Raw genomic sequence first — 54,737 nt, 5'->3', positions numbered from 1 at the left:
AGGTAGGTCATGCCCCTGCGTTCATTAAGGCCGAGCAAATTGACATTGCGCGCCAGTTCTTCCTATAGTTGTCTCTAGGAACCTTATTCTTTAAACAACGTGCCTAGCCCCAATTCCGCAAGCACTGCCTCAGACGCTAATCAAACTAATAAAGCAGTTGATGCGTGGTTTGGTGAGCCTCCTGAACAGCACTCGCATGATGTCGCCATCATCTTGCGCGATTTGCGTTTAGACGAAGCCAGTATTTCAGCGGCAGGGCAGTTACACAGCAATACTGGTAAAGACGCCCTGATTAAACAGTTAGGGCAAGAGGCCGGTCAATTACTGATTGGGTACCGGGGCCTTCGTCAAGCTCAGGCTAAGTTGATGAAGCAGGATGGTTTGAGTACTGTATCTGGCCAAGAAGAAATCTTGCGCAAGATGTTGCTTGCCTTTGGTAATGATCTACGGGTGGTCCTGATCTACTTAGCATCTCGCTTACAAACGCTGCGCTGGGTTACTAAAAATCACCTTACCCCCAGTCCTTTATGGGCACAAGAGATTTTAGATATCGATGCCAGTCTTGCCAATCGTTTAGGTATCTGGCAAATGAAATGGGAGATGGAGGATTCAGCCTTTCGAGTTCTAAGCCCAGCAACTTATAAAGAGATCGCAGGTTTATTAGACTCTAGACGAGTTGAGCGTGAGCAGTTCATCAAGGATGTCATTGCGCGTCTCAAAAAAGAGCTTCAAACCACGCATATTACGGCTGATGTGCAAGGAAGACCTAAACACATCTACAGTATCTGGAAAAAGATGCAAGGCAAGTCGTTAGAGTTTGCCAACCTGTATGACGTTAGAGCGTTTCGGGTTTTGCTTGATGATGTCAAGGCATGCTATGCCACATTAGGCTTGGTACATAACTTGTGGCAACCGGTACCGCGGGAGTTTGATGACTACATTGCTCGACCCAAGCCAAATGGCTATCAATCTTTGCATACGGTAGTGATTGACGAGCAGGGTATTGCATTTGAGATACAGATTCGGACACAGGCGATGCACCAGCAGGCGGAGTATGGTTTAGCAGCTCATTGGCGTTACAAGGAAGGTGCGTATTCTGCGGACGCAAAAGACGCAGGGACACACAGTGCGGAAGTGGCCTATGAGCGACAAATTGCTTGGGCTAGGCAACTTATCTCATGGAAAGAAGATGCCTGGGAGCAACTCAAGCATCATGAGATCGATGATCATATTTATGTACTGACCCCTCTTGGTAAGGTGATTGCCTTAGAAAAAGGTTCATCAGCCATAGACTTTGCGTATGCTGTTCATACCGATTTAGGCCATCGCTGCAGAGGTGTGCGGATTGATGGGGCGATGGTGCCACTCGATACAGCCCTGAGTAATGGTCAAACCATCGAAATTATTTCAGTAAAGCAGGGTGGCCCATCACGCGATTGGCTCAATCCCGAACGGGGCTATCTGCGCTCACAGCGGGCGCGGGCACGCGTACGGGCCTGGTTTAATGCGCTCGATGATGAGGCCAGTCAAAGCGTACCTAAACCAAGCGAGACCAAAACAGAGAAGCCGACTGACAAGTCTCTAGCTGACGATATTCAAATTAAGCCCCGTCAAAGCAAAGCCAATCAAAGCGGTGATGTCTTAGTTGTAGGGGTCGATTCTTTATTAACCCAATTGGCCAAGTGTTGCCGTCCAGTACCACCCGATCCGATTGCCGGCTTTGTCACGCAGGGGCGTGGCGTATCGATTCATCGCAGGAGTTGTAAAACATTTAGGGCCTTACTCGAGCGCGCACCCGAGCGGGTCATCCAAACAGCCTGGAGTGCGAAGCTCGACCCAGAGCAGGGTGCAGGGAAAGATCGGGTGTTCCCAGCAGATTTAGCCATTAGCGCATTAGATCGCCCAGAACTGATGCGTGAGCTCTTTGAGATTACCTCTAAGATCGGTGTGCATGTGATTGATCTCAAAAAATCGGTCCGCAAAGGCTTAGCGCAGATCCAATTGACCATTGAGATACAGAACACCGAAGCCTTAAGACTCATACAAACTGGCCTGGAGAGCTTGCGGGGAGTCACGGAAGTGCGCCGGCGGTGATAAACTCTTGTTTTATATAGGCTCGTAGCTCAGCTGGTTAGAGCACCACCTTGACATGGTGGGGGTCGTTGGTTCGAGTCCAATCGAGCCTACCAACGATAGAGAAGTAAAGAGATGTAATTGGTATGCGCGTTGTGCTCATTTAGTTTGGGACGAACGCGCATTCTTATTTATACGTAGTCGTTTTGATGGAGCAGGTATGGTGGTTGTTACTCTTCCGGATGGATCAAAGCGTGAATTTCCTGCGCCAGTGACCATTGCAGAGGTTGCCCAAAATATTGGGAGCGGTCTATCTAAGGCAGCCTTAGCAGGATCGGTCGATGGTCGCTTAGTCGATCTGAGTCACACGATTGATCGTGATGTGCAATTGGCCATCATCACCGATAAAAATCCAGAAGGCTTAGAGGTAATTCGGCACTCGACCGCGCATTTATTAGCGTATGCCGTCAAAGAATTATTTCCAGAAGCACAAGTGACCATTGGTCCTGTAATCGATAATGGTTTCTATTACGACTTCTCATACCATCGCCCATTCACACCCGAGGACCTCATCGCTCTGGAAAAAAAGATGACGGAATTGGCCAAGAAGGATGAGCCGGTTGTTCGGCAAGTAATGCCGCGCGATCAAGCGGTTGAGTTCTTCAAGAAACAAGGCGAGGTTTACAAAGCAGAAATCATTGCAAGCATTCCGCAGGGTGAAGATGTATCGCTATATACCGAAGGAAAGTTCACCGACCTTTGCCGCGGTCCTCACGTTCCGTCCACGGGTAAGTTAAAGGTGTTCAAGCTCATGAAGCTCGCTGGTGCGTATTGGCGTGGCGATAGTAAGAATGAGATGTTGCAACGTATCTATGGCACGGCTTGGACCAAAAAAGAAGATCAAGATGCCTACCTACATATGTTGGAGGAAGCAGAGAAGCGCGATCATCGTCGCCTTGCTAAACAGTTAGACCTTTTCCATTTCCAAGATGAGGCGCCTGGTTTGGTGTTCTGGCACCCCAAGGGTTGGGCAATTTGGCAAGAAGTTGAGCAATACATGCGTCGCGTCTATCAAAATGAGGGCTATCACGAGGTGAAGGCTCCGCAAATATTAGATCGTGGCTTGTGGGAGAAATCGGGTCACTGGGATAACTACAAAGAGAATATGTTTACGACCGAGTCTGAGAATCGGGCCTATGCATTAAAGCCAATGAACTGTCCTGGCCATGTGCAGATCTTTAATTCAGGTTTACATAGTTATCGTGAGTTGCCATTGCGCTTTGGCGAGTTTGGCCAATGCCATCGCAATGAGCCATCGGGCGCTTTGCATGGTTTGATGCGCGTGCGTGGCTTTACCCAAGATGATGGCCATATTTTTTGTACTGAAGATCAGATACAGTCCGAGGTGGCTGCTTTTGATAAAGCAGTGCGAGCTGTTTATGCCGACTTTGGCTTTAAGGAAGTGGCAGTGAAGTTAGCCTTGCGCCCTGCTAAGCGAGTAGGTGATGATGCGATTTGGGATAAAGCCGAGGCCGCCTTGCGCGGTGCTCTAAAAGCTTCCGGACAAACGTGGGAAGAGTTGCCGGGTGAGGGTGCTTTCTATGGCCCCAAGATTGAATATCACCTTAAAGACTCGATTGGTCGCTCTTGGCAGTGCGGCACTATGCAGGTTGATTTCTCGATGCCTGCCCGCTTAGGAGCCGAGTATGTAGCTGAGGACAATAGCCGCAAAGTGCCAGTGATGCTTCACCGAGCCATTGTGGGTTCCTTAGAGCGTTTTATCGGGATTTTGATTGAAAATCATGCTGGCGCCATGCCAGTTTGGTTGGCCCCAACCCAGGCGATTGTTCTTAATATCTCAGAAAATTCGGCCGAATATGCTCAAAAAGTCCAGCAATTGCTGAAAAAACAAGGGTTTAGAGTGGAATCGGATTTGCGAAACGAGAAAATTACGTATAAAATACGGGAGCACGCATTACAAAAACTGCCTTATTTGCTAGTTGTTGGCGATAAAGAGCGTGAAAGTAATACTGTGGCCGTTCGTGCCCGTGGCGGAGTTGATTTGGGGGTAATGCCTCTAGACGCTTTTGTCACCCGACTCCAGCAGGATATATCCCAGAAAGTCGGACCCGAGCCTAGCTAGGGGGTGTGGTGGCTTTTTATTGTTTGTTAGAGAGGAATTAGAAGATCGCTACTGAAAAATTGCAACGCATTAACCAGGAAATTACTGCTCCTGAAGTGCGTTTGATAGGATCCGATGGCAGTGCTGTCGGCGTAGTTAAGTTGAACGAAGCCTTGCGGTTTGCAGAAGAAGAAGATACCGACTTAGTCGAGATTGCACCGAATGCCGAACCACCCGTAGTCCGTATTATGGACTTTGGTAAGTTCAAATACCAAGAAGCCAAGCGTTTGCATGAAGCAAAGCTTAAGCAAAAGGTGATCCAGGTAAAGGAAGTGAAGTTTCGGCCTGGAACCGATGATGGCGACTACGGTGTCAAGCTACGTAATTTGATCCGCTTTTTGGAAGACGGCGACAAAACAAAAATTACGCTGCGGTTTCGGGGTCGAGAAATGGCTCACCAAGAAATCGGAGTCAAGATGTTAGACCGGCTCAAGATTGATTTAGAGCCTTATGGTCAAGTCGAGCAATTTCCGAAGATGGAAGGCCGACAAATGGTGATGGTCTTAGCGCCCGCTAAAAAGAAGTAAAGGTTTGTAGTTGCAGTAGGTAGTACTTAGTAGCGAACTATCGGTACAGGAAGAGCAACCGTCGGTTGCCACCGCAGTCGCACAGAGAAAGAAAAGGGAGCAGTCATGCCCAAAATGAAGACCAAAAGTGGCGCAGCAAAGCGCTTCAAGGTCCGCGCAAGTGGATCAATCAAACGAGGACAGGCGTTCAAGCGTCACATCCTCACCAAGAAAACCACCAAGAGCAAGCGTCAATTACGTGGTTCCGCCCCTGTTGCGAAAGCCGACGTTAAGTCGATTCGCTCCATGATGCCTTACGCTTAAATCTTAGGAGAACACTATGCCAAGAGTAAAACGTGGGGTTACAGCAAGAGCCCGTCATAAGAAAGTCACCGATGCCGCAACCGGTTATCGTGGACGTCGTAAGAATGTATTCCGTATCGCTAAAGAAGCGGTCATGCGCGCTGGGCAATATGCCTATCGCGATCGTCGTAACAAGAAGCGTGTATTCCGTGCTTTATGGATTGCCCGTATCAACGCCGCAGTGCGTGAACATGACATGACCTATAGCGTGTTCATGAATGGCATGAAGAAGGCTTCGATCGAACTCGATCGTAAAGTACTGTCCGATATGGCTGTGTTTGACAAAGAAGCGTTCGCTGCTTTGGTAACACGTGTTAAATCTGCTGTAGTACAAGCCTAAGTCTTCATAGCCATGGTTTCTCTCGACCAAATTGTCGAGGATGCCAAACGCGATTTCTCCAAAGCCAGCGACCCTGCTGCTTTGGAGGATGCAAAAGCTCGGTATCTCGGTAAATCAGGCTTACTCACTGAGCGCTTAAAAGCGCTCGGTGGTATGTCGCCTGATGAGCGTAAGACTGCCGGTGCCCATATTAACCAAGCCAAGACCGCTGTTGAGGATGCCCTCAATGCGCGTCGTCAAGCCCTCGCTGATCACGTATTACAAGCCCGCCTGGCAGCAGAGGCGATCGATGTCTCTTTGCCTGGAAGAGGGCAAGCCGTCGGTAGCTTGCATCCTGTCATGCGCACCTGGGAGCGCGTGGAAACTATTTTTCATTCGATTGGTTTTGATGTAGCTGATGGCCCTGAGATCGAGAATGATTGGTTCAACTTCACAGCCCTAAATAGCCCTGAGAACCATCCCGCTCGCTCAATGCAAGATACTTTTTATGTCGATGGTAAGGATACTCAAGGTAAGCCATTACTTTTGAGAACCCATACCAGCCCAATTCAGATACGGTATGCCAGTGAGCATGTCAAACGGTACGGCCAAGATAAGATGCCGCCGATTAAGGTAATTGCACCGGGTCGTACCTATCGAGTCGATAGCGATGCCACGCACTCACCGATGTTTCATCAAGTAGAGGGCCTGTGGATTGCCGAGAGTGTCTCGTTTGCTGATTTAAAAGGTGTGTATACCGACTTCTTGCGTACCTTCTTTGAGACCAATGAACTGCAGGTACGCTTTAGACCATCGTATTTCCCATTCACAGAACCGTCTGCTGAAATTGATATGGCCTTTGGTAGCGGTAAGTTGGCAGGACGCTGGTTAGAGATCTCCGGTGCAGGACAGGTTCACCCTAATGTCTTGCGTAATATGGGGGTTGATCCAGAGCGCTATATGGGCTTTGCCTTTGGTTCTGGTTTAGAGCGCCTCACGATGTTGCGCTATGGCATTGATGATTTACGCCTCTTCTTTGATAACGATCTGCGCTTCTTAGCGCAATTTCCGGCTTAGTTCTGATATGCAATTTTCTGAGTCCTGGTTACGTCAATTTGTAAATCCTGCGATCGATAGCAAGGCTTTAAGCCATGCAATGACCATGGCTGGTTTAGAGGTGGAAGAGCAACGCTCGGTAGCGCCCCCATTTAGCAAAGTAGTTGTTGCAGAAATTATTTCTGCCGAGCAACATCCCGATGCAGATCGCTTGCGGGTGTGTCGAGTGAACGCAGGACCTGGTTTTGAGAACCTGCAAATTGTGTGTGGCGCACCGAATGCACGTGCTGGAATCAAGATCCCATGTGCACTCGTTGGTGCTGAGTTATCGCCCGCAGAAGAGGGTGGTAAGCCATTTCAGATTAAGGTTGGTAAATTACGTGGCGTGGAAAGTAATGGCATGTTGTGCTCGGGCCGTGAGCTTGGTTTAGGAGAGGATCATGCTGGCATTCTGGAGTTGCCCGTCGATGCACCCTTGGGTCAAAACATTCGTGAGTATTTAAAGCTTGATGACCAGATTTTTACGATTAAGCTAACCCCTAATAAAACTGATTGCTTATCCGTTATTGGCTTAGCCCGCGAGGTCGCTGCAATTACTGGGGCTGCCCTGTGTATTCCGAAGAGTAAGACCTTAATAACTAGCATTGCGGATCGCTTGGCGGTCACGATTGAAGATGCCGATCTATGTGGGCGTTTTGCTGGTCGTGTTATCAAGGGTGTAAATGTCAAAGTTAAGACTCCAGAGTGGATCGTGCAACGTTTAGCACATGCGGGGCAACGGAGTATCTCGCCTCTGGTTGATTTGTCGAACTATGTCATGCTAGAGACAGGTCAACCGAATCATGTATTTGATCTTGATCGTATTCAAGGTGGACTAGTGGTTCGTTGGGGTAAAGCAGGTGAGAGTCTGAAGTTGTTAAACGAGCAAACCGTTGAACCTGCGCCCGATTCTTCTGCATCCGCATTGAAAGTTGGCGTAGTTGCCGATCAGTCTGGCCCTATTAGCTTGGCTGGCATTATGGGTGGAGACAGCACAGCAGTTGGTGATGCTACTCAAAATATTTATGTAGAGGCTGCGTTCTGGTGGCCAGCCGCGATTGCTGGACGAACGCGCCGCTTTAACTTTACAACCGACGCAGGACATCGCTTTGAACGAGGCGTTGACCCGCAGGGAACGATTTCTGCCTTAGAGTATTTAAGTGACCTGATTGTGCAAGTTTGTGGTGGACAGCTTGGTCCGATCGACGATCAGATTAACGCTTTGCCAGAGCGTAAACCGGTCACTATGCGTTTAACTCGCGCCGAGAAAGTAATCGGAATACCGCTAACCATGGCGATCGTTAGCGATCTCTTTAAACGTTTAGGTCTAGAGTTCACGGTGACGGGACAGGACTCCAAAACGGTCTTCACAGTACAGCCCCCTAGCTATCGCTTTGATCTTGAGATCGAAGAGGACTTGATTGAGGAGGTAGCCCGCCTATACGGCTTTGAGAATATCCCCGATGTGCCACCCAGTGCAGAGCTTAAAATGAGTGCGCCCCTCGAGTCTAAGCGCATTGTCCATGCTGTCCGCCATCGTTTGGCGGGAGAGGGATATCAAGAGGTAGTCAACTTTGGTTTCATTGATCGTCAAACCGAGGCCCAAATGGGTCAACCCAATCCGATTGAAGTTCTAAATCCCATCGCCAGCCATTATGGGGTGATGCGTAGTAATTTATGGGGTGGCTTACTCCACAACTTACGCAGCAATCTCAACCGAGGTGCTAGCCGCGCTCGTTTGTTTGAGATCGGTAGAGTATTTAAACGTGATCCTAAGCAAACTGATCAGCCCGGAGCACTTGCTGGTTTTATTCAGAATAAACAATTAGGTGGCCTCGCCTATGGGTTTGCAAACCCTGAGCAATGGGCCAGCACTAATCAGCTAGTGGATTTCTTTGATGTGAAGGGTGATCTACAGCGTGCCTTAAACCCTCTGCAGATACAGACCAAGGCATCCGCTACACCTCACCCTGCATTGCATCCTGGTCGCTCCGCCGAGATTTATCTTGCGAATGCAGCAATTGGTTGGATAGGGGAGTTGCATCCTGCTTTGCAACAGACCTATGAGCTAGCATCTGCTCCGGTCTTGTTTGAGATCCATTGGGATGCGGTGACAGAGATCGGCTTACCAAGGCCTCATGAGATTAGTAAGTTTCCCGTGGTGCATCGCGATATTGCAGTGGTCGTCAAGCAGTCTGTTCCAGCACAAAGCCTGATTGATGCCATGCTGACCAAGAAACAACCTTATTTACAGAAGATTGAGTTATTTGATGAGTTTCGTCCTCAAAAGGAGAGCGCTTCCATGGCTGCCGACGAGAAAAGCCTTGCATTTAGACTCACCCTGGTCAATGATCAAGAGACTTTGCAAGATACTCAGGTGGAAGCGGTTGTAAGTGCCTTGTTAGGCGCTTTACAAAAAGACTGTGCAGCCCGTTTACGCTAGTAAGCCAGTAATTTGTTATATTTATCATTCATCTAAGACAACAAGTACGAAAAGAGTATCGATATGACTGCGAACAATCAAACGGTTACGAAGAACGAACTCTCTGAAGCTTTATTTGATCAGGTGGGCCTCAATAAACGCGAAGCAAAAGATATGATCGATGCGTTATTTGATCGTATTGGTCAGACTCTAGAGGCGGGCGCAGAAGTAAAGATCTCTGGCTTTGGTAATTTCCAGTTGCGCAATAAAACAGCGCGGCCTGGACGCAATCCAAAAACTGGAGAGATGATCCCAATTGCAGCCCGTCGCGTCGTTACTTTTCACGCTAGTCAGAAGCTGAAGGACGCAGTCGAGTCCCATGCTGAGAATCAAAACAGAGCTTGATTCAAAGGCGGACAGTCTCCCGCTTTTGCCCCCCATCCCCAATAAGCGATATTTTACGATTGGCGAGGTCGGAGAGTTGTGTGGTGTAAAACCGCACGTACTGCGCTATTGGGAACAAGAGTTTGATCAGTTGCGCCCTCAAAAAAGACGGGGTAATCGTCGATATTATCAACACCACGAGGTTGTTTTAATCCGACAAATAAGAACCTTATTGTACGAAGAGGGGTTTACGATCAGCGGTGCAAAAAATCGGCTTGATGAGAGTAAATCGTCATTACGTTTGCGCGAAGAGTTGCTCGAGGTGCTTCAAGTCCTTAGCCGCTGAGCTACAATTTATCTTTTCGTCGGGGCGTAGCGCAGCCTGGTAGCGTACTTGCATGGGGTGCAAGTGGTCGGAGGTTCAAATCCTCTCGCCCCGACCATCAATATCAAGGAGTCATCATGCACCCATTTCATTTGGCATTCCCAGTCGATAACTTAAAAGATGCAAGAGCCTTTTATGGAGACCTACTTGGATGTCCGGAGGGACGAAGCTCCGATGAGTGGATTGACTTCAATTTGTTTGGACATCAAATCGTAGCGCATTTGGCCCATGGGGAAGCACAAAACGACGTTCATTCTGACGTGGACGGCAAAAAAGTACCTGTCCGACATTTTGGGATCGTATTGTCGATGCCTGAGTGGGAGGCGATGGCCGATAAATTAAAGAAAGCAGGCACCCAGTTTGTGATCGAGCCTTATATTCGTTTTAAGGGTGAGGTCGGTGAGCAGGCCACGATGTTTTTCTTAGACCCCTCGGGTAATGCAATTGAGTTCAAGGCCATGGCTCATCCTGATCGATTATTTGCCAAATAATGAGTAAAACGTATTTTGGTTTAGAGATTCCCTTCCTTGATGTTCTGGGGGTCGAACCCGAGTTTGCCGAAAACGGCCATTCTCGTATTCGTCTTCATCTTCGGCCTGAGTTGCTGAATAGTTTTCATGTAGCCCACGGCGGGGTCGTGATGTCGATCTTGGATTTTGCGATGGCAGCGGCGGCTCGTAGCTCCCACGAACATATCTTAGGCGTGATTACCATTGATATGACTACTAGCTTTCTTCGCCCCTCTAAAGGGATATTAATTGCCGAAGGTAAGGTATTAAAGGCTGGTAGTACCGTTAATTATTGTGAGGGCAGTATTTTCAATGAAGCAGGGCAATTAACCGCCAAATCCACGGGTAGCTTTATGCTACGGCGCGCTAAGCCACAGTAAGAAAATAAAATAATTAATATTAAATAATATAATTATCAGTTATTGATTAGCATTATTATATTAGTAATAAATTATTTAACTAATTGATTTAAATGATAAAAATTACCAATTTACAATATTAGTTGTCATATATAAACAATATTAGTTGTAATATATAGCCTTAGGGTTAATAATCTTTCTTCTAAAAACCTTTATTAATCTATAATCTGGTCTAGTAATATTTTATTTAAAAGAATAATCAATATACCTTCTATATTAATCATTACTATTTACTCATTAGTTTTCAAAGGAATTTATAAATAATGTCATCGTTTAAAGATTTAGTAGCACAGCGGGAAAAATTAGACAGCCAAATTAATGCCATGATGCAGCGAGAAAAGGCTGAAGGAATTGCTAAAGCCAAAGAAATCATTGAGCAATTTGGTCTAGAAGTGGGTGATCTATTTGGTCGCAAAGGTGTAGCAAAAGGTAAGCGCGGTCGCCCAGCAAAGAAAGGGCCCGCTAGCAAGAAACGCGTTGGCAAGAAGCGGGGTAAGGTAGCTGCAAAGTATAAAAACCCATCGACCGGCGAGACCTGGACTGGTCGTGGTAAGGCGCCTAAATGGATCGCAGATAAAGATCGCACTAAGTTTGTGATTAAGTAATTCGCATTACGTTGATAGAAAAGCCAGTTCATCGAACTGGCTTTTTCTTTTGCAGTATAAGCATGCCCTAAGCGTGCTTCCTTGGATATAAACCTTAGAGGGCATTATTGAGGGCTTCTACAAACAGAGCCTCTAATCTTGGATTGTGCTTATCGTTGCCTTGCTCGCTATCGGCGGAGTATGCAAATACAGTAGATTTCTCTGGAAGTTGATTTAGTGCTTCGTTGATGATTGGCTCCTCGAACTCCGGAGGCCTTAGTTGTTGAATATTTTCTTGGGCCATATCGAGCACGCCAGGGTGGAGCTGCACAAATGCTTCGTCTACTAGCATGGGAATTCTTCTGGTTTGGATGTTCTTGCTGAGGTAATGAATTAGATGTAACTGCTCAACCGGCGGTATTAAGGAATCTAAGTAAATTACGTCGGGATAGAGCGAGACCGCTTGCATCAGCCCTTCTAGGCTGTCTATGGAGCCAACTAAATCTAGCCTTAGGGACCAGCTCTCAATTGCGGAGCGCATCTGCACTAAGTTCTCGGGACGCCTAAAGATACCGAGCGCTAGATATTGTTGCTTGCTGGCGCTTTCTTGTAAGCCCAGCTTGCGACGTCTTAGCTGCTGATTCAGCGATGTTGCTAGGATCCGTCGGTGCCCACCGCGGGTTTTCCAGGCGACCAAATCTCCTTCTTCCACCATTTTTTGCACTGTTCCCAGAGATACCTGTAGGATCTTGGCGCTCTGTCGGGTACTAAGGTACTGCTGGTCTGGATTGATGGCTTTCATCGATTTTCTCCTTCTATTAATTGGGATAGAAAGAGCATAAAAAGCAATTGAAGAAAATTCTGTCGGCAAAGGATTAATTGCAAGTAGGAAATTTCTTATATGTATGTAGGCAATGGGGAAGTTGGCTGTAATCCTCGCCGTGGTTTTATTGTGTCACCCACCCTAGGTTTTGTACTAATCCCTTGATATTGAGATGTTTTCTTCTAAATGTCATGTTATCCTTACATTACATAAGGCATTTGCTTTGCGTTCTGCTAATCGGTTAAGCCGTGTCGCAGATGGTTGAAACCACAGTTTTTTTCGGGTTACCCGATGAAAGGTGAGCATCATGATGCAGTCCTATAGAGGGTCTTCGTACCTCTTTGGGGGTAATGCCCCCTACGTAGAAGAACTCTACGAATCGTATTTATTAGATCCCACATCCGTTGCACAGCACTGGCGCGACTATTTTGATAACGTTGTTCAAGTCCCAGCTGTCGATGGTTCAAACGGTAGAGATATTGCCCATGCCCCAATCGTTGCATCCTTTGCTGAGCGGGCTAAGCAAGGACCCATTAAAACGATCCAGGATTCAGCGGACTCCGAGATGGGTCGCAAACGCGTTGCGGTTCAGCAATTAATTGCTGCTTATCGGAACGTTGGTAATCGCTGGGCTAATTTAGACCCCCTCAAGCGCACAGAGCGCCCTGATATTCCGGAGCTTAATCCGTCGTTTTACGGATTTAGTGACGGCGATATGGATATCGTCTTTAACACCAGCAATACCTTCTTTGGTAAGAACAACATGACCCTGCGGGATCTGTTGCAGGCATTGCGCGAGACCTATTGTGGCACCTTGACTGCCGAGTTTATGTACATTGCTGATCAGAAGATCAAAAAATGGTGGCAAGAGAAATTAGAGTCGATTCGGTCTACGCCTAAGTTTACAAATGAGCAACGTCGTCAGATCCTAGACCGCGTAACCGCAGCAGAGGGCCTTGAGCGTTATCTGCAAGCAAAGTATGTAGGGCAAAAACGATTCTCGCTCGAAGGGGGCGATAGTTTTATTCCCTGCATGGATGAGTTAATTCAGGGGGCTGGCAAGAAAGGCGTCCAAGAGATTGTGATTGGCATGGCGCACCGTGGACGCTTAAATGTCTTAGTCAATGTATTGGGTAAATCACCCAAAGACCTCTTTGCTGAGTTTGATCACACCGCGCAAGAAGATCTGCCCGCTGGTGATGTGAAGTATCACCAAGGATTCTCGAGCGACATCTCGACCCCAGGTGGTCCAGTGCACTTATCCCTGTCCTTTAATCCATCGCACCTAGAGATTGTGAACCCAGTAGTGGAGGGTTCGGCACGCGCAAGGATGGAGCGTCGCAATGATGCGAAGGGCGATCAAGTTCTACCGGTACTCGTGCATGGTGATGCTGCGATTGCAGGTCAAGGCGTGATGCAAGAGACCTTGGCTTTATCCGAAGTACGTGGATATTCCACTGGTGGCACGGTCCATATTGTGATCAATAACCAAATTGGTTTTACCACCTCAGATCCCCGCGATTTGCGTTCTAGTCTTTATTGCACCGACATCATGAAAACCATCGACTCACCGGTTTTGCATGTGAACGGGGATGATCCAGAAGCGGTGGTGTTAGCGACTCAGCTGGCCTTGGAGTACCGCACCCAATTTAAGAAAGATGTTGCGGTTGATATTATTTGTTTCAGAAAGCTAGGCCATAACGAGCAAGATACGCCGGCAATGACCCAGCCCTTGATGTACAGCATTATTGCTACTCATCCTGGTACCCGCAAACTATATGCTGACCGACTTGAGGCGCAAGGTGTTATTGCAGCAGGCGCAGGCGACGAGATGGTGAAAGCCTATCGTGCCGCGATGGATGCGGGCAAGCAAACCCTCGATCCGGTATTGAGTAATTTCAAAGGCAAGTTTGCAGTGGATTGGTCACCGTTCCTCAACAAGAAATGGACCGATCATGCTGACACGGCCATTCCTCTATCCGAATGGAAGAGGCTTGCAGATAAGTTATCGACTCTGCCGGATGATTTCAAAGCGCATCCATTGGTACAAAAGGTATATACCGATCGTGCGGCAATGGGTCGTGGCGAGATCAATGTGGATTGGGGCATGGGAGAGGCAATGGCTTTCGCCTCCTTGCTTGCTAGCGGTTACCCAATTCGTTTATCCGGTGAAGATAGTGGTCGCGGCACATTTAGTCATCGTCACTCTGTACTCCATGCGCAAAATCGAGAAAATTGGGACACTGGTACCCACATCCCATTACAGCATGTGAGTAAAGATCAAGCCCCATTTACTGTCATCGACTCGATTCTGTCGGAAGAGGCTGTGCTGGGATTTGAGTATGGCTATGCCGCTGCCGAACCGAATACCTTAACGATTTGGGAAGCTCAGTTTGGCGACTTTGCAAACGGTGCGCAGGTGGTGATCGATCAATTTATTGCCTCTGGTGAAGTGAAGTGGGGCCGTGTGAACGGTTTGGTGATGATGTTGCCTCATGGTTATGAAGGTCAAGGCCCCGAGCATTCCTCAGCCCGTTTAGAGCGCTTCATGCAACTGTGTGCGGATACCAATATGCAGGTGGTACAACCTACTACCGCATCACAAATATTCCATCTCTTGCGCCGCCAGATGATTAGGCAATTTAGAAAGCCGCTCATCATCATGACTCCTAAATCGCTGTTGCGTCATAAAGATGCCGCATCGCCACTCATCGAGTTCACGAAGGGTGAGTTCCAAACTGTGATTCCGGAGAGTGATGCATCGATTGATCCTCAGTCGATTGAGCGTGTGATCATATGCTCTGGCAAGGTTTACTACGATCTTGTAAAGCAACGCACTGATAAGAAATTAGAGAATGCGGCGATTGTGCGGATTGAGCAGTTATATCCATTCCCGCATAAAGCAGTTGCAAACGTTATTAAAACGTATCCCAATGTAACGGAACTGGTTTGGTGTCAGGATGAACCGCAAAACCAGGGTGCATGGTTCTTTGTGCAACATAACTTGCTTGAGAACATGAGCGAAGGAATGCATTTGGGATATGCGGGCCGACCAGCATCTGCATCACCAGCAGTCGGCTATGCCCATTTGCACCAGACTCAGCAAAAGGCCTTGCTCACCGCAGCGTTTGGGAAATTAAAAGGATTTGTGATCACTAAGTAAACCATGCGTTTGCAAATGGATCACTTATTCAATTTACCACTCATTATTTAACCTATTCATAGGACACATCATGGCCTTATTTGAAGTCAAAGTTCCCCAACTATCAGAGTCTGTTGCTGAAGCAACCCTATTGCAATGGAAAAAGAAACCCGGTGAAGCTGTTGCTCAAGACGAGATCTTGATTGAGATCGAAACCGACAAAGTAGTGCTAGAGGTACCAGCGCCATCTGCCGGCGTGCTATCGGAGATTATCGTTGCTGACGGCGGCACCGTAGTAGCCGAGCAAGTGATCGCAAAAATTGATAGTGAAGGTAAAGCTACTGTCGCTGCAGCTCCTAAAGCAGCAGCACCAGCCTCAGCCCCAGCCCCTGCGGCAGTAAAAGGCACAATTGCCGCACCTTCAGCAGCCAAGTTAATGGCCGAGAATAATCTCAATGCTGCGCAAGTTTCGGGAACGGGTCGAGATGGACGTGTTACCAAAGGCGACGTTCTAAATGCTGTTTCTGGTGGAGCGAAGACAGTGTCGTCAGCCACACCATTGCCCATCTCTAATTTATCTCTAGGTGAGCGTACTGAAGAGCGCGTTCCAATGACACGTCTGCGGGCTCGTATTGCTGAACGCTTATTAGAGTCACAGGCCAATAACGCTATCTTGACAACCTTCAATGAGGTCAATATGGCGCCGGTGATTGCTATGCGCACTCGTTATAAAGATACCTTCGAGAAAACCCACGGCGTTAAATTAGGCTTTATGTCCTTCTTTGTGAAGGCGGCTACGTATGCTCTTAAAAAGTATCCCATCCTCAATGCATCGGTCGATGGTAATGACATCGTTTATCACGGTTACTTTGATATCGGTATTGCCGTAAGCTCGCCACGCGGTTTGGTGGTTCCCATCTTGCGTAATGTGGATCAACTAACTTTGGCCGAAATTGAAAAGCAAATTGCTGATTACGGGAATAAAGCCCGCGATGGCAAATTAAGCATTGAAGAGTTAACTGGCGGTACGTTCTCGATCTCTAATGGCGGCGTCTTTGGTTCGATGCTTTCAACTCCGATCATCAATCCACCACAATCCGCTATTTTGGGGATTCATGCGACCAAGGAGAGGGCGGTGGTTGAAGACGGACAGATCGTAATTCGGCCGATTAATTATTTGGCACTGTCCTACGATCATCGCATCATCGATGGTCGCGAAGCGGTGTTAGGTTTGGTGGCGATGAAGGAACTCTTAGAAGATCCAGCCCGTTTACTTCTTGACCTATAAGGAGTAGACCATGAGCCAAGTATTTGATGTGCTGGTCATTGGAGCTGGCCCCGGTGGTTACATCGCTGCAATCCGTGCTGCCCAACTGGGATTTAAAGTAGCCTGTGCAGAAGCGAACCCATATGCGGATCCCAAAGGGGAGCCTCGCTTGGGTGGAACTTGCCTAAACGTTGGTTGTATTCCCTCAAAAGCTTTATTAGCCTCGTCCGAAGAGTTTGAGAAGATCGGCCATCACGTTGCCAATCATGGCATCACGGTGGGTAAGGTCAGTATCGATATTGCAAAGATGCTTGCTCGTAAAGACGAGATCGTGACCAAGATGACCGGCGGGATTAATTTCTTATTTAAGAAAAACAAAGTGACCTCCCTTAAAGGCCATGCCTCATTCGAAGGTAAAGGCGCTGACGGCTATCAAATTAAGATTACTGGTAAAGATGCGGGTACGGTCATTGCCAAGAATGTCATCATTGCAACGGGCTCGAAGGCTCGTCATTTACCCGGTATCACAGTGGATAACGTTCTGATCTGCGATAACGAAGGTGCCCTCAATTTTGATTCTTTACCCAAGCGCTTGGGTGTGATTGGTGCCGGTGTAATCGGATTGGAGCTTGGCTCGGTATGGCGTCGTGTCGGTTCACAAGTTACTGTATTAGAGGCTTTGCCCACCTTCTTGGGTGCCTGCGATGAGGGCATTGCTAAAGAGGCTAAGAAGATCTTCACCAAACAAGGACTCGATATGCATATGGGTGTGAAGATTGATAAGGTTCAAGCCGATAAGAAGGGCGTTGTGGTTTCGTATCAGGATAGCGCTGGCAAACCCCAAAAATTGGAGTGTGATCGCTTAATCGTCTCAGTAGGTCGTGTTCCTAATACAGAAGGTCTCAATCTTCAGGCTGTGCAGTTAAAGACGGATGAGCGCGGCTTTATCCCCATCAATGACCATACCTGTGCCACCGCTGTCCCAGGTGTATATGCCATCGGTGATGTGGTGCGCGGACCAATGCTCGCGCACAAGGCCGAGGATGAGGGTGTATTGGTTGCAGAGTTACTGGCAGGACAAAAACCCCATATTGATTACAACTGCATTCCTTGGGTTATCTATACCGACCCAGAAATCGCTTGGGTTGGTAAGTCAGAGCAACAATTAAAAGCTGAGGGACGCGCTTATAAAGTTGGTCAATTTCCCTTCATGGCCAATGGCCGTGCGCTTGGCATGGACCGAGCTGAGGGCTTTGTGAAGATATTGGCCGATGCCAAAACGGATGAAGTTTTAGGAGTCCATATTATTGGCCCCAATGCATCGGATCTGATTGCCGAAGGAGCATTGGCGATGGAGTTCAAAGCAGCCGCTGAAGATATTGCTCGCGTTTGTCATCCCCACCCCAGCCTATCTGAGGTGATGCGTGAAGCTGCTTTAGCAACGGATCAACGCGCACTCAATATGTAACTTGAAAGTCGCTGACTTTTATCATCAAGAGTGCAAAGCGCGCGGCTATCAACCGGATCCTGCGCAAGAGCAGGCCATTGTGCGTTTACAGCAGTGCGAAGATCAGTGGGTGGCGTATAAAGAGATCCGCAGCAATGCGCTGACCAAAAAAATATTTCATCCAGAGCTCCCCCGAGGGGTTTATCTTTGGGGCGGCGTTGGCAGGGGTAAATCCTTCTTAATGGATTGCTTTTATGAGGCATCACCCGTTACGAAGAAGATCCGTATCCATTTTCATGAGTTCATGCGCGAGGTCCATCGCGAGTTACATGAACTCTCAGGCTTGGCAGACCCACTTGATGAGCTTGCCTTGCGAATTGCAGAGCGCTATCGCTTAATTTGCTTTGATGAGTTTCATATCAACGATATTGCCGATGCGATGATCATGTACCGCTTGCTCAAAGCATTGTTCCTTGATCGAGTGCAGTTCATCATGACCTCAAACTATCGTCCAGATCAACTCTATCCAAATGGTTTGCACCGTGACCGCTTATTGCCTGCCATTGAACTGCTTGAAGATAAGTTGGATGTATTGAATGTCGACGCTGGGAGTGATTATCGCCAACTGCAAATGTCGCGTATCCAAGCCTATCTGCATCCACTAACCGCTGAAAATGATAAAAAGTTAGACGACTACTTCCATAATCTGATTGGTAAGCAAATAGAGTCTTCGTATCCGGTACTAAAGATTGAGTCTAGAGAAATTCGGGCCTTGCATTTAGCAGAAGGGGTGGTGTGGTTTGACTTTCAGACCATCTGTTGTGGGCCTCGCTCTCAAAATGATTACCTAGAGATTGCAAATACCTTTCATACAGTAATCGTAGCGGGGGTACCCCATATGCCACCCCGACTAACCAACGAAGCAAGACGCTTTATTTGGCTCATTGATGTTTTATATGATCACCGGGTTAAATTAATTATGTCTGCGGAAGTGCCTCCAGACCAGCTTTATACCGAGGGCCAGGTGGTGGATGAATTTGCGCGAACGGTCTCACGCCTCATCGAGATGCAATCCCGAGACTATATTGAATCCCCCCGTCGGATCATTAATGCTCATCTGACCTAAAATAGAGGTATGAGCCAAACTGCGCCACTGAATGCCGATTTGCATTGCCACTCGATTATTTCGGATGGAACCTTAAGTCCTGAAGAGTTAGCCCTTCGTGCTCACCAAAATGGGGTTCAGGTTTGGTCACTGACCGATCATGATGTTTTGGGTGGGCAAGAGCGCGCGCGTCTTGCCGCTGAAAACCTTGGCATGACCTATCTCGCTGGGGTTGAGATCTCGATTAGTTGGATGAACCAAACGGTCCATATTGTGGGCCTTGGTCTTGATCAATCCAATGCTGTTCTGGAAGAGGGCTTGCGTGCGACTCGGGATGGTCGTGGTCTACGTGCACGTCAAATGGCTGCGCAACTCGAGCAAGCTGGCATCCAAAATAGTTACGAAGGCGCTCTGCATTTTGCTGGCAACCCGGAGTTGATTGCCCGTACGCACTTTGCCAGATTCTTGGTAGAACAAAAAATATGCAGCAATATGGATGAGGTGTTCCGTAAATACTTGATCGCTGGTAAGCCAGGTTATGTATCGCATCGCTGGGCTAGTCTCGATGAGGCAGTGAGCTGGATTCGGGGGGCGGGTGGCGAGGCAGTGATCGCGCATCCTGGGCGATACAAACTCAATACGATGCAGATGGATGAGCTTTATGCTCGCTTTAAAGACTTGGGTGGCAGTGGAATTGAAGTCGTTACCGGAAGTCATAGCCCAGATCAATACAAAACCTATGCCAAGATTGCCGAGCGTTACGGATTTATGGCCTCGCGCGGTTCAGATTTTCATGATCCGCACGAGAGTAATATCGATCTAGGCTTACTACCGCATCTACCAGAGCATCTAAAGCCGATCTGGTCGGTCTTTCATTAAATAAGCGACAATCCTCCCTATGTTTGCTGAACGCGTTCTTTCTGGTATGCGCCCAACGGGTGCCTTGCATCTGGGCCATTACCACGGGGTCTTAAAAAATTGGGTTCGTCTCCAAGCTGAGTACCCCTGTTTCTTCTTTGTGGCGGATTGGCATGCCTTAACTACTCACTATGAGACCCCTGAGGTTATTCAGGAGTCGGTTTGGGAGATGGTGATCGATTGGTTGGCAGCTGGAGTCGATCCTAATCAAGCCACTTTATTTATACAGAGTCGAGTGCCTGAGCATTCAGAACTGTTCTTGTTGTTAGCGATGGGTACCCCATTAGGATGGCTCGAGAGAGTGCCCACCTATAAAGACCAAATCGAGAAACTCAAAGAGAAAGATCTGCAAACCTACGGATTCTTAGGATACCCATTGCTGCAGGCAGCCGATATTTTGATCTATCGTGCTTTGCATGTCCCCGTGGGCGAGGATCAAGTACCCCATGTGGAGATGACCCGCGAAGTAGCCCGACGCTTTAATTATTTGTATGGTCGTGAACCCGGCTTTGAGGAGAAGGCCTTAGAGGCAGTTAAAAAATTAGGTAGCAAGCGCGCCAAACTTTATGCAGAACTACGCACCGCTTATCAAGAGCGTGGTGAGGATGAGGCTTTATTGCAAGCGCAAGCGATGTTGCAAGAGTCACAGAGTTTGTCGATGGGAGATCGGGAGCGCCTCTTTGGTTACTTAGAGGGCGCCCGCAAAATTATTTTGGTAGAGCCCCAAGCCTTGCTTACATCAGCATCGCGCATGCCCGGACTCGATGGCCAGAAGATGTCGAAGTCGTATGGCAACACTATCAGTATCCGCGAGGCGCCTGAGGAGGTTGTTCGTTTGGTGCGTACCATGCCTACCGATCCAGCCCGAGTGCGACGAACCGACCCAGGCAATCCCGCAAACTGTCCTTTATGGCAGTTCCATCAGGTGTACTCAGACCAAGCCACTAAAGATTGGGCAGAGAAGGGTTGTAAATCTGCAGGTATTGGCTGCTTAGATTGCAAGCAACCAGTGATTGATGCGATCTTACGTGAACAGCAACCCATGTTTGAGCGTGCTCAGCAATACTTAGATGATCCTAGCCTCTTACGTTCGATCATTGCCGATGGCTCTGATAAGGCTCGCAAAGTAGCGCAAGAGACCATGCGCGATGTGCGTGAGGCCATGGGCCTCGACTTTGATTAATACCGACCCCGCAGTGCACGCAGAGCTTGATGTAGTCTCTTCTTGGATTGCTCACTATGCTGGGCTATTAAAACCTGGTGCTAAGGTCTTAGATCTAGCATGTGGTGGCGGGCGTCATGCACGATACTTGGCTGATCAAGGCCATACAGTTCTTGCTGTTGATCGTGATCCAGACTCTTTAGCCAAGATCAAGTATCGCTTGGTTAAAACTCTACCACTTGACCTAGAGGGTGATCATTGGGTCCTCCCTGAAGCAGAGTTTGGGCGCTGGGACGCCATTATTGTCACGAACTACCTTTATCGCCCTTATTTGGATCTCTTGCCAACCCTTTTAGAAGAGGGCGGCATCTTGCTGTACGAGACCTTTGCCATTGGCAATGCAGAGTTCGGTAAACCTTCGAACCCAGCATTTTTACTGCGTCACGGTGAGTTATTGGAGTTAGCCCAAAAACATCAACTCCATGTGGTCGCCTATCGAGACGGTTTTGTAGAAAGACCCAAACCAGCCATGGTTCAAAGCCTTTGTGCGTGCCGTGGAGCCCCTAAAATACGCCATCCGTTACAATTTCAAGCTTAAGAACCCCAGTAGATTAATTCTCTAAAACCCCATGACCCAATTGATGACCGGTAGTATGGTTGCGATTGCAACCCCGATGCATGAAGACGGCAGCCTAGACTATCCTGCCTTGCGTTCGCTATTAGATTGGCATGTTGCAGAAGGTACTGATGCGATTGTGATTGTGGGTACTAGTGGCGAGTCACCCACGGTATCAGTTGAGGAGCATTGCGAGTTAATCCGCGTAGCCGTAGAGCAGATTAAAGGTCGTATATCAGTGATTGCCGGTACTGGTGGAAATTCCACACGCGAGGCCATTGAGTTAACCGAGTTTGCCAAAAAGGTGGGAGCAAACGCCAGTTTGCAAGTGGTACCGTATTACAACAAGCCAACACAAGATGGCATGTATGCGCACTTTAAGACTATCGCTGAGAAAGTAGATCTCCCAGTTATTTTGTACAACGTGCCAGGCCGTACGGTTGCCGATCTATCCAATGACACTACTATCCGCTTGGCACAAGTTCCTGGTGTTATCGGTATTAAGGATGCCACTGGTAATTTAGAGCGCGGCTCATTCTTGCTTGCGGAACTCAAGAGTAAAAAACTGGATCACTTTGCCGTGTACTCAGGAGATGATCTAACCGCCATCTTCCTCATGCTCATGGGCGGTCATGGCAATATCTCCGTAACCGCCAATGTGGCACCCCGTTTGATGAGTGCGCTCTGTAAAGCTGCCATTGCAGGGGATACTCAAAAGGCCCGCAGTATTCAATATCAATTATTAGCAGTGCATAAGATGATGTTCATCGAGGCCAACCCCATTCCTGTAAAGTGGGCATTGCATCAGATGGGCAAAATGGAGGCGGGGATTCGTTTACCATTAACCCCGCTTAGCCAAGACTTGCGAGAGCCCCTAAAGCAGGCTTTGCAAAATGCAGGTTTGGTATGAGCATTTCATCGTTACACGAAAGACATAAGAGACTAATGCGTTTTGCAATCCAATCCTCTTTCATAAGCCTACTAGCTCTCGGCTTAAGCGCCTGCAGTAGCTTTAGTAGCATGACCGCTAGCGATAAGGTGGACTATAAAAAGCAGGGCGAGCTTCGTGGGCCTAATTTAGCCCTACCACCAGACCTCATTACTGCTCAGGCCGATCGTCGCTATATCGTGCAAGATGGCACTGCCACGATGTCCGAGTACAGCCAAGCGGTTAAAAAATCATCGCAGATGCGCACAAACGTTTTGACCGGTATACCGGGGATGAAAATCGAGCGCGATGGCGACAAGCGTTGGTTGGTTGTAGATAAATCAGCGGCAACCCTCTATCCCCAAATAAAGGATTTTTGGCAAGAGAACGGATTTTTACTCCTAATTGACTCTCCATCCACCGGAATCATGGAAACCGATTGGGCGGAGAATCGTACCAAGATCCCCCAAGACATTATTCGGAGAACCTTGGGCAAGGTCCTTGACTCGTTGTATGACTCGGGCGAGCGTGATAAGTTTAGAACCCGCCTTGAGGTTCAAAAACCTGAGGTGACTGAGATTTATATTTCTCATAAGGGGGCAATTGAGGTTCCCTTAAAAGATACAGGCACAACGATTTCTACAAGCTGGACAATTCGTCCTTCTGACCCAGAGCTGGAGGCGATTTTCTTAACCCGCCTCATGGAGCGTTTGGGAATGACCCAAGAGCAAGCAAAGGCTCAGATTGCAGGGGCTACAGTTGTATCAAAGACCCCTCGGGCAAAATTAATTGTGGATGGTCCAGCCACCCGTATTGAGATGTCACAGAGTTTTGATCGTGCTTGGCGCGATGTAGGTTTGGCGCTCGATCGATCGAACTTTACGGTCGATGATCGCGATCGCTCTAAAGGAATTTACTTTGTCCGCTATGTTAATCCGAAGGAGTTAGGGGATAGCAGGGGTTGGTTTGGTCGCACCTTTGGAAAGAGCAACGATGCTGATAAAAAAGCCAAGGTCTACCGAGTAGTTGTTCAAGCACGAGGTGAGAACCAAATTGTGGTTTTGGTGCAGGATGCTGATGGCAAACCCGAGAATACGGCGACAGGCAATCAGCTCTTAACGACACTAGATCGACAGCTTATTAAGTAACGAGCTGATAAACAACCAATAACAATCATAAGAAATAAAAAAAGGCACTCAAACGAGTGCCTTTCTTACTACAGCCTCAGAATTACTTCTTTGCTGGAGCAGCAGGTGCAGCAGCAGGAGCTGGAGCAGCAGCAGGTGCAGCAGGAGCGGCGGCAGGAGCAGCGTCAGCTGGCTTAGCATCAGCAGCAGGAGCAGCAGGAGCGGCTGGAGCAGCAGCTGGCTTAGCTTCTTCTTTCTTACCGCAAGCAGACAAAGCAACGGCCAACATAGCGGCCAAGAGTAGTGACTTCTTCATTATTATTTCCTTTAAATTAAAGACGATATACATCCGATTTACAGCAATTACCGGTAATTGTTGTAGGACCTAATTGGAGACACTTTGGGTAATCCCAAATTAAATCCACTGTGGATTATAGCAACCGATTACTAATTATTTCATTGGGTCTCAGATAGGCAAAGATTGCTCTGATGGGCTTAGATCCAGATTAACCAGCCGGAGCAGTAGGCCTCATAAAGAGAGTTCTCCCCAGACATCCACTTTTCTGGATTTGTATCCATTAAGACCTTATTTTTGCTTGATTTTTTAGCCCTACGCCCTAGGGCTAGGGTATGTAATCTAGCAAGCTCTTTCCAAGCTTTTTGAACTGCTGGAGTTTGCCCACGGGATACCGCCTCGCCATTGCAAAAGACTTCATCCCCCCAAATTAGGAGGCGAGTCTGCGGATGGGGAACAAGGGTCTTGGAATAGAGTGTTTGCCAAAATGCCTTCGGCATCATTGCATCATGCGGACCCTCAAAAACGGCCTGAGGCTTAGGCTCGCTTAGATAGGCGCTGATTCCTCGAAGATACTCCTTACCTTCACCCAATGCCAGTTTACGAACGTGTTTGCTAATCTGCTCTTCTAGGAGTCTTGGTAAAACTGCCGGATCCTTGGTGGCGCCTTGTAGAGGATCTGCATAAATCGTGGCGAGTTCGGGGTCATCTTCAAGGGATTCTGCAAGACGCCATAAACCCTCTTGCAAAAGCTCGCGATAGCTTGGCGATCGAAAGCCCACTGACCAGGTCTGACAGCCCGCATCTAAGGCAATACCTTCATGCGCAATGTGAGGAGGAAGATATAGAAGATCTCCAGGCTCCAGAACCCAATCTTCTTTTGCCTCAAAGCGCGCCAAGATTTTGAGGGGTAGATCGTCCCGGAGTGATAAATCGGATTGTGCGGATATCTTCCAACGGCGCCGACCCTCCATCTGGATCAAAAAGACATCGTAGGAGTCGACATGGGGACCAACGCCACCACCAACACCAGCAATGCTAATCATCAGATCATCAAGACGAGCATCCGGAATAAACCTAAACCACGATAAGACATTAGCAGCCGCAGGGTGCCGTGCCTCGACCCCTTGGACCAATAAAGTCCAGTCATTGGACTTTAAGGATGGGATCTGCCCCTTACGAAAGGGCCCATGCTCTAGTTGCCAAGGCTTGGCCTTTACTAAGCGAGATTCATTGCCATCGTTACCGGCAAAGCCAAACAAGACATTCGCAGAAATGGAGCTTTGCAGAGCTTGTCCCTGAGCTTTTGCAAGTGCAAAACTGGGGATTGCATGGCGGACCAGCAAGGGGCGCTTATGCCAATAGTCCCGCATAAAGGCATTAGGGCTTCGCTGGCCCAAAAGCGCCCAGGGCTCATCGAGGGGAAGCTGGGCTGGGGCCCGAGGCACCTCATAGATTGAATCGGTCTTAGTCAAGTAAAATAGCCTTATTCAGGAACTACATCGCTATGAAGATTGAAAAAAATACCATCGTTTCTCTCCGTTACAAACTCAGCGATGCACAAAACAACATTATCGAAGAACCCGATACCGTCATGGTATACCTTCATGGCGGGTACTCGGGCACCTTCCCAAAGATCGAGAGCTTACTCGATGGGAAGGATGTTGGTTTCGAGACCACTGCGCAACTAGAGCCCCACGATGCGTTTGGGGAGTACGATCCCAATCTACTCAAAATAGAACCGCGCGAGCGCTTCCCCGAACCTCTCGAGATCGGGATGCAGTTTGAAGGAGTACCCGAAGAATTATCAGAGGATGAGATTCTAGAGGCCGATGAAGAAGAAGATGAGGACGATGAAGAGATTGATACCTTAATTTATACGGTGACCGAGCTCGCCGATAAACAAGTGGTCTTAGATGGTAATCATCCCTTGGCTGGAATGGCTCTGCGTTTTTGGTTACAGGTTGAAGATGTTCGCCAAGCAACCGATGACGAGATTGCTAATCAGCACCCACAGGATGAAGATGGCTTTGGTCTTGATCTCGCCGATGAAGACGATCTGGATGAGTTAGATCGGAATGGTGGCGAGGCCAAAGGATCTGGTACTAGCCCCCGCACCTTACATTAAAGCAAACTACTCTTTAAGAAGTTGCTTGATTGCGTCAAGCTCTCGCTTGGTCTCTTGATGGCCATGATCATCGCTGGCTTTCCCACCCAATTTAGCAATCGCTTCCTCAAGTGCCTTGATCTTGTTCTCTTGCTCGATCGTTGCATCGATCAAACTCTTAAGCGCCAGTGATACTGGATCATCAGCATTAGGCGTAATGCCATAGGCCGAGAAACTAGCCTTACTGGCATCGCTTGCATCTTTGGGAAGATCGGGATGCAAGATACGTGCTGGCACACCAACTGCTGTGGCTCCCGCTGGGATCTCTTTTAAAACCACCGCATTCGATCCAATCCGGGCGCCATCTCCCACCGTAAATCCTCCTAAGACCTTAGCCCCGGCGCTCACCACGACCCCTTTGCCCAAAGTAGGGTGACGCTTCACCCCTTTATAGAGCGAGGTGCCACCTAGAGTGACCCCTTGATAGATGGTGCTGTCATCCCCAATCTCGGCGGTCTCGCCAATGACGATGCCAAGACCATGGTCTAAGAACACCCGACGCCCAAGACGCGCTCCGGGGTGGATCTCAATATTGGTCAAAAAGCGAGCTATGGACGCCAAGAACCGAGCGGGCCATTTAAGCCCTAAGTTCCAGAGTGCGTGATTGAGGCGATGCAGCCAAATGGCATGAAGGCCTGGGTAGCAGGTGATGACCTCGAGACGATGCCGGGCGGCAGGATCCCGCGCAATAATGGCATCGACGTCTTCGAGTAATGAGCTCAGCATCCCATTAGTGTAATGGGAGAGTGCTATTTCCTCAGGATCATCTGTTTCGCAATCCCCCGCAGGAGATCAATCTCCTCTTTGCGTAAATGCGCTCTTGCAAATAAAGACTGCAGGCGCGGCATTAATTTCTTGGGATGATTAGGATCCAAATACCCGATGGCCTCAAGCCCTGCTTGCCAATGTTCTAGCATTGCTGCTACCGCAATCGGATCGGCAAGCTCGGCAGGATCGGTCTGGGGGATATGCTCATGCCCTTGCACAAGGGCTTGGCGTAAGCCAAAGGCACAGACCATTATAGCCTGCGCCAGATTGAGGGAGGGGTAGTCAGGGTTAGCAGGCAAATAAACCCTGTGTGTACAAAAAGCCAGATCTTCGTTCTCTAGACCAGTGCGCTCTGGACCAAAGACCATTGCAACCGATTGCTGGTTACTCACAGCATCGAGCAAAAGATCTAAACCACTATTCCAGTCTAAGGCGGGAGGACCAAACTCGCGGTCACGACTGCTTAAACCGAGAACAACACTGCAATTCTGGAGTGATAGAGAGAGGGATTGGGTAACAATAGTCTTAGCCAATACATCGCTAGCACCGCTGGCTAAGGCGATTGCTTCAGCATCCTCATGCATTCTGTCTTGCCGTGGACGAACTAGGTGTAAGTGCTCAAAGCCCATGGTTTTGAGGGCGCGGGCGGTCGAGCCCACATTGCCCGCATGACTAGTTTCGACTAAGACCCAACGGACCTGATCGCAATGCACAGAAAATGAGTTTTTGGTCATCGATCCCAATTCGATTAAAATAATGTCATTCCGCTTTGGAACTTAAAAGCACGTTCATGCAAAAGATGTCAGTGTAAGTAATTTAAGACCTCTTTGCAGTGCACCCTTTTATGTCTCTGGAGCTTGTTCTTATTTAATTTGTCCACTGATTATGCACCCCATGTTAAACGTGGCCGTGAAGGCCGCACGCCGTGCCGCAACGATTATTAATCGCGCTTCACTTAATTTGGAGCGCTTGCAAATCGATCGTAAGCAACATAACGATTTTGTGACCGAAGTGGACAAAGCGGCCGAAGAGGTCATCATCGAGACCCTCAGTGAGGCCTACCCCAATCATGGGTTTTTGGCCGAAGAGTCTGGTGAGTTGTTAAATAACTCCGATCATATTTGGATCATTGATCCTCTAGACGGCACAACCAACTTCATCCACGGCTTTCCTCAATATGCGATCTCCATTGCCTTGTCGGTAAACGGAGTACTGCAGCAAGCGGTCATTTATGATCCCAATCGTGACGAGTTATTTTCTGCCAGCAAAGGTGGTGGCGCCTACGTTGATCGTCGTCGCTTACGAGTAGCTGATCAGATTAAATTAGAGAACGCTTTAATCGGAACGGGATTTCCGTATCGCCAAGATCAAGATGTGGACCAATACTTAAAGATCTTTGCGGACATGACTCGTCAATGCGCAGGCTTACGCCGCCCCGGCGCTGCTTCATTAGATCTAGCCTATGTTGCTGCAGGCCGGTATGACGGCTTCTTTGAAAGCGAGTTAAAGCCTTGGGATATGGCTGCCGGCACACTCATCATTACCGAGGCAGGTGGTTTGGTTGGTAACTATCGGGGCGAAGAAGGATTCTTAGAGAGCGGAGAGATTATGGCGGGCAATCCACGTATCTTCGCGCAGATGGCGCAGGTCTTGGGTAAATACTCGCGTCAATCAGCTTAAGACGACTTCACTAAATCGATATAGCGCACCCCATTGGTGTCAATACGAAGCGCACTCGCTTTAGGCAACACAGTCTCAGGATGATCTAGATCCCAGTCAGATAGTACCCAACGCTGCCACTCTTTATTGCCCATGCTTTCATGATGTCGGGCAGGAAGGTGCGTATGCCCATGGATCAAACGCTCTGAGCTATACGAGCCCATGAGGTTGGCACAGGCCACTAAAGTGACATCACCCTTGAACCGAGCCATCTCAGGGGTATAACGAACCGCACGATCGTACTTAGCCGTACTGTTAGTTCGCAGGGTACGTGCGATACTGCGTCGCCACTCAAGGGGTAGGCGCAAGAACAGATTTTGTAACCAAGGCTTACGAACCCATTTACGGAATATCTGATAACTCAGATCATTGGTGCATAAGGCATCACCATGGCTAATGACCCATTCATCACCCGCGATCATTACCTTAGAAGGGTCTGGTAACAAGGTCATACCCGATTTGCGAATGAACTGCTCACCAATTAAGAAGTCACGGTTACCATGGATGTAATACGTTTTGGCCTTGCTAGATAAATTACTTAAGGCGCGCAAGACCTCTTGCTGAAAAGGGGAGCGTGCTCCAGCATCATCTCCCACCCAATACTCAAACAGATCACCCAAGATAAATACAGACTCTACCTGGTTGGCTTCCTTCTCGACAAAGTCAAAGAAACGCTGCGCCGTCAAGGGCATTGACGGGGTCAAATGCAGATCTGAGATCAGCAGGGCGCTAGCGTGTTCTTGCATGAACTAGTCTTCGATTACAGAAGCCGTCTCGATGACAACGTCCTCATTTGGAACATCTTGATGGTAGCCAGAATTTCCGGTAGGCACTTTTTTGATCTTCTCCACAACGTCCATGCCATGGCTAACCGAACCAAAAACTGCATAGCCCCAGCCTTGAGGAGTTGGCGCAGTGTGGTTCAAGAAATCGTTGTCATTAACATTAATAAAGAACTGAGAGCTGGCAGAATGCGGCTCATTGGTTCGTGCCATCGCAATCGAACCCTTCACGTTCTTTAAGCCGTTATTGGCTTCGTTCTCAATCTCCGCATTGGTGGGCTTTTGTTTCATACCTGGGGCCATGCCACCGCCTTGGATCATGAAGTTATCAATTACGCGATGAAAGATCGTGCCATCGTAATGTCCACTTTTGACATAGGCTAAAAAGTTTTCAACAGTTTTAGGAGCCTTGGCGGCATCCAAGTTTAGGGTGATATCGCCATGGTTGGTTTTGAGTAATACGCTTGGCATACAGAACTTTCTCTTAAGGTTTAGGGGTTGCAGAATTAGGATTAGTACCGGGTGTAGTCGTTGGTCTATTAGCGGGCTTTGCCACTGGATTTAGGATCTCTTTAATCGCTTTGGCACGAAGCCCATATTCTCGCTGATTGGGCTGGAGTTTGCTGGCACTCTGGTAATTCGTTTCACTCAGGCGCAAATAAACCTCAGCTAAATTACCTTGCGCAGTGACATAGTCTGGACGAAGCTTAAGAGCAAGCTCTAAATAATCACGTGCCTCTATCCATTTGCCTTGATTAGCCGATAGTGCGGCAAGATTGTTATAGGGTTCTGGTAGCTCCGGAAACTGTTGGGTGATCTCAATCCAAGTGTTCTTGGCTGAGACAGTATCACGCAACTCTATTTGTAGGCGGGCTTTCAAGAATCGTAATTGGACATTGCGTGGCGACTTCGCTAAGGCGGCATCAATGGCTTTAATTGCATCAGTAAACTTACGTTCTTTGGTCAGCTTCTCAATATGGGTTGGAATTGCGTTCTTAATCACCGGATCAGGCTCAATAATCAAGAAGGACAAAAAGGGCACCGAGATGGTCTCCGCTAATTGATTTGCAGAGGTCTCTGGGTTTTGATTGGCACTCATTCGGGGTGGATCGGTTGGACCATACCCACCTAAATACGGTTGCGGAGGGACACCAGTTGCCGCTGGAGGGACACTTGGCGAAGTGCTACACGCTAGTAGGCTTAAAGTGCTAATCCCAAGCAAAAGTCTTAGGGTCCAAGTGAACAAGGGAGAGCGGGTCTGGGATGGTGTCATTACAAAGAGATCACTAAATGGGCACTTCATTGGATATACTCAGCAGTCTAACAAATTCATGCTCCATGTTTCCAAAGTCTTATAAGGTTCCTCGGTCTAAGTAAGTTCAATGACGCTCTCAATCTACAACACCCTATCGCGCAGCAAGGAAATCTTTAAACCGATTGTGGCTGGTCAGGTGCGCATGTATGTCTGTGGAATGACCGTCTATGATTTCTGTCACTTAGGTCATGCCCGTGTCATGATCGTATTTGATATGGTGACTCGCTGGTTGCGAGCTAGCGGCTATCAGGTGAGCTACGTGCGCAATATCACTGATATTGATGACAAGATCATCAAGCGCGCGCTTGAGAACAAAGAACCGATTGCTGTCTTAACGCAACGCTTTATCGATGCAATGCACGAGGATGCCAAAATCCTTGGGCTCTTGCCTCCCGATCACGAGCCCCGTGCTACCCAGTACATTGCGCAGATGCAAGGCATGATTGGTCGTCTGATTGACCAACAAATGGCTTACCAAGCTGAGGACGGGGATGTGAACTACGCCGTGCGTCAGTTCCCAAGCTATGGCAAGTTATCCGGCAAGTCCATCGATGAGCTCAATGCGGGTGAGCGCGTCGCCATTGGCAGTGGTAAACGCGACCCTCTAGACTTCGTCCTTTGGAAATCCGCCAAAGCCGATGAGCCCAGTGATACGCGTTGGGCATCCCCATGGGGTGAGGGTAGGCCTGGTTGGCATATTGAGTGTTCTGCAATGTCTTGTGAGTTACTCGGGCAACATTTTGATATTCATGGGGGAGGGGCTGATCTGCAGTTTCCTCACCACGAGAACGAGATTGCCCAGAGCGAAGGCGCTCTGTATGGATCAACGCCGGTTACTAACCCGTTCGTAAACTACTGGATGCACAACGGGCATATACGTGTGAACCAAGAGAAGATGTCAAAGTCATTAGGCAACTTCTTCTTAATCCGAGATGTTTTACAACAATTTGATCCTGAGGTTGTGCGCTTTTTCATGTTGCGTGCGCATTATCGAAGCCCTATTAACTACTCCGATAGTCAGTTGGAGGAGGCTAGGACAGGCTTGGTGCGTTTATATACCGCAATCAATACAAACGAGCAGCATGCTTCTAAGAACGCGGAGCCCGTCGCACAATGGGTAAAGCGCTTTGGGGATGCTATGAACGATGATTTCAACACCCCCGAGGCGATCGCAAGCCTCTTTGATTTGGCAAGCGAGATTAATCGAGCCAGCGACGCGAACACCAAGCAAGAGCTCTCCCAGACTCTCAAACACTTGGCCGATCTTATTGGCCTTTTGCAACGCTCTCCCAATGAGTTTTTACAAAGTGGGACACCGCATACCGGCATGAGCCCCGCACAGATTGAGGAGCAGATTGCAGCGCGACATGCTGCCAAGCTCACCAAGAACTTTAAAGAAGCCGATGCGATTCGGGAACGCCTGTTGAACGATGGCGTTGTCTTAGAAGATAAACCCAGCGGCACAGTATGGCGCCGCGCTTAAGAACGACATGCCAAATACCAAACTAGCTAGTAAATCTGTTGCTGTAAAAAAGGTGGGGCGCAAGCCTAGTATTAGCTCACCTGACTATTGGCATGAGGCATGCGCAGAGTTGATGAAGCAAGATCGTATTCTTCGTAAATTAATACCAAAGTATGGTGACGGCATCTTAGGAAGTCGGGGCGATGCATTCACAACATTGGCGCGCTCGATCGTGGGGCAACAGATCTCGGTGGCTGCTGCCCAGTCGGTCTGGAATCGCACTCTAGAGACCCTTGAGCATGAGGTTACCCCGGCACAGGTTCTTAAGACCAAACAAGAGGCCTTGCGCGCATCGGGTTTGTCGACCCGCAAGGTCGAGTACATTCGGGACCTAGCCGATCACTTTCATCATGGGCGTTTGCAAACCGATGTATGGCACACCATGGATGATGAAGAACTCATTAAAGACCTCAGCGCAATCCGGGGGATAGGTCGCTGGACCGCAGAGATGTTTCTGATCTTTAATCTCATGCGTCCCAATGTGCTGCCTCTTGACGATATTGGCCTGATTCGGGCGATCTCGATTAATTACTTCAGCGGGGAACCCGTGAGCCGTCATGAGGCCCGCGAGGTCGGGGCTAATTGGGCCCCATGGAGAACGGTAGCCACTTGGTATATGTGGCGCAGCATTGATCCTATACCCGTAGAGTACTAATTTGGGGGACCATTCCCCAAAAGACATAAAATTAGGCTATGAAGACCACTTTCCTAGACTTTGAACAGTCGGTTGCCGAGTTAGAGACCAAAATCGAGGAACTGCGCTTTGTGCAGGACGAGTCCTCGGTCGACATCTCGGATGAACTCAAGACGCTCTCTGAGAAGAGCCAACAGCTCACCAAAGAGCTCTACGAGAACCTGAGCCCATGGCAGGTATCTCAAGTCGCGCGTCATCCACAACGCCCCTACACCTTGGATTACATCGCAGCTTTATTTACGGACTTTCATGAGTTGCACGGCGACCGTGTTTTTGCCGATGACCAATCCATGATTTGTGGCTTAGCGCGTTTTGATGGAAAACCTTGCATAGTGATTGGGCATCAAAAGGGTAGAGATACTAAAGAACGAGCGCTACGTAACTTTGGTATGAGTCGTCCTGAGGGATATCGTAAGGCCATGCGCATCATGCGACTTGCTGAGAAGTTCCATCTCCCAGTCTTTACTTTTGTAGATACACCCGGAGCATTTCCAGGGATTGATGCCGAAGAGCGCAATCAATCTGAAGCGATTGGGCACAACTTATATACCCAAGCAGAACTCAAGGTGCCCATCATCACCACCATCATTGGCGAAGGTGGCTCGGGTGGCGCCTTAGCAATTGCGATGGGCGACATGGTAATGATGTTGCAATACTCCACGTATTCGGTAATCTCGCCAGAGGGCTGCGCCTCGATCTTATGGAAGACCGCTGAGAAGGCCCCAGATGCTGCGGAGCAACTCGCATTGACCGCCCAGCGACTAAAGGAACTCAATCTCATCGATAGCATCGTGCCAGAACCGATTGGTGGTGCTCACCGAAATTACGAAGGCATGATGCAGAGTATGAACAAGGCCCTTAAGCATGCTCTCTCTGAGGTAGGAGATCTGGCTGAAAAAGATCTTCTCGATCGTCGTCATAAACGGTTCATGAGTTATGGCCAGTTCAAAGAAGTTAAAGCCAAAGAAGCCAACTAAGCCAACTAAGCGCATCGGTATTGCACTGAGTGGTGGTCTAGATTCGGTTGTCTTGCTCGATGCGGTCTGTAAGGCCTACCCGCACGACACTCTTATTGCATTGCATATTCATCATGGTTTACAAAAGCAGGCCGATCAGTGGTTCGTCTTTTGCGAGAGGCTCGCTAAGCATTACAAGATTGGTTTTGATTTCCGTCTCCTGCATTTGCAAGATCAAACCGGCAATGTAGAGGCTCGGGCACGCTCAGCGCGTTACGAAGCCCTTCTTGATCTATGCGAAGCGCATGATCTGGATCATCTCTTACTCGCACATCATCAAAATGACCAAGCAGAGACCGTGCTGCTGCAATTACTGCGAGGTGCGGGACCTGCTGGATTATCTGCCATGGGGCCCCAGAAGGAACTCTGCAGTCCTACCGGCAAGCGTATTACCTTGTGGCGACCATTACTCGAGCAAACTCGCGAAGAGCTTGAAGCGTATGCCAGGAGACGGCGCTTGCAATGGGTAGAGGATCCTAGTAATCAAGACACCATCTATCGACGCAATGCGCTCCGTAAAACGATCCTTCCTGCCTTAAGCAAGATCCAAGCAGGTGCCATCGCCAATCTAGCACGCAGTGCCCAGTTATTAGCTCAAACCCAAACGCTATTAGATCGTTTAGCTCAAGCGGATGCAAAATCTCTGATGCAAAACGGAGCACTGCAAATTGCTCCGCTAATGGCGCTCCAAGCAAATGATTTGGCTGGTGCAAACAATGTCTTGCGTTACTGGTTAAAGCAACATCACTTAGCGATGCCGTCCCAAGAGCGCTTGCAAGCATGGTGGCAAGACCTCTCAGGAATGCGTCTCGATCAACGCTTGCACTGGGCGCATGATGGACAAGCGATTCGGGGATGGCGTGGGCTTTTACAGATTGATGCTTCAGGCGCTCAGCAAAAAACAATACGAGGCGAGTGGATCTTTCTACCAATCTCCCCAAACTCTAAAAAAGCTGGTCTTCCTTGGGACTGGTATCAAGAGGCACTTAACGCAAAGACCATTGAGACCAAAGCCCGCGAGGGTGGGGAGCGCTTGAAGATCAAGCCCAATACGCCAAGTAAAAGTCTCAAGAAGCTTTATCAGGAAGCAGGGGTGCCTCCCTGGCAACGCGACATCCCGCTCCTGTACATCAATCAGGAGCTGATTGCGGTAGAGGGGCTAGGTGTTAGCCAAAGCCATCTGGTCGGACACGGCAAGCGGGTCTGGCCAGAGTGGTCCTAAAAGCCCAATCTGGAACTTAAAACCCTGTAAAATCATACGTTTTGCATTTCAGAACTTAAGAAAACCAAGCAGTATTTACAGAATCTACTATGTCTTTAATTGTTCATAAATACGGTGGCACCTCGATGGGCTCCGTTGAGCGCATCCAAAATGTGGCCAAGCGGGTTGCAAAGTGGATGCGTGCTGGTCATCAAGTGGTGGTTGTGCCATCGGCAATGTCGGGTGAGACCAATCGTTTGCTTGGCTTAGCCAAAGAACTCAGTCCCAACCCCAATCCCCGCGAGCTCGATCAAATTGCCTCTACGGGTGAGCAAGTTAGCTCTGGTCTCTTAGCGATTGCATTACAAGAGCAGGGTATCGATGCAGTGAGCTATGCAGGATGGCAGGTCACCGTGCATACGGATTCTGCATTTACAAAAGCGCGCATCATGGGTATTGATGATGCAAAGATCATGAACGATCTAAACGCAGGACGTGCAGTAGTGATTACTGGTTTTCAGGGTGTTGACCCAAATGGTAACGTCACCACACTAGGCCGTGGTGGCTCAGATACATCGGCTGTTGCTGTTGCTGCAGCTCTCAAGGCTGATGAGTGCCTCATTTATACCGATGTCGATGGGGTTTACACCACCGATCCTAGGGTCTGCGAAGACGCACAGCGTTTAGAGAAGATCACTTTTGAAGAAATGTTAGAGATGGCAAGCCTTGGTTCCAAGGTCTTGCAAATACGATCGGTTGAGTTTGCTGGCAAGTACAAAGTGAAGACCCGTGTTTTGTCATCCCTAACCGATCCCCTAATCCCCCTTGATCAAGAAATGAAGTCGGGTACTTTAATTACCTTTGAAGAGGACAGCACTATGGAAGCCGCAGTTATTTCGGGTATTGCATTCGCTCGCGATGAGGCCAAGATTACCGTGATTGATGTACCAGATCGTCCTGGTATCGCATATCAGATTTTGGGACCCATTGCAGATGCCAATATTGATGTGGATATGATTATTCAGAACCAATCGGTTGATGCCAAGACCGATTTCACCTTCACGGTGCCTAGGGCTGATTATCAAAAGGCACTAGACCTCTTAAAGAAGAGTGTGCAGGCTCATATTGGTGCCAAAGATATCTTGGGCGATGCCAAGGTATCCAAAGTATCGGTTGTGGGAGTCGGTATGCGCTCGCATGTGGGTGTAGCCAGTAAGATGTTCAGAACCTTATCGGAGGAGGGTATCAACATTTTGATGATCTCCACCAGTGAGATTAAGATCTCGGTAGTAATTGATGAGAAATACATGGAACTTGCGGTCAGAGCCCTGCATAAAGCCTTTGAACTGGATCAGAAGTAAAATAGCGACAGTAATGTAGTACGCAGCAATGTGAAGTAATACGGAGACGTGGCCGAGCTGGTCGAAGGCACTCCCCTGCTAAGGGAGCATCTGTGCTAAAACATGGATCGGAGGTTCGAATCCTCTCGTCTCCGCCAATATCCCATATAAATCAATCACTTATATCTATTTTTTAAATTTTGTACCATCTTGTGTACCTAAAAAAGACTAGTTTGAACCTGTTACTTTCTAAGAACAGCAATTAGCGATTCATAGAGCTGGGCTGAAATCTATCGCCTTAAATCCGCTTGTAAGCCACTCTGCGGGAACTAAATGTTTACCTGTTGGTTCATTCCCAAAATAGACTTTGTATGCCCTCTTGTATTTATCAATATTAGCGATTAGAAGTTTGTGTTGTCCGCCTGTACCTGAATAGCGAGTATTGAGGTTAGAGCAGGCATTGGCAACAGACTGGCTAATTGGCTGTTCGCCTGATTCCCAGCTGATGTAGGTATTTAAATCTACTCCAAGAAGTTCGGCAGCCTTTGCTTGGCTAATTTCTATTTGATTCCGCCACTTCTTAATTTGAAGGTAGTTCATATCACTCTCCGATTTAGCCAATTTAGCAAGGTGCTTGGGTTGGCGAAGTTGGAATAAATCCCCCATAAAACAAAAAACCCACCAAAAGGCGGGTTGTCGCTTAATGATTGCCCTAGAGCCTCATCGATTTACCACCTTACTAAAGCCTGCAGGTTGGTGTTGGCGACAGCCAAACTCTTGATGTGTATCTAGTCTAGCAGAATCTAGCATTATCTTGAAGTGCAATTAAATCCACCAACACCATTTGGTTGGCAATTTGTATTTATGGGTGCACGATACTGGTTTTGCTGCATTAGTTGCTGATTTTGATTTTGAAAGTACTGGGCTGTATTGCCAAAACTATTAGCCATGCCCTGCATACCGCCTGCCCATATTGCTGCAGAGGTAGCTCGTCTATTCGATTCTGCCGCCCACTCAGCAGCGTGTTGTTGACCAAATTGAATGGATAAATTTCGCTGAAGAACTGCCACATCATTTGAAAGTTTTTGAATTATTTCAATTTTTTTAACATTAAAGTCACCAATTGTAATTTTGTCGCCAATCAAGCTAGCCTCAATAATTCCCTGTGAAGTATCTTTACTTTGAAATAGGCTGTAAAAGGGGCTGCTGTTTAAACGACTCAATACACCTTGTGAGCACTCATCACGCAATTTAATAAAGTTTTGAAAAACTCTTTTTTGATTGCTTGATAGTTTTTTATTGGATGACATTAGTTCAGTTCTGTTTGATGCATTTAATCCTCTGACACTAATTTCCTCGTATGTAGTCACGAAGTCGGGATTATCTTTATATTTGTCGATACATTGATTGGCGAAAAATAGAGCATCGTTGTATTGGTTGGTAATCGCCACTTCCTGTACTTGAGCCTGTGAAAGAAAAGGCTTGTTTGCACAACCCACTAAGGAGATTGTTCCTAACAAAAGCAAGCTAAGTAATTTCATAAGTTTTTCCCCTATCAGCATATGTTAGCCTAATGCTTATGAAAAGCAAAACTTTCTCATTCCTTGCCGTATTGCTCGTATCTACTGGGGTATTGGCTCAGGAAAAACCCGTAAAAATGAGCAATTCTGGTATCTGCCATGCTCCAAGTACGACATACTATGAGCAGACCAAAAAGTTTACGCCTTATAAGACTTTGGACGAATGTTTAAAAGCTGGCGGAAGGATGCCTAAGAAATGAATATTAAAAATTTTCTAAAAAATCCAAAGACTGAAATTCAAAATTTTAATGGTTGGCAAAGAATTTGGATTGTAGTTTCAATACTTATTCTTATTCCTACATTAATAGTTTGGTATTTGGTTATGCCAAATCCATTTTATGGAATAAGTAATGTAAATAAAATTAATGAAAATTTAATAGATGCCAAGACTAGATGGAGTGAAATTGAGGTTGATTGTAAATTAAATGAAAAATATGCAACAGAAGCATTATTGGAAACCTCAGCAAAAAGACAATCTATAGAAAAAAGAATGGTAGCTTTATCTGATGAAAACGAAAAATTAAAAACATCAATCTATTGGTACTACCCTGAAACAAAAAGAAAGGTTATTCAAAATGAACGAGAAATAGTGTCATTAAGGGAGCAAAGAAATAATTTAAATAACCCTGTTCTTGTTAAAAAGAGAAAGTGCGATGAGGCATCAACTCGATTAACAAACATAAAAAATGACTTATCTTCGGCTGAAACTAAAAAATATGACTCATTATTTGAATTTATTAAAGGTTCATTCTTAGTAATTTTTTATTATCTTTTAGTTATAACAGGTTTGTATGCTTTTGGATTTGCTATAGGGTGGATATACAAAGGATTTAAGAAATGATTCAGAAACTTGTAGCAATAAAATTTAATTATGTCATTGTTCTTGCGGCTTTTATTATTTCTGCTGTCACTACAAATGGTGCTGAAAATGTTGGCAGAGTTTTTGGATATAGCATTTGGTCTTGGGGAATTGCATATTTCCTTTCCAAAAATAGAACCGACATCGAAAAGTATAAGTTTTTCTTAGTTTCTGCCTTAATAACCCTATGCATCTCACTTTTCTTTTTATATAAAGATTATTCAATCAAATCTAACTTATCAGAAATAAAGTCTTTACTTCAAGAAAATCAAAATGAACTAAGAGCAACTTTATTGGATGAGCCGTACAAATCTGATAAACCCTCAAATGAAAAAATTGATTTATCAATTTTTAAAAAGGCTAAAAGTTATGAAGACTATATAAGTCAAGCTGTAAAGCTAGTCAAAATCTACTATGCTTTTATGGACATTCAAAAAATAAAGCTAGAAAAGTCTCTTAACGAGAATTTAGTTTTTGACATTGATTCATTTTCTACCATTGAAAAAATTAATGTAAGACGAAAAAAAGCTGAGAATTTTATTATTTTCATGGGTCAATACAACAAAGAGGTGAGTGACTTCAGGCAAAAATATAAAGAAACTTTCTATTTAATTGCTTCAGATTTTCCAAAAGAAATTTCATCATTTGATGTGTCTTTTAAGAAAGTAGACTCCCTGTTTGAAGAGTATGTTGCAGTTGAAAAATCTGTTGGTACTTTTTTAGTTGAGTTATGTAACTTTCTACAACCATTATTTTTAAACAATAGTGTGATTTTTGATTCAAAACAAAAGCAGTTTATTTTTAATCAAGATGCTGATGTAAATAAATATAACTCTTACATGAGAAAACTTGGTGATTTAATAAGAAAAGAAGAAGAAGTGTTAAAGGCTTTTTATGATTCATCCTCAGCAACTCTAAAAAAATTTAGTAATTAAATTTTTTATTCGCACCAAAAAATTAGTCTATCGGGGTTATTTAACCTTACTCGCTTAAAGAACTGCTCTTTAGATTCATTGGGCTGTCTGACTAAGCCATCACACTCATTCCATTCGCAATCTGCCCATCCGACAAAATGTACCTGTTTGACTTTTGGTAGTAGCTTTTGCTCCAGCTTTTCAAGGCGGGATAGAGCGGTCATTTATCCCCCTTTAAATGGGCTTTTTCAAGCTCTACAAGGCGTTTTTCTATTTCGGTGACTTCGTATGCCTTGAGGATGTTGATAAGCATATAAACGAGCTTTGAGCCGTTATTGGGTAGGATTTTATTAAACCTAGTTTCTCGGTAAACCTTAGCCATCTCTCTGCGAATATCATCTGAGGTTGCTAGATTTATACGGGGGGTAGAGTCTTCAAGAATCTCAGTATCTGTGTGCATTTCGGGTCTTTTTGTTGTGCAGTTCTTAGTTGTGTTGGAGATGGTTGTGGGAAGGGATTAAAGCCTGATAGAGCCTTTTTTGTACACCATGACACGACTCCTCAAGCCCATGTCAATTAAGCCCTCCTAGTGAAGTGCAATGTTGTCAAAACCTGTTTTAAGAATGTAATCAATCCAACCTTGACTGTGATACGGGGTGATATGAACTTCACCCTTGACCCAGTCCATCAATTTATATGACCTATAAAGTTCAGTAAGTACAGAATCCTTATTTATTTGTGGCGGGCTTCCAATTGCAAAGTGAAGATGAGGGCGTTTTTGCTCCCCATATTCCATGCAAAAAATGCTATTGAGCTTGATATAACCATATCGGTATTGACGCTTAAAAAGTCTTTTATTTACCAAAGATAGGTAGTGGCGACCAGTCTTTTCAAATATTTCAGAAGTAATGTAGGTTTGATATTTTGGGTGTCGTTTCATGAGATTCATTGTCACAGCCCAATCAAATGAGCCTTGCCCAACTAAAAATCTTGAAAAATCCTCTTTGGTCGGATTCATTAGTTCAGCCCATTCATCCATATGCGAATTTCTTCCATTCGCCATGCAGTCATTTTTTCGCCAATTTTTATTGGCTGCGGAAATGAACCAGCCTTAACTTTTCTCCACAAAGTAGGTGCAGAAAAACCTACTAAAGGTAATAATTGTTTCTGTCTGATTAAGCCTATTTCCTTAAAATTGTCCAATTGATACTCCCAGTAATGGCACTGAGAATCATCTTAGGAGGAAATAATTTATTTGAAAATTTATTTTCTAAATAATGCTTCATCAATTATCTTTTTTACCTCTTTGCTCCATACAGCATACCCTTTATTTACACTTTCTAAGTATTCAAATCTAGCAATTTTGTAGTAGATTCCCTTCTTTCCATCTTTTATTATCTCCTTTGCTAAGCCAACGGAATCTTTGCTTTTACTGAACATTCTTTGCCAAATTGGGTCATCTATAAGGTCACGAATTGCTTTTTTTGTAGAACCTGATTCTTTCCTTCTAAATTCCACCTCGACTGCAAGCATTGCTTTGAGGTAATCACCCCATTTTGTTTTTGCCCCCCTTGTTTGTTTAATTTTGAAATCGGGGTGATATTTTTCGCAGAGATAAATCACAACCTCTGAAGTTGTTTTTGCTTTTGACTCACGAACTACCGTATCAAACATTTTCTCAATGTAATGACTTTGAGCCTTTTTATATTCATTAAGGGTGGCATCATCAGCCAAAGGAGAGGGTTTTTTAGGTTTTATCAAGCAACTTTCCTTTTGAGAGATATAACTTTTGATTTATATTTTTCTAGGTCTTGGTAGGGCTTATTGATGAAATTTGACCAGTCTTGCATAATTTTTCTTCGTTTTTCTAGACCATCACTTCTTTGGTAGGCTTGATATACAGAATCTCCAACCTCGTGCATTAGACTTAATTCTCCGAGTTCTTGGGTATAGTTTGTTCTTTCTAGCCTCCAAGTGCTAAAGGTTGCCCTAAAGCCATGCGGCACACCTTCACCTTTAAATTCTTTGTTAAATCGCATATCACGCATTAGCTTACTAATTGTGTTGTCGCTTATTTTTTTGAGTTGTGGCGATGGAAACAGTAAATCAGTTCCTACAAAGCGTTCCAGCTTATTTAGGAGGGTGATTGCATGGCTAGAGAGGGGAACAGTATGGTTTCGCTTTTTAGTTTTTGTTAATAACTTTGGTATTGTCCAGATACCCTTATTAAGGTCTATTTGTGACCAAGTGGCTGACCGAACCGAATCTGAGCGAACAACTGTAAAAATTAGAAATTCAAGTGCTTTAGCACTTATAGTTTTATGTTTTTTCAATACCTGCAGAAATTCATAAACCTTTGAATAAGGCATTGAATCCATGTGCTTTACGACTTTAATCTTTTTGGGAGATTGGTATATTGAATCGAGAAAACCATCCCATATTGCTGGGTTTGATTTTTCTCTATAGCCACTTACTATTGCATAGTCAATGATGGATTTAATCCTTCCTTGAAGCCTAGAAGCTGTTTCTGTTTTTGATTTCCAGATAGGGTCTAAAACGGCTTTTATACTCTCAATGCCAATATCAGAAACTATAAGCTTTCCAATATTTGGATATGCATATGTCTTTAAAGTAGATTCCCATTGTTTTGCATGCTTTTTGTTATGGAAGGTTCTGCTATCAAGGAAAAGTCTTGCACACTCCTCAAAAGTCTTAGATTTGGCTCTATCTGAAATTAGTTTGCTTTTATTGATTTTTTTGGTTTGAATCGGGTCTAAGCCTTTTTCAATCTCTGATTTGATTTGCCTTGCTTTCTCAGTTGCTTGTGCAAGGGTAGTGGCAGGGAAGCCACCAAGCCCCATTTTTCTTCTTGAGCCACCATAGGTCGCTCTCAAAACCCAACTTTTAGAGCCATTGAGATTGATGCTTAACCCAAGACCTGCAACAGTCCCAACAGCATGAAAACCTTTCTTTGAAAGGCGTTTAACCTCGATTGCAGTTAGTGGCTTAGCAAGTCTTGGCATTTTGTACCATCTTTGTACCAAAAAAAAGTGATATTAGATGATATGACTTGAATTTATATAAGTCAAAGAACCCATATATTTAAAAGCTTATTGACATAGTTATGAAATGGTATGAAACTGCCTGATATTACGGAATGGAATCTCTCGTCTCCGCCAATTTATCTTCATCAATATTCCTCCCGGAGTCGCTAGATGAGCGCTGCCCATAAGTGGTTAATCTCTTTTGTAGTAATCCTTGTTTGCCTATTCTTTGTAGTAGACACATGGATATGTAATCAGTGGGTCTACCATGACTTTGCAGCTGGCATTGATCGTCGTTTGTCTTGTTTTTGGAAGTCTCCGTAGTCAAGTCTGTTGTCATGTCTGCAAACACATTCAAAGGTAACAAAGCCTATCTGCCCAGTAAAACCTGTACTGTATGTGGCCGCGAGATGGTCTGGCGTAAGTCTTGGGCCAAGAACTGGGAGAGCGTTAAGTACTGTTCTGACGCTTGTCGATCCAAAAAGGGTTCAAGTACAAAGCCGCTATAAGCTGTTATATCGGTTTAAACCCTAATTATTCGGTTTAGGGGTCTCTAAACGATGTAAAAAGAAAGACGTGACAAGTGTTTTCAAAATAGGGAGAAAACATGAAACATGTCGTAACCATTCTAGGAATATCAATTGTTGGGCTATTAACGGCCTGTCACCCATCGGGTGGTGGTACTGGGCAAAAGGCGAGTGCTAATTTATAGTCCCGTTCTGGATCAAATACCAAAGGTGAGGTTAATTTTGTGTGGCAGGGTAATGATGTCTTGGTAAGCGCCAAGATAAGCGGCCTTAAGCCAAACTCAGAGCACGGATTTCATGTTCATGAAAAAGGCGATTGCTCCGCACCCGATGCAATGAGTGCGGCAGGTCATTTCAATCCAGATGGTAAGGCGCACGGACAGCCAGGTAGCTCACACAGCCATGCTGGTGACATGCCCAATATCAAAGCGGATGCCAATGGTAATGCTACATACTCTGCCAAATTAACTGGGTTCACAGTCAACACAGGTCCAGCAGGTATTGTTGGTCGTTCTGTAGTGGTGCATCGTGACCCAGACGACTATAAGTCCCAGCCAGCAGGTAATTCAGGGCCACGAATTGCATGTGGTTTGATTAAGTAATCAGCGGTTCTCATCAAAGAATAAAGGGGGTCACTTGACCCCCTTTATATATTAAGGTTTTGCCTAATCCATCTGGATCTTGGCATAGTCAATCACCTTACGCCAGCGATCAGTATCGGTCTTCATAAATTGAGCGGCACGTTGCGCATTCATGTATGTAACCGTAGCACCTAAACGTGAGATTGCCTCAACCATTTCCTTGCGAGCCACAATCTTTTCTAAAGCAACCTGCAAACGCTGACTAACGCCATCAGGTATTCCTTTTGGGGCAGCTAAGCCAAACCAAGCAGAGACATCGAAGTTGGGATAGCCTGATTCAATCATGGTCGGCACATTGGGAAGGGCGGGATTACGTGTCGCAGTAGTAACTGCTAGGGGCTTTAACTTATTGCCATTAATTAGACCAAGAGCAGGTGGTAGGTTATCAAACATAAAATCCACTTCTTTTGATACCAGCCCAACATTTGCAAACGCCGAGCCACGATAGGGTATATGAACCACAAAGATACCCGCTTGGTTCTTAAGCATCTCGGCACTGAGATGCAGTGATGTGCCATTGCCATTGGAGGCGTAATTGAGTTTTCCGGGATTTGCCTTCGCTCGTTTGACTAAATCGGCAACAGTGTTAATCCCCGATTCTGGGTTGACCAATAAGACATTGGGAAGTTGTCCGAGAACAGCAATGGGTTCAATGCTGACTGGGTTGTAAGGCAAGGTCTTATACAGAGCAGGGCTAATGCTTAGTGGAGCGGAGGCCATTAAAAGGGTATAGCCATCTGGACTCGCTTTTGCAACGTCGGCTGCTGCTAAATTGCCACCCGCTCCTGGTTTGTTCTCAATCACCACGGGCTGACCCAGTTCTTTGGAGAGTTCTGGACCAATGAGGCGCGCAGCATTATCAATTAAGCCGCCCGGAGGAAAGGGTACAACTAACTTAATAGCGCGATTGGGATAACTTTGAGCATGTACATGAAAGCTTATAAAGCTAATCAGAATTAAAGTGAACGAAGTAATAATATGACGCATCATTAATCCCTTAGTCAATGTCATGCTCTCTTTTTATCACTAAATCCTTCAGATATCGCTAGTGGTTTACCTTATTAGCCACTCGCTAAACGCTTGCACACCGCATCTGTGAACTGCTTAGTCGTTGCCTCCCCCTTGAGGTCACGCGTGCGTATCGAGTCGATATTTAAGGTATCTGTAATGGCCTTGCGTAAACGGGTTGCAAGATCTTGTTTATCTACATGATCGAGCATCATGGCAGAGGCCAATAAGATCGAGATCGGGTTAGCAACCCCTTTGCCAGCAATATCGGGAGCAGAGCCATGCACGGCCTCAAAGATGGCAGCGCTCTCACCGATGTTGGCACCCGGCGCCATACCCAAACCGCCCACGAGACCTGCAATTTGATCAGACAGAATGTCACCAAACAAATTAGTACAGAGCAACATATCAAAGCGCCATGGATTGAGTACTAATTGCATGGCACAGGCATCCACAATCATGTCATCCATCTCAACTCGGCCTTCATATTCTTTGGCGACCTCACGAGCCGCATCCAAAAAGATGCCGGTGAGTAACTTGAGGATATTGGCTTTATGAACGACGGTAATTTTCTTGCGACCATTCTTCAAAGCATATTCAAAGGCAAAGCGCGCGATACGTTTGCTACTCTCACGCGTGTTCATTCCGGTCGACACAGCAACCGCCTTAGGATCATTACCCACAGGGATGTAGTACTCATGGGCAACATAGAAGCCACCTAAGTTCTCACGCACCAAAACAATATCTATGTTCTCAAAGCGACCCGGTATCAGTGTCTTGGCAGGGCGCACATTGGCATAGAGCTCAAACTCTTCACGCAAGCGCACGTTGGAAGACCGAAAGCCTCCACCCACAGGCGTGGTCAAAGGACCCTTGAGGGCTAAGCGATGTTTACGGATACTCGCCAAGGTTTGTTCTGGTAATGGGTCACCTAAGGCATCAATGCCAGCCACCCCCGCCTGCTGTACATCCCACAGAAAAGGGCTGCCGAGGGCATCTAGGATTTGGATGGTGGACTCAACGGTCTCTGGACCAATGCCATCGCCAGGGATCAGAGTTGCAGTAATAGGATTGGGGGAGCTCATAGTAAAAAGATTGATAATGGAAGAATGTTTCTATTTTAATTCTGTTGAGCCAATCCATGAAAAAACCTCTATCCATTGATATCCAGAAAGAACTATTTACCGAAGCACGCACTGTGCATGCTTTTAAACAACACGACATCAGTGATGAACGGATTCAGGAGCTCTATGAGTTATTCAAGTGGGCTCCAACCGCATTTAATGCCCAACCAGGACGTTATGTATTTATTCGCAGTGATGCTGCAAAAGAGCGTTTACTGCCAGCGCTAAGCCCCGGCAATGTCCCTCAGGTCAAAAGCGCGTCCCTCACGGTCATCGTAGCCTTTGATACTCTCTTTTATGAGCACTTGCCTGTCTTATATCCAGCAGTGGATGCTAAGCCATTTTTTGAGGGTAAGCCAGCGGTGACCGAGGTTGCTGGTCTGCGGAATAGCTCTTTGCAGGGTGCGTTCTTAATCATGGCGGTTCGCAGTCTGGGCTTTGATTGTGGAGCGATGTCGGGATTTGATCCTGCCAAAGTCAATGCAGAGTTCTTTACGGATGGTCGCTATAAAGCAAACTTCTTACTCAATATTGGTGTCGCTGATCCTGCAGGTATTTATGCACGTGGACCACGATTGGCTTTTGATGATGTCGTACAAATCATCTAAACTGCAGCAATAAACCAAAGAGGATTACGCAATGGGTTATTTTCCACAAGATACATTACGCCGAGTGATGATGGCGGTCTTTGTAGTACTCGCGATCGTTGAGCTGACGCGTGGCTCATGGTTCTTTATTGTTGATCTACTATTTGCTTTATCGCTCTCACCCAAAATATTCGCTGGGGTGGTGGGTATGTTTAAGCGTAAAGACTGATATTACTTCTGGGGCGGAATAGAGTAGGTGCCAGTGGCATGTGCAACTGGCTTGGGATCATCTCCTGAAAAGATATGAACTTCGCCAACCACTAAGGTCTTGCCCAATTTTAGTAAACGGCTCTCAGCCCGAATGCTATTAGACGGTTGGGGGCGCTTCAGAAAATTGATATTTAAACTCGTGGTCACGGTCAGCGGCACAATCCCAATTTCCCCCAAGATCGCGACATAAAGGGCAACATCTGCCAAGGACATCATGGTGGGCCCCGATACCGTTCCACCAGGTCGAAGTTCATCAACTCCAACGGGGTGGGTTACTACGGCACTCCCTTGTTCCACTGAAACGATCTGACATTTGGTCTGTGGAAAGTCTTTGGCAAAGAACTCTGTGAGCTGCTCACGACTAGCTGGCATCTGAAACCCCTATCTATGGCTAAATGTATTCACTATTTTAGGGGAGACACAGGTATAAAGAGTGGGTTAATATTCCCTATGAAGACCTATTTAATGACCTTTGGTATTGTCACAACAATCATGGCGATGCCGGTCTTAGCTCAATCGATTTCTCCCTTTCAACCCGAAGAGCTTAAAGCCATAAATCAGCAACCCCTCGTGCCACCTCAAGGCGTCATGGGTAAATCCAAGCCTCCAGCCCCTGAGAGCGCACCCAAGAAAGTCATTATTGGACCCAACTACACCTCGGATCAGCCCGGTGAGGCAGAGGCTAAAGCCTTGGGGGAGGACTCCGCACAGCCCCTGAATCCTCGAGAAGGATTGATTACGATTCCGTTTAAGTAGAATTCGAGCCGTGCTTGAATGTTAAATAAATTATTCTTTTCTCTCTTGTTCGTATCCTGCCAGGCATTACTGAATCCAGTGTATGCCATCAGTAATACGTTTGATCTGCATCTGCAGGTCTACCCTAATGAGGATCAGTTTCAAATCATTGCAGACTATAAGGTTGCCCTGAGTCCCTGCCAGGCTAGCGCTTATCTCAAAGATTATGAGGGAGCCAGATCCCTTCCAGGCATTAAAGAGTCTAAGATTATTAGTCGCTCTGGCAATCAAGTGAAAGTAGAGCGTGTTGTGGAAGACCGGATCATGCTAATACCGATTACCATGCGCTCGGTCGTTCAGTACAAAGAGCTATCAGAGCAAATCATCGACTTTGAGCAAATCAGTGGAGATGCAAAGCTATATAAAGGTAGCTGGCGCATTGAACCTGAAGGCGAGGGAACGCGATTCCAGTTTCGGGCCAATGTAGAGATCAGTTCAATCGTGCCCCAGATTGTGGTGGAGTATTTCATTAAAAATCAAATGACCAAACGATTTGAGGCAATGGCAGAGAATGCTACGCAACGACTGGCACAGAAACAATTGGGCTGTAAGTAAACAAAAAGCCCGACGGGTATGCCGCCGGGCTGTACCACTCTTTTGAGTGGTTGTCATCGCCACAGGAGTCTGATGTCCTGTATTGAAGAAGGGTGCATGAATGTACCCTCATGAGAACTGGTATTGCTACCAGTGTGGATCACACACAATCTATGACACCACGTTTTTATCCTATTCCTGCGCACAGCAGAAGTCAATCAAGGATCTCATGAAATTTATTTATCGAGAGTTGCTATGAGCAAATCGGTCTAAGTAAATGAATTCTTTTATTTATTGCAATGCAGAATAAAATCCTAATAGGTTCGCAACTCAATTTCTAGGCCATGCAATTTACCCCTTAAGTTGATCAAAGCAAGGTCTTTGCTAAATAAAACGGATGGCCTTAATTGATAAGCGAGATCAATAAAGATTTGATCGTCAGGATCCGAGCAGCGAATTGGGGCGCTTTGCTCGATTGATAATAGCGTTCCTAAGTCTTGCCAATTCCGCAGAATAGAACTCTGGACTTCTTCGCCAAGACCAAATTGCGCACGACCCAGCACATCTTTAAACTCTTCAAGCATCGCGCTCGAGTAAAACAGCTGTGCGCGCTTGCCTTCAATTGCTTCACGCAGGGCAAGGACTCTCTCATCAGCAAAGACAAATAAATCCAGTAATACATTGGTATCGATAATCAGGCGCTCGGAGCTCATCTTGGGTATCTTATGGCATAAATCCAATACACTCATACCTTTGTTCCTGCCCATGCATTCATGAACCATTTACTCGCGCTATCCCGTCAGATTGATCGTATCAGTCGAACTGCCGCCCAGCTTGCAGTGCTATTGGTTTTGGTCTGTGCGCTCATTTCAGTGGGGAACGCCTTATCACGGTATGCATTCGATTTGAGCTCAAACGCTTGGTTAGAGATGCAGTGGTATCTCTTTGCGGGCATCGTGATGTTGGGGGCTGCCCATTTACTCTGTATTAACGGTCATATTCGAGTTGATCTACTCTATCTGCGCCTTGCTCAACGCCAACGTATGATGCTCGATCTGTTTGGCCTACTCTTTTTTGTTATTCCTTTTAGCATCATGATGGTTCTCTATGCCTGGCCATGGTACCTAGAAGCGTGGACGATTGGAGAGCGCTCTGCGAATGCAGGCGGGCTCATACGGTGGCCTGTCAAAATCTTAATGCCCATTGGCTTTGGCTTACTGATCTTGCAGGCAATCTCAGAGATCATTAAGCGGCTTGCTGCATTACAAGGCAAGATCACATTGGATATGCAGTATCAACGCCCAGACCAATAATGCCAGCTCTTGAGTTTATGGCCCCTGCAATGTTTGCAGCCCTTGTGGTCTTTTTGATCATTGGACTACCGGTTGCATTCTCCCTAGCTGCACTTGGATTGGTCTCCGGACTAATTGCGATTGAGCTTGGTATTTTTCCTGCTCAGTTTATGGCTAATCTGCCGTATCGTGTATTTGGTATCTTATCGAACGAGCTTTTACTGTCCATCCCATTTTTTACTCTGATGGGAGCTATTCTGGAACGCAGTGGCCTTGCAGAAGACTTGCTTAATGGCTTTGCAAAACTCTTTGGTGGATTACCTGGGGGACTAGCCTACGCTGTGATTGTGGTGGGGGCGATCTTAGGCGCAATCACCGGTACCGTGGCAGCATCAGTGATTGCGATCGGAGTGATCGCCTTGCCAGTGATGTTGCGCTATGGCTATCAGCCGCGCTTAGCGACTGGTGTAGTAGCTGCCTCAGGAACCATTACGCAGGTGATCCCTCCCTCATTGGTCTTAATAGTCTTGGCAGATCAACTTGGTAAGTCGGTAGGGGATATGTATTTAGGAGCTATTGGACCATCGATTGCTCAAATCTTAATCTTTTTGTTATTCATCTTGATCTTGTCATTCATTAATCCTAAATTAATGCCGCCCCTACCTAAAGAAGCTAGAACACCAATGGGTTGGGACTTAATCAAGACCGTAGTACTTGCGATTCTGCCTTCCATGGCACTTATTTTTATAGTACTGGGCACCATCTTCATGGGGCTCGCAACGCCCACAGAGGCAGGGGCCATGGGAGTGGTTGGTGCGATGGTCTTAGCAGCCATGCATCGCCGACTTCACTGGAAGATGTTATGGCAAGGTATGGAGTCCACCATGAACATTACCGTGATGGTGATCTTTATTCTGATTGGTGCCACGGTGTTTACCTTGGTATTCCAGGGAGTGGATGGGGGTAAGTGGATTGAGCATTTGTTTTCAGCGATGGGGGCCGATGATGCGGTGACCTTCCTGATCATTGTGAACATCATCATCTTTGTCTTGGCATTCTTCCTTGACTTCTTTGAGATCGCATTTATTGTGATTCCGCTATTGGCACCGCTTGCTAAGGATCTTGGGATTGATCTCATTTGGTTTGGGGTATTAATCTGCGTCAATATGCAAACTTCGTTCATGCATCCACCATTTGGCTTTGCTCTGTTTTATCTCCGCGGCATTGCACCACCCAGTATTAAGAGTAGTGATATTTATCTTGGAGCAATTCCGTGGCTAGGCTTACAACTATTGTTGGTTTTGATCTTAATCTTTTACCCTCAGATCGTGACGGGCCTATTGGATAAGCCCCTCGAAGTAGATATACAGCAGATCGAGATCAAGCTTGACGAGAGTGACAGTGGGGCGCAACCAAGTCGGGCTGCCCCCGCAGAAGATCCTGCTGATTATTTCAAGCGCAAGTAGATCAGAGTTTTTGTCTAGACATGAAGTTGTCGTAACTACCCTCAGCAACCCTAAACCAGGCTTGTTGATCACGCTGGAAGCTACGCATTTGCGTCAGAATCCGTTTAAAGGTTGCACTCTTGGCGCTGGTCTCTTCAAGAAGCTCTTGATTGGCCTTAAAGCAATCATCCATGACCGATTGTGGGTAAGCACGCAAGATGGCGCCGCCCTGTACAAGACGCTTTAATGCATTTGGGTTTAATGCATCGTACTTGGCTTGCATCCAGGTATTGGCTTCCGAAGTAGCGGCTTGGATTGCCATCTTATAAGCCTCTGGTAAGGCGTCATACGCTTTGGCATTAACCTGAAAGGCTAATGCCGCACTGCCTTCATTCCAACCTGGATAGTAGTAGTACTTGGCAATCTTATTGAGACCTAATTTCTCATCATCGTAGGGAACCGTGAACTCTGCTGCATCAATAGTTCCTTTTTCAAGTGCAGAGTAAATTTCTCCGGCAGGTAATTGTTGGGTAACGACCCCGAGTTTAGTAAGAACTTGACCACCCATACCACCGGTTCTGAACTTTAACCCCTTTAGATCATCTACCGTTTTGATCTCTTTCTTAAACCAGCCTGCCATTTGGGTGCCGGTATTACCTGCCAGAAAATTAATGACCCCAGACTGTCGGGCAAACTCATTAAAGATCTTTTCTCCATCACCATGGATCCACCAAGCGTTGTATTGACGACTGTTAAGGCCAAAGGGAATGCAAGTACCAAATGCCCAAGCAGGATCTTTGCCAATGTAATAGTAGGGGGCAGTGTGATTGCACTCAATCGTACCTTTCTCTACAGCATCAAGAACCTGTAATGCAGGAACGATCTCACCGGCAGCATGCACACTAATCTGAAACTTCCCACCCGTAATTTGTCCCACACGACGGGCAATTAATTCTGCAGTGCCATATAGGGTATCAACACTCTTTGGAAAGCTCGAGGCACAGCGCCAGCGAACGGTATCAGATTGCGCAAGAGCGGAACTGGATAAGAGGGTGGCGCCACCAGCAATCGCGAGACCACCGGTTTGTTTAATAAATGAGCGACGGGTCATAAATATCTCCAAAATAAAGCAGAACAAGACAATATTAACTTAATGCTTCCAGCCGATTTGCCATTGATCTTGGTTCTTTAGTTCCTCAATCGGCAGAAGATAGCAACGCTTACTCATAACAGCTTCGAGCTCGACAAAGCCTGCGGGGATCGTATTGGATTCCTCCGCATTGGGATCATGGATTTTGCTCACTAGAAAGTGCTTCTCTTTATTCTTGGGCTTACAAGCAGTCCACTTCGAGAGCAATAATTTTTTGGAGATGGGATTTGGCATCAGACTCTATTTTGTTAATAATCGGTATATTACTCATTAAAACTCTAAATCAGGAAGGGCGGGGTGTTATGACCTTATTCATGTTGACCTGGGCGATCACCTCGCTATCGCTATGGGCTGCAAGTTATGTCTTCGATGGTCTCCAATTTAATGACTCAGGCGCCTTGATTATTTCTGCTTTGGTATTGGGCCTTGCGAATGCGATTGTGCGCCCCTTACTCATTTTGTTTACTCTGCCACTAACGCTATTAAGCATGGGATTATTTCTATTGGTGATTAATGCATTGGTCTTAATGCTTGTAGCAGAACTGGTGAGTGGTTTTGTGCTGGCCGGATTTTGGACCGCCTTCTTTGCTAGTATCTTCATCGCTATCCTTAATGCATTTATTGGTTCATTCTTTGCCATCAATCGCATCAAAATAGAACGTATTTAAGTCAGAGTCCTATGGAGGATAAGAACTCGCTACCACCCTTTATTGTTGAGGTGCCATACAGCACGGCACCACGCATGGTGCGACATCAAGGCGCACTGACTCATTTACCAGCAAGGACTTCGTATCTTGAGGCAAAAAGAGTAGAGCTAGCCTCGCTGGGTGCCGATCTATGCGCACAAATTCCTCATGCCACCCTGACTCCACTTCTTCAGCACGCTGCTCAAGTTCTACACGTGCCTAAGCCTGAGCAGATCCAGTCAATTGAGGATCTGGCTTTGTGCCTTGAGGAAGATGTGGCCTTGATGCAAGACGGGGTCTTGAGCGCTATCTGTTTTTGCTTCCCGAGTAGTTGGGTGCCTGCAGAACGCATTGGGATGCCCTTAGGACAAATTCACGCTCATGTTGCTGATGGGCAAAAGTTGGTGGCTGCTAGTCCCAAAATAGCCCATGTGATGGGCGATCTAGAACAGGGCTCATTCCGACGTTATGTATGGACCATTACAAACAGCCCCAAATTAAGCCAGCACCCTAAATACAAGAACCCAAGTACCCCCAAAACAATCGATGATCTCTATTACCGCGTAGAGACCCAAACGACTTTACCCCTACCAAGCAATACAGGAAGGTCAAGTTTGTTCTTGGTGAAGGTCGAGGTATGTCCTTTGGCCGATTTATGGAGTAATCTAGAGCAAAGACAAACTATTTATGACAGCATTTCGTCCATGAGCGATGCGGTATTGGAGTATAAAAACTTGCAAGCCATCAAAACTATCCTGTCGCGCGCCTACACGCAGGCCTCATGATGGAAAACTTTGGTCCCATCATCTTGATTGAAGTAGTGCTCGTGTTTGGTGGCGTCTTACTATTTGCCTGGTGGCAGTTGCGCGATCTTAAAAAAGAGCGTGAGAAGGATGAGAAGAAGAAATTACAAGACAAAGCGCACGATACATAAATAGCAGTTCACCTTGAAGGAGTCGCTATGAAAACCATTCAACATCTAATTGCAGTCATTCTTTTATCACTCATATCTTTTGGAGGGGCGGCTTGGGCTCAATCAGGCACCATTGTTGATCTCCAGTATGTAAAAGCGGCCCAGCAACGTGGTGCGATTATTTGGGATGTGCGCGCCAGTAATCAGTATCTTGAAGGACATATTCCTGGTGCAATCAATTTCGGGGATATCGGAACTGTTTTACGAGACCCCAATCGCGAGGATTTTATTGATTTAGCGGAGATCAATGCAATCTTTAATAAGGCTGGGCTAGATATTTATAAAGAGATCGTGGTGTATGGCTCGAGAGGTAATCCTTACTCCTATTTTGGCCTATTCACAATCCATTATTTTGGGGGTAAGCAGGCCAAAGTTTTTCATGATGGTATTGATGGCTGGGCAGATGCTGGCTTACCGATTGAGAAAACATCATCTACCTTGGGATCTATAAATATCAAGTTAGCCCCTCAGGAAAACTTAGTGGTTAGCAATGAGCAAATGCGTAAGCTCTATAACAATCAATCGGTTCAAGTGGTGGATGCGAGAACCTTTAATGAGTTTAAGGGTAATGATGTTCGTGCGATACGGGGAGGGCATATACCCGGCGCGATTAGTATTCCGTATGAGCAAAACTGGAAAGATCCAGCCACCGGATTAAAGCTTGCCAAGAAAGAAGTCAAAACAAATGCCGGGATGTCTTTAAAAACAAAAGA

The 54,737-nt window shown here is 46.6% G+C and carries 64 protein-coding genes, 3 tRNA genes, 1 pseudogene and 1 riboswitch (2 of these 69 only partly in view); of the genes and pseudogenes, 46 read left to right on the top strand and 22 right to left on the bottom strand.

Annotated features, from left to right (window positions below):
- The 15 genes from NKE59_RS05510 to NKE59_RS05440 form a co-directional block, all read left to right on the top strand.
- Positions 1-68 carry the 3' end of an alpha/beta fold hydrolase gene (locus NKE59_RS05510; protein WP_353437959.1) on the top strand. It extends 1,753 nt beyond the left edge of the window, so only the last 68 of its 1,821 coding nucleotides appear in the window; its start codon lies beyond the left edge, outside the window; its stop codon occupies positions 66-68.
- Positions 69-99: 31 nt separating this feature from the next.
- Positions 100-2,094, top strand: a complete 1,995-nt coding sequence (locus tag NKE59_RS05505; RefSeq protein ID WP_353437958.1) for an HD domain-containing protein — start codon at positions 100-102, stop codon at positions 2,092-2,094.
- 18 nt (positions 2,095-2,112) lie between these two features.
- Positions 2,113-2,189, top strand: a tRNA-Val gene (locus tag NKE59_RS05500).
- A 104-nt stretch (positions 2,190-2,293) separates the two neighbouring features.
- Positions 2,294-4,216 (top strand): threonine--tRNA ligase, encoded by a 1,923-nt coding sequence (thrS, locus tag NKE59_RS05495; protein ID WP_353437957.1) that lies wholly within the window; start codon positions 2,294-2,296, stop codon positions 4,214-4,216.
- 44 nt (positions 4,217-4,260) lie between these two features.
- Positions 4,261-4,782: a translation initiation factor IF-3 gene (gene infC / locus NKE59_RS05490; protein ID WP_353439920.1), complete on the top strand. Its 522-nt coding sequence runs from the start codon at positions 4,261-4,263 to the stop codon at positions 4,780-4,782.
- A gap of 105 nt (positions 4,783-4,887) precedes the next feature.
- Positions 4,888-5,085, top strand: coding sequence for a 50S ribosomal protein L35 (gene rpmI / locus NKE59_RS05485; RefSeq protein ID WP_353437956.1), 198 nt, complete (start codon positions 4,888-4,890; stop codon positions 5,083-5,085).
- 16 nt (positions 5,086-5,101) lie between these two features.
- On the top strand, positions 5,102-5,464 hold the full coding sequence (rplT, locus tag NKE59_RS05480) for a 50S ribosomal protein L20 (protein ID WP_353437955.1): 363 nt from the start codon (positions 5,102-5,104) through the stop codon (positions 5,462-5,464).
- Between the two features lie 12 nt (positions 5,465-5,476).
- Positions 5,477-6,520 (top strand): phenylalanine--tRNA ligase subunit alpha, encoded by a 1,044-nt coding sequence (gene pheS, locus NKE59_RS05475; protein ID WP_353437954.1) that lies wholly within the window; start codon positions 5,477-5,479, stop codon positions 6,518-6,520.
- A 7-nt stretch (positions 6,521-6,527) separates the two neighbouring features.
- Complete coding sequence (gene pheT / locus NKE59_RS05470) at positions 6,528-8,981, top strand: phenylalanine--tRNA ligase subunit beta (RefSeq protein ID WP_353437953.1); 2,454 nt, start codon at positions 6,528-6,530, stop codon at positions 8,979-8,981.
- Positions 8,982-9,044: 63 nt separating this feature from the next.
- On the top strand, positions 9,045-9,365 hold the full coding sequence (locus tag NKE59_RS05465) for an integration host factor subunit alpha (RefSeq protein WP_353437952.1): 321 nt from the start codon (positions 9,045-9,047) through the stop codon (positions 9,363-9,365).
- Positions 9,340-9,690, top strand: a complete 351-nt coding sequence (locus tag NKE59_RS05460; protein WP_353437951.1) for a MerR family transcriptional regulator — start codon at positions 9,340-9,342, stop codon at positions 9,688-9,690. The genes NKE59_RS05465 and NKE59_RS05460 overlap by 26 nt, the downstream gene beginning before the upstream one ends.
- Positions 9,691-9,710: 20 nt before the next feature.
- Positions 9,711-9,787 (top strand) — tRNA-Pro (locus NKE59_RS05455).
- Between the two features lie 19 nt (positions 9,788-9,806).
- Positions 9,807-10,220 (top strand): VOC family protein, encoded by a 414-nt coding sequence (locus NKE59_RS05450; RefSeq protein ID WP_353437950.1) that lies wholly within the window; start codon positions 9,807-9,809, stop codon positions 10,218-10,220.
- A complete protein-coding gene (locus NKE59_RS05445) occupies positions 10,220-10,618 on the top strand; it encodes a PaaI family thioesterase (RefSeq protein ID WP_353437949.1) in 399 nt (132 codons plus the stop codon). The genes NKE59_RS05450 and NKE59_RS05445 overlap by 1 nt, the downstream gene beginning before the upstream one ends.
- A 302-nt stretch (positions 10,619-10,920) precedes the next feature.
- The gene (locus NKE59_RS05440) at positions 10,921-11,262 is read left to right on the top strand and encodes an H-NS histone family protein (RefSeq protein WP_353437948.1); all 342 of its coding nucleotides are present in this window, start codon (positions 10,921-10,923) and stop codon (positions 11,260-11,262) included.
- A gap of 94 nt (positions 11,263-11,356) precedes the next feature.
- Here NKE59_RS05440 and NKE59_RS05435 read toward each other — a convergent pair whose 3' ends face one another.
- Positions 11,357-12,043 carry a helix-turn-helix domain-containing protein gene (locus NKE59_RS05435; protein ID WP_353437947.1) on the bottom strand — a complete coding sequence of 229 codons (687 nt, stop codon included), beginning with the start codon at positions 12,041-12,043 and terminating at the stop codon, positions 11,357-11,359.
- A gap of 328 nt (positions 12,044-12,371) precedes the next feature.
- On the opposite strand from NKE59_RS05435, the gene NKE59_RS05430 reads away from it, so the two are divergent.
- The 9 genes from NKE59_RS05430 (at position 12,372) to bamC (ending at position 23,797) form a co-directional block, all read left to right on the top strand.
- The gene (locus NKE59_RS05430; protein WP_353437946.1) at positions 12,372-15,227 is read left to right on the top strand and encodes a 2-oxoglutarate dehydrogenase E1 component; all 2,856 of its coding nucleotides are present in this window, start codon (positions 12,372-12,374) and stop codon (positions 15,225-15,227) included.
- 70 nt (positions 15,228-15,297) lie between these two features.
- Positions 15,298-16,494 carry a 2-oxoglutarate dehydrogenase complex dihydrolipoyllysine-residue succinyltransferase gene (gene odhB / locus NKE59_RS05425; RefSeq protein WP_353437945.1) on the top strand — a complete coding sequence of 399 codons (1,197 nt, stop codon included), beginning with the start codon at positions 15,298-15,300 and terminating at the stop codon, positions 16,492-16,494.
- A 10-nt stretch (positions 16,495-16,504) separates the two neighbouring features.
- Positions 16,505-17,941, top strand: coding sequence for a dihydrolipoyl dehydrogenase (gene lpdA / locus NKE59_RS05420; protein ID WP_353437944.1), 1,437 nt, complete (start codon positions 16,505-16,507; stop codon positions 17,939-17,941).
- A 1-nt stretch (position 17,942) separates the two neighbouring features.
- Positions 17,943-19,046 (top strand): cell division protein ZapE, encoded by a 1,104-nt coding sequence (gene zapE / locus NKE59_RS05415; protein ID WP_353437943.1) that lies wholly within the window; start codon positions 17,943-17,945, stop codon positions 19,044-19,046.
- Between the two features lie 9 nt (positions 19,047-19,055).
- A complete protein-coding gene (locus tag NKE59_RS05410; RefSeq protein WP_353437942.1) occupies positions 19,056-19,904 on the top strand; it encodes a 3',5'-nucleoside bisphosphate phosphatase in 849 nt (282 codons plus the stop codon).
- Between the two features lie 19 nt (positions 19,905-19,923).
- A complete protein-coding gene (locus tag NKE59_RS05405) occupies positions 19,924-21,126 on the top strand; it encodes a tryptophan--tRNA ligase (protein ID WP_353437941.1) in 1,203 nt (400 codons plus the stop codon).
- Complete coding sequence (locus tag NKE59_RS05400; protein WP_353437940.1) at positions 21,119-21,703, top strand: methyltransferase domain-containing protein; 585 nt, start codon at positions 21,119-21,121, stop codon at positions 21,701-21,703. Before NKE59_RS05405 ends, NKE59_RS05400 begins: the two co-directional genes overlap by 8 nt.
- 31 nt (positions 21,704-21,734) lie before the next feature.
- Positions 21,735-22,631, top strand: coding sequence for a 4-hydroxy-tetrahydrodipicolinate synthase (gene dapA, locus NKE59_RS05395; protein WP_353437939.1), 897 nt, complete (start codon positions 21,735-21,737; stop codon positions 22,629-22,631).
- Positions 22,632-22,666: 35 nt separating this feature from the next.
- On the top strand, positions 22,667-23,797 hold the full coding sequence (bamC, locus tag NKE59_RS05390; protein ID WP_353437938.1) for an outer membrane protein assembly factor BamC: 1,131 nt from the start codon (positions 22,667-22,669) through the stop codon (positions 23,795-23,797).
- An 82-nt stretch (positions 23,798-23,879) separates the two neighbouring features.
- Here bamC and NKE59_RS05385 read toward each other — a convergent pair whose 3' ends face one another.
- Together NKE59_RS05385 and NKE59_RS05380 are read right to left on the bottom strand one after the other, a co-directional pair.
- On the bottom strand, positions 23,880-24,092 hold the full coding sequence (locus NKE59_RS05385) for a hypothetical protein (RefSeq protein WP_353437937.1): 213 nt from the start codon (positions 24,090-24,092) through the stop codon (positions 23,880-23,882).
- 179 nt (positions 24,093-24,271) lie between these two features.
- Entirely contained in the window at positions 24,272-25,546 is a 1,275-nt protein-coding gene (locus NKE59_RS05380) for a cupin domain-containing protein (RefSeq protein WP_353437936.1), read from the bottom strand.
- Between the two features lie 32 nt (positions 25,547-25,578).
- Between NKE59_RS05380 and NKE59_RS05375 the strand changes: the two genes are divergently transcribed.
- On the top strand, positions 25,579-26,199 hold the full coding sequence (locus NKE59_RS05375) for a peptidylprolyl isomerase (protein ID WP_353437935.1): 621 nt from the start codon (positions 25,579-25,581) through the stop codon (positions 26,197-26,199).
- Between the two features lie 6 nt (positions 26,200-26,205).
- Here the strand turns inward: NKE59_RS05375 and cysE are convergent, their stop codons facing one another.
- Both cysE and NKE59_RS05365 read right to left on the bottom strand, forming a co-directional pair.
- A complete protein-coding gene (gene cysE, locus NKE59_RS05370) occupies positions 26,206-26,964 on the bottom strand; it encodes a serine O-acetyltransferase (RefSeq protein WP_353437934.1) in 759 nt (252 codons plus the stop codon).
- A gap of 23 nt (positions 26,965-26,987) precedes the next feature.
- The gene (locus NKE59_RS05365) at positions 26,988-27,740 is read right to left on the bottom strand and encodes an RNA methyltransferase (protein ID WP_353437933.1); all 753 of its coding nucleotides are present in this window, start codon (positions 27,738-27,740) and stop codon (positions 26,988-26,990) included.
- Between the two features lie 151 nt (positions 27,741-27,891).
- On the opposite strand from NKE59_RS05365, the gene NKE59_RS05360 reads away from it, so the two are divergent.
- The gene (locus NKE59_RS05360; RefSeq protein WP_353437932.1) at positions 27,892-28,686 is read left to right on the top strand and encodes an inositol monophosphatase family protein; all 795 of its coding nucleotides are present in this window, start codon (positions 27,892-27,894) and stop codon (positions 28,684-28,686) included.
- On the opposite strand, the gene NKE59_RS05355 is transcribed toward NKE59_RS05360, so the two are convergent.
- The 3 genes from NKE59_RS05355 to NKE59_RS05345 are packed head-to-tail and all read right to left on the bottom strand — an operon-like array spanning position 28,683 to position 30,780.
- Positions 28,683-29,471, bottom strand: coding sequence for a UDP-2,3-diacylglucosamine diphosphatase (locus NKE59_RS05355; protein ID WP_353437931.1), 789 nt, complete (start codon positions 29,469-29,471; stop codon positions 28,683-28,685). The two genes, NKE59_RS05360 and NKE59_RS05355, sit on opposite strands and share 4 nt — an antisense overlap.
- Before the next feature lie 3 nt (positions 29,472-29,474).
- Positions 29,475-29,978: a peptidylprolyl isomerase gene (locus NKE59_RS05350; protein ID WP_353437930.1), complete on the bottom strand. Its 504-nt coding sequence runs from the start codon at positions 29,976-29,978 to the stop codon at positions 29,475-29,477.
- 13 nt (positions 29,979-29,991) lie between these two features.
- Positions 29,992-30,780: a tetratricopeptide repeat protein gene (locus NKE59_RS05345; protein WP_353437929.1), complete on the bottom strand. Its 789-nt coding sequence runs from the start codon at positions 30,778-30,780 to the stop codon at positions 29,992-29,994.
- A 109-nt stretch (positions 30,781-30,889) separates the two neighbouring features.
- Here NKE59_RS05345 and cysS point away from each other — a divergent pair, with 109 nt between their 5' ends.
- The 6 genes from cysS (at position 30,890) to NKE59_RS05315 (ending at position 36,753) form a co-directional block, all read left to right on the top strand.
- Positions 30,890-32,305 (top strand): cysteine--tRNA ligase, encoded by a 1,416-nt coding sequence (gene cysS, locus NKE59_RS05340; protein ID WP_353437928.1) that lies wholly within the window; start codon positions 30,890-30,892, stop codon positions 32,303-32,305.
- Positions 32,306-32,312: 7 nt separating this feature from the next.
- Positions 32,313-32,999, top strand: a complete 687-nt coding sequence (locus NKE59_RS05335; RefSeq protein WP_353437927.1) for a DNA-3-methyladenine glycosylase — start codon at positions 32,313-32,315, stop codon at positions 32,997-32,999.
- A gap of 38 nt (positions 33,000-33,037) precedes the next feature.
- Positions 33,038-34,015: an acetyl-CoA carboxylase carboxyltransferase subunit alpha gene (locus tag NKE59_RS05330; RefSeq protein WP_353437926.1), complete on the top strand. Its 978-nt coding sequence runs from the start codon at positions 33,038-33,040 to the stop codon at positions 34,013-34,015.
- Complete coding sequence (tilS, locus tag NKE59_RS05325; protein WP_353437925.1) at positions 33,975-35,276, top strand: tRNA lysidine(34) synthetase TilS; 1,302 nt, start codon at positions 33,975-33,977, stop codon at positions 35,274-35,276. Before NKE59_RS05330 ends, tilS begins: the two co-directional genes overlap by 41 nt.
- Before the next feature lie 89 nt (positions 35,277-35,365).
- Entirely contained in the window at positions 35,366-36,616 is a 1,251-nt protein-coding gene (locus tag NKE59_RS05320) for an aspartate kinase (protein WP_353437924.1), read from the top strand.
- A gap of 42 nt (positions 36,617-36,658) precedes the next feature.
- A tRNA-Ser gene (locus NKE59_RS05315) sits at positions 36,659-36,753 on the top strand.
- A gap of 112 nt (positions 36,754-36,865) precedes the next feature.
- Here the strand turns inward: NKE59_RS05315 and NKE59_RS05310 are convergent.
- Positions 36,866-37,195, bottom strand: a complete 330-nt coding sequence (locus NKE59_RS05310) for a helix-turn-helix transcriptional regulator (RefSeq protein ID WP_353437923.1) — start codon at positions 37,193-37,195, stop codon at positions 36,866-36,868.
- 93 nt (positions 37,196-37,288) lie between these two features.
- Positions 37,289-37,384: riboswitch (SAM-I-IV-variant riboswitch) on the bottom strand.
- A 20-nt stretch (positions 37,385-37,404) separates the two neighbouring features.
- Positions 37,405-38,136: a hypothetical protein gene (locus NKE59_RS05305; RefSeq protein ID WP_353437922.1), complete on the bottom strand. Its 732-nt coding sequence runs from the start codon at positions 38,134-38,136 to the stop codon at positions 37,405-37,407.
- A gap of 235 nt (positions 38,137-38,371) precedes the next feature.
- On the opposite strand from NKE59_RS05305, the gene NKE59_RS05300 reads away from it, so the two are divergent.
- Both NKE59_RS05300 and NKE59_RS05295 read left to right on the top strand, forming a co-directional pair.
- Positions 38,372-39,016, top strand: coding sequence for a hypothetical protein (locus tag NKE59_RS05300; protein WP_353437921.1), 645 nt, complete (start codon positions 38,372-38,374; stop codon positions 39,014-39,016).
- A complete protein-coding gene (locus NKE59_RS05295) occupies positions 39,013-39,969 on the top strand; it encodes a hypothetical protein (RefSeq protein ID WP_353437920.1) in 957 nt (318 codons plus the stop codon). Before NKE59_RS05300 ends, NKE59_RS05295 begins: the two co-directional genes overlap by 4 nt.
- A 5-nt stretch (positions 39,970-39,974) precedes the next feature.
- Here NKE59_RS05295 and NKE59_RS05290 read toward each other — a convergent pair whose 3' ends face one another.
- The 6 genes from NKE59_RS05290 to NKE59_RS05265 form a co-directional block, all read right to left on the bottom strand.
- Positions 39,975-40,172, bottom strand: a complete 198-nt coding sequence (locus NKE59_RS05290; protein WP_353437919.1) for a hypothetical protein — start codon at positions 40,170-40,172, stop codon at positions 39,975-39,977.
- Positions 40,169-40,408 (bottom strand): hypothetical protein, encoded by a 240-nt coding sequence (locus tag NKE59_RS05285; RefSeq protein WP_353437918.1) that lies wholly within the window; start codon positions 40,406-40,408, stop codon positions 40,169-40,171. Before NKE59_RS05285 ends, NKE59_RS05290 begins: the two co-directional genes overlap by 4 nt.
- 126 nt (positions 40,409-40,534) lie before the next feature.
- Positions 40,535-40,966, bottom strand: a complete 432-nt coding sequence (locus NKE59_RS05280) for a hypothetical protein (RefSeq protein ID WP_353437917.1) — start codon at positions 40,964-40,966, stop codon at positions 40,535-40,537.
- On the bottom strand, positions 40,966-41,151 hold the full coding sequence (locus NKE59_RS05275; RefSeq protein ID WP_353437916.1) for an AlpA family phage regulatory protein: 186 nt from the start codon (positions 41,149-41,151) through the stop codon (positions 40,966-40,968). The genes NKE59_RS05280 and NKE59_RS05275 overlap by 1 nt, the downstream gene beginning before the upstream one ends.
- A 60-nt stretch (positions 41,152-41,211) precedes the next feature.
- The gene (locus NKE59_RS05270; protein ID WP_353437915.1) at positions 41,212-41,709 is read right to left on the bottom strand and encodes a hypothetical protein; all 498 of its coding nucleotides are present in this window, start codon (positions 41,707-41,709) and stop codon (positions 41,212-41,214) included.
- Positions 41,706-42,971 carry an integrase arm-type DNA-binding domain-containing protein gene (locus NKE59_RS05265; RefSeq protein WP_353437914.1) on the bottom strand — a complete coding sequence of 422 codons (1,266 nt, stop codon included), beginning with the start codon at positions 42,969-42,971 and terminating at the stop codon, positions 41,706-41,708. The genes NKE59_RS05270 and NKE59_RS05265 overlap by 4 nt, the downstream gene beginning before the upstream one ends.
- A 359-nt stretch (positions 42,972-43,330) precedes the next feature.
- Between NKE59_RS05265 and NKE59_RS05260 the strand changes: the two genes are divergently transcribed.
- Both NKE59_RS05260 and NKE59_RS05255 read left to right on the top strand, forming a co-directional pair.
- The gene (locus NKE59_RS05260) at positions 43,331-43,501 is read left to right on the top strand and encodes a DUF2256 domain-containing protein (protein ID WP_353437913.1); all 171 of its coding nucleotides are present in this window, start codon (positions 43,331-43,333) and stop codon (positions 43,499-43,501) included.
- Positions 43,502-43,737: 236 nt separating this feature from the next.
- Positions 43,738-44,121, top strand: a pseudogene (locus NKE59_RS05255) (superoxide dismutase family protein); the annotation flags it as partial.
- A gap of 63 nt (positions 44,122-44,184) precedes the next feature.
- Here NKE59_RS05255 and NKE59_RS05250 read toward each other — a convergent pair.
- Positions 44,185-45,171, bottom strand: coding sequence for a tripartite tricarboxylate transporter substrate binding protein (locus NKE59_RS05250; RefSeq protein WP_353437912.1), 987 nt, complete (start codon positions 45,169-45,171; stop codon positions 44,185-44,187).
- A 50-nt stretch (positions 45,172-45,221) separates the two neighbouring features.
- Positions 45,222-46,253 (bottom strand): isocitrate/isopropylmalate family dehydrogenase, encoded by a 1,032-nt coding sequence (locus NKE59_RS05245; RefSeq protein ID WP_353437911.1) that lies wholly within the window; start codon positions 46,251-46,253, stop codon positions 45,222-45,224.
- 56 nt (positions 46,254-46,309) lie between these two features.
- Between NKE59_RS05245 and NKE59_RS05240 the strand changes: the two genes are divergently transcribed.
- Together NKE59_RS05240 and NKE59_RS05235 are read left to right on the top strand one after the other, a co-directional pair.
- Entirely contained in the window at positions 46,310-46,900 is a 591-nt protein-coding gene (locus NKE59_RS05240; protein ID WP_353437910.1) for a malonic semialdehyde reductase, read from the top strand.
- 31 nt (positions 46,901-46,931) lie between these two features.
- Positions 46,932-47,108, top strand: coding sequence for a hypothetical protein (locus NKE59_RS05235; RefSeq protein ID WP_353437909.1), 177 nt, complete (start codon positions 46,932-46,934; stop codon positions 47,106-47,108).
- A 2-nt stretch (positions 47,109-47,110) separates the two neighbouring features.
- Here the strand turns inward: NKE59_RS05235 and NKE59_RS05230 are convergent, their stop codons facing one another.
- Positions 47,111-47,521 (bottom strand): PaaI family thioesterase, encoded by a 411-nt coding sequence (locus NKE59_RS05230; protein ID WP_353437908.1) that lies wholly within the window; start codon positions 47,519-47,521, stop codon positions 47,111-47,113.
- A gap of 78 nt (positions 47,522-47,599) precedes the next feature.
- Here NKE59_RS05230 and NKE59_RS05225 point away from each other — a divergent pair, with 78 nt between their 5' ends.
- Both NKE59_RS05225 and NKE59_RS05220 read left to right on the top strand, forming a co-directional pair.
- Positions 47,600-47,905 (top strand): hypothetical protein, encoded by a 306-nt coding sequence (locus tag NKE59_RS05225; RefSeq protein ID WP_353437907.1) that lies wholly within the window; start codon positions 47,600-47,602, stop codon positions 47,903-47,905.
- An 18-nt stretch (positions 47,906-47,923) separates the two neighbouring features.
- On the top strand, positions 47,924-48,499 hold the full coding sequence (locus tag NKE59_RS05220; protein WP_353437906.1) for an SRPBCC family protein: 576 nt from the start codon (positions 47,924-47,926) through the stop codon (positions 48,497-48,499).
- Between the two features lie 293 nt (positions 48,500-48,792).
- Here the strand turns inward: NKE59_RS05220 and NKE59_RS05215 are convergent, their stop codons facing one another.
- Positions 48,793-49,191 (bottom strand): PIN domain-containing protein, encoded by a 399-nt coding sequence (locus NKE59_RS05215; RefSeq protein ID WP_353437905.1) that lies wholly within the window; start codon positions 49,189-49,191, stop codon positions 48,793-48,795.
- Between the two features lie 60 nt (positions 49,192-49,251).
- Here NKE59_RS05215 and NKE59_RS05210 point away from each other — a divergent pair, with 60 nt between their 5' ends.
- Positions 49,252-49,791: a TRAP transporter small permease subunit gene (locus tag NKE59_RS05210; RefSeq protein WP_353437904.1), complete on the top strand. Its 540-nt coding sequence runs from the start codon at positions 49,252-49,254 to the stop codon at positions 49,789-49,791.
- Positions 49,791-51,236: a TRAP transporter large permease subunit gene (locus tag NKE59_RS05205; RefSeq protein WP_353437903.1), complete on the top strand. Its 1,446-nt coding sequence runs from the start codon at positions 49,791-49,793 to the stop codon at positions 51,234-51,236. The genes NKE59_RS05210 and NKE59_RS05205 overlap by 1 nt, the downstream gene beginning before the upstream one ends.
- Position 51,237: 1 nt before the next feature.
- Here NKE59_RS05205 and NKE59_RS05200 read toward each other — a convergent pair whose 3' ends face one another.
- Both NKE59_RS05200 and NKE59_RS05195 read right to left on the bottom strand, forming a co-directional pair.
- Complete coding sequence (locus NKE59_RS05200) at positions 51,238-52,326, bottom strand: TRAP transporter substrate-binding protein (RefSeq protein WP_353437902.1); 1,089 nt, start codon at positions 52,324-52,326, stop codon at positions 51,238-51,240.
- A gap of 39 nt (positions 52,327-52,365) precedes the next feature.
- A complete protein-coding gene (locus NKE59_RS05195) occupies positions 52,366-52,599 on the bottom strand; it encodes a TIGR02450 family Trp-rich protein (protein WP_353437901.1) in 234 nt (77 codons plus the stop codon).
- Between the two features lie 68 nt (positions 52,600-52,667).
- On the opposite strand from NKE59_RS05195, the gene NKE59_RS05190 reads away from it, so the two are divergent.
- The 4 genes in view from NKE59_RS05190 to NKE59_RS05175 are tightly spaced (at most 27 nt apart) and all read left to right on the top strand, a layout consistent with a single transcriptional unit that may run on beyond the window.
- Entirely contained in the window at positions 52,668-53,033 is a 366-nt protein-coding gene (locus NKE59_RS05190) for a phage holin family protein (protein WP_353437900.1), read from the top strand.
- An 11-nt stretch (positions 53,034-53,044) separates the two neighbouring features.
- On the top strand, positions 53,045-53,836 hold the full coding sequence (locus NKE59_RS05185; protein ID WP_353437899.1) for a heme-dependent oxidative N-demethylase subunit alpha family protein: 792 nt from the start codon (positions 53,045-53,047) through the stop codon (positions 53,834-53,836).
- The gene (locus NKE59_RS05180; RefSeq protein ID WP_353437898.1) at positions 53,833-53,985 is read left to right on the top strand and encodes a hypothetical protein; all 153 of its coding nucleotides are present in this window, start codon (positions 53,833-53,835) and stop codon (positions 53,983-53,985) included. Before NKE59_RS05185 ends, NKE59_RS05180 begins: the two co-directional genes overlap by 4 nt.
- Positions 53,986-54,012: 27 nt before the next feature.
- Positions 54,013-54,737, top strand: partial view of a rhodanese-like domain-containing protein gene (locus NKE59_RS05175; RefSeq protein WP_353437897.1) — the 5' portion only. It continues 280 nt past the right edge of the window; 725 of the gene's 1,005 nt are visible here — the first part of the coding sequence; the start codon lies at positions 54,013-54,015; its stop codon lies beyond the right edge, outside the window.

The organism is Polynucleobacter sp. UK-FUSCHL-C3, from assembly GCF_040409815.1.
GTDB lineage: Bacteria > Pseudomonadota > Gammaproteobacteria > Burkholderiales > Burkholderiaceae > Polynucleobacter.
Note: the sequence above shows the minus strand (reverse complement) of the source record. Positions and strands in the feature narration are given on the sequence as shown.

Excerpts from the sequence above, each read along its gene's own strand:
- thrS (WP_353437957.1), top strand. The coding sequence starts at position 2,294 with ATGGTGGTTGTTACTCTTCCGGATGGATCAAAGCGTGAATTTCCTGCG.
- rpmI (WP_353437956.1), top strand. The coding sequence starts at position 4,888 with ATGCCCAAAATGAAGACCAAAAGTGGCGCAGCAAAGCGCTTCAAGGTC.
- rplT (WP_353437955.1), top strand. The coding sequence starts at position 5,102 with ATGCCAAGAGTAAAACGTGGGGTTACAGCAAGAGCCCGTCATAAGAAA.
- pheS (WP_353437954.1), top strand. The coding sequence starts at position 5,477 with ATGGTTTCTCTCGACCAAATTGTCGAGGATGCCAAACGCGATTTCTCC.
- pheT (WP_353437953.1), top strand. The coding sequence starts at position 6,528 with ATGCAATTTTCTGAGTCCTGGTTACGTCAATTTGTAAATCCTGCGATC.
- NKE59_RS05465 (WP_353437952.1), top strand. The coding sequence starts at position 9,045 with ATGACTGCGAACAATCAAACGGTTACGAAGAACGAACTCTCTGAAGCT.
- NKE59_RS05460 (WP_353437951.1), top strand. The coding sequence starts at position 9,340 with ATGCTGAGAATCAAAACAGAGCTTGATTCAAAGGCGGACAGTCTCCCG.
- NKE59_RS05450 (WP_353437950.1), top strand. The coding sequence starts at position 9,807 with ATGCACCCATTTCATTTGGCATTCCCAGTCGATAACTTAAAAGATGCA.
- NKE59_RS05445 (WP_353437949.1), top strand. The coding sequence starts at position 10,220 with ATGAGTAAAACGTATTTTGGTTTAGAGATTCCCTTCCTTGATGTTCTG.
- NKE59_RS05440 (WP_353437948.1), top strand. The coding sequence starts at position 10,921 with ATGTCATCGTTTAAAGATTTAGTAGCACAGCGGGAAAAATTAGACAGC.
- NKE59_RS05435 (WP_353437947.1), bottom strand. The coding sequence starts at position 12,043 with ATGAAAGCCATCAATCCAGACCAGCAGTACCTTAGTACCCGACAGAGC.
- NKE59_RS05430 (WP_353437946.1), top strand. The coding sequence starts at position 12,372 with ATGATGCAGTCCTATAGAGGGTCTTCGTACCTCTTTGGGGGTAATGCC.
- odhB (WP_353437945.1), top strand. The coding sequence starts at position 15,298 with ATGGCCTTATTTGAAGTCAAAGTTCCCCAACTATCAGAGTCTGTTGCT.
- lpdA (WP_353437944.1), top strand. The coding sequence starts at position 16,505 with ATGAGCCAAGTATTTGATGTGCTGGTCATTGGAGCTGGCCCCGGTGGT.
- NKE59_RS05410 (WP_353437942.1), top strand. The coding sequence starts at position 19,056 with ATGAGCCAAACTGCGCCACTGAATGCCGATTTGCATTGCCACTCGATT.
- NKE59_RS05405 (WP_353437941.1), top strand. The coding sequence starts at position 19,924 with ATGTTTGCTGAACGCGTTCTTTCTGGTATGCGCCCAACGGGTGCCTTG.
- dapA (WP_353437939.1), top strand. The coding sequence starts at position 21,735 with ATGACCCAATTGATGACCGGTAGTATGGTTGCGATTGCAACCCCGATG.
- bamC (WP_353437938.1), top strand. The coding sequence starts at position 22,667 with ATGCGTTTTGCAATCCAATCCTCTTTCATAAGCCTACTAGCTCTCGGC.
- NKE59_RS05385 (WP_353437937.1), bottom strand. The coding sequence starts at position 24,092 with ATGAAGAAGTCACTACTCTTGGCCGCTATGTTGGCCGTTGCTTTGTCT.
- NKE59_RS05375 (WP_353437935.1), top strand. The coding sequence starts at position 25,579 with ATGAAGATTGAAAAAAATACCATCGTTTCTCTCCGTTACAAACTCAGC.
- cysE (WP_353437934.1), bottom strand. The coding sequence starts at position 26,964 with ATGCTGAGCTCATTACTCGAAGACGTCGATGCCATTATTGCGCGGGAT.
- NKE59_RS05365 (WP_353437933.1), bottom strand. The coding sequence starts at position 27,740 with ATGACCAAAAACTCATTTTCTGTGCATTGCGATCAGGTCCGTTGGGTC.
- NKE59_RS05360 (WP_353437932.1), top strand. The coding sequence starts at position 27,892 with ATGCACCCCATGTTAAACGTGGCCGTGAAGGCCGCACGCCGTGCCGCA.
- NKE59_RS05355 (WP_353437931.1), bottom strand. The coding sequence starts at position 29,471 with ATGCAAGAACACGCTAGCGCCCTGCTGATCTCAGATCTGCATTTGACC.
- NKE59_RS05350 (WP_353437930.1), bottom strand. The coding sequence starts at position 29,978 with ATGCCAAGCGTATTACTCAAAACCAACCATGGCGATATCACCCTAAAC.
- NKE59_RS05345 (WP_353437929.1), bottom strand. The coding sequence starts at position 30,780 with ATGACACCATCCCAGACCCGCTCTCCCTTGTTCACTTGGACCCTAAGA.
- cysS (WP_353437928.1), top strand. The coding sequence starts at position 30,890 with ATGACGCTCTCAATCTACAACACCCTATCGCGCAGCAAGGAAATCTTT.
- NKE59_RS05335 (WP_353437927.1), top strand. The coding sequence starts at position 32,313 with ATGCCAAATACCAAACTAGCTAGTAAATCTGTTGCTGTAAAAAAGGTG.
- NKE59_RS05330 (WP_353437926.1), top strand. The coding sequence starts at position 33,038 with ATGAAGACCACTTTCCTAGACTTTGAACAGTCGGTTGCCGAGTTAGAG.
- tilS (WP_353437925.1), top strand. The coding sequence starts at position 33,975 with ATGGCCAGTTCAAAGAAGTTAAAGCCAAAGAAGCCAACTAAGCCAACT.
- NKE59_RS05320 (WP_353437924.1), top strand. The coding sequence starts at position 35,366 with ATGTCTTTAATTGTTCATAAATACGGTGGCACCTCGATGGGCTCCGTT.
- NKE59_RS05310 (WP_353437923.1), bottom strand. The coding sequence starts at position 37,195 with ATGAACTACCTTCAAATTAAGAAGTGGCGGAATCAAATAGAAATTAGC.
- NKE59_RS05305 (WP_353437922.1), bottom strand. The coding sequence starts at position 38,136 with ATGAAATTACTTAGCTTGCTTTTGTTAGGAACAATCTCCTTAGTGGGT.
- NKE59_RS05300 (WP_353437921.1), top strand. The coding sequence starts at position 38,372 with ATGAATATTAAAAATTTTCTAAAAAATCCAAAGACTGAAATTCAAAAT.
- NKE59_RS05295 (WP_353437920.1), top strand. The coding sequence starts at position 39,013 with ATGATTCAGAAACTTGTAGCAATAAAATTTAATTATGTCATTGTTCTT.
- NKE59_RS05290 (WP_353437919.1), bottom strand. The coding sequence starts at position 40,172 with ATGACCGCTCTATCCCGCCTTGAAAAGCTGGAGCAAAAGCTACTACCA.
- NKE59_RS05285 (WP_353437918.1), bottom strand. The coding sequence starts at position 40,408 with ATGCACACAGATACTGAGATTCTTGAAGACTCTACCCCCCGTATAAAT.
- NKE59_RS05280 (WP_353437917.1), bottom strand. The coding sequence starts at position 40,966 with ATGAATCCGACCAAAGAGGATTTTTCAAGATTTTTAGTTGGGCAAGGC.
- NKE59_RS05265 (WP_353437914.1), bottom strand. The coding sequence starts at position 42,971 with ATGCCAAGACTTGCTAAGCCACTAACTGCAATCGAGGTTAAACGCCTT.
- NKE59_RS05260 (WP_353437913.1), top strand. The coding sequence starts at position 43,331 with ATGTCTGCAAACACATTCAAAGGTAACAAAGCCTATCTGCCCAGTAAA.
- NKE59_RS05250 (WP_353437912.1), bottom strand. The coding sequence starts at position 45,171 with ATGACATTGACTAAGGGATTAATGATGCGTCATATTATTACTTCGTTC.
- NKE59_RS05245 (WP_353437911.1), bottom strand. The coding sequence starts at position 46,253 with ATGAGCTCCCCCAATCCTATTACTGCAACTCTGATCCCTGGCGATGGC.
- NKE59_RS05240 (WP_353437910.1), top strand. The coding sequence starts at position 46,310 with ATGAAAAAACCTCTATCCATTGATATCCAGAAAGAACTATTTACCGAA.
- NKE59_RS05235 (WP_353437909.1), top strand. The coding sequence starts at position 46,932 with ATGGGTTATTTTCCACAAGATACATTACGCCGAGTGATGATGGCGGTC.
- NKE59_RS05230 (WP_353437908.1), bottom strand. The coding sequence starts at position 47,521 with ATGCCAGCTAGTCGTGAGCAGCTCACAGAGTTCTTTGCCAAAGACTTT.
- NKE59_RS05225 (WP_353437907.1), top strand. The coding sequence starts at position 47,600 with ATGAAGACCTATTTAATGACCTTTGGTATTGTCACAACAATCATGGCG.
- NKE59_RS05220 (WP_353437906.1), top strand. The coding sequence starts at position 47,924 with ATGTTAAATAAATTATTCTTTTCTCTCTTGTTCGTATCCTGCCAGGCA.
- NKE59_RS05215 (WP_353437905.1), bottom strand. The coding sequence starts at position 49,191 with ATGAGCTCCGAGCGCCTGATTATCGATACCAATGTATTACTGGATTTA.
- NKE59_RS05210 (WP_353437904.1), top strand. The coding sequence starts at position 49,252 with ATGAACCATTTACTCGCGCTATCCCGTCAGATTGATCGTATCAGTCGA.
- NKE59_RS05205 (WP_353437903.1), top strand. The coding sequence starts at position 49,791 with ATGCCAGCTCTTGAGTTTATGGCCCCTGCAATGTTTGCAGCCCTTGTG.
- NKE59_RS05200 (WP_353437902.1), bottom strand. The coding sequence starts at position 52,326 with ATGACCCGTCGCTCATTTATTAAACAAACCGGTGGTCTCGCGATTGCT.
- NKE59_RS05195 (WP_353437901.1), bottom strand. The coding sequence starts at position 52,599 with ATGCCAAATCCCATCTCCAAAAAATTATTGCTCTCGAAGTGGACTGCT.
- NKE59_RS05190 (WP_353437900.1), top strand. The coding sequence starts at position 52,668 with ATGACCTTATTCATGTTGACCTGGGCGATCACCTCGCTATCGCTATGG.
- NKE59_RS05185 (WP_353437899.1), top strand. The coding sequence starts at position 53,045 with ATGGAGGATAAGAACTCGCTACCACCCTTTATTGTTGAGGTGCCATAC.
- NKE59_RS05180 (WP_353437898.1), top strand. The coding sequence starts at position 53,833 with ATGATGGAAAACTTTGGTCCCATCATCTTGATTGAAGTAGTGCTCGTG.